The 40,817-nt window shown below is 57.9% G+C and carries 32 protein-coding genes and 1 pseudogene; 15 read left to right on the top strand and 18 right to left on the bottom strand.

Annotated elements, in window-relative coordinates; genetic code table 11:
- The 5 genes from ACEK02_RS28935 to ACEK02_RS28915 form a co-directional block, all read right to left on the bottom strand.
- Nucleotides 1–366: recombinase family protein (locus ACEK02_RS28935; protein ID WP_371424901.1), on the bottom strand; the 366-nt coding region annotated here is incomplete at its 3' end.
- Nucleotides 367–516: 150 nt separating this feature from the next.
- Nucleotides 517–1,182, bottom strand: coding sequence for a hypothetical protein (locus ACEK02_RS28930; protein WP_371424900.1), 666 nt, complete (start codon nucleotides 1,180–1,182; stop codon nucleotides 517–519).
- A 291-nt stretch (nucleotides 1,183–1,473) separates the two neighbouring features.
- Complete coding sequence (gene mobF / locus ACEK02_RS28925; RefSeq protein WP_371424899.1) at nucleotides 1,474–4,077, bottom strand: MobF family relaxase; 2,604 nt, start codon at nucleotides 4,075–4,077, stop codon at nucleotides 1,474–1,476.
- 305 nt (nucleotides 4,078–4,382) lie between these two features.
- Nucleotides 4,383–4,628 (bottom strand): hypothetical protein, encoded by a 246-nt coding sequence (locus ACEK02_RS28920; protein ID WP_061979162.1) that lies wholly within the window; start codon nucleotides 4,626–4,628, stop codon nucleotides 4,383–4,385.
- Between the two features lie 279 nt (nucleotides 4,629–4,907).
- Nucleotides 4,908–6,431 carry a hypothetical protein gene (locus ACEK02_RS28915; protein ID WP_152343636.1) on the bottom strand — a complete coding sequence of 508 codons (1,524 nt, stop codon included), beginning with the start codon at nucleotides 6,429–6,431 and terminating at the stop codon, nucleotides 4,908–4,910.
- Nucleotides 6,432–7,052: 621 nt separating this feature from the next.
- Between ACEK02_RS28915 and ACEK02_RS28910 the strand changes: the two genes are divergently transcribed.
- Nucleotides 7,053–7,988, top strand: a complete 936-nt coding sequence (locus ACEK02_RS28910; RefSeq protein WP_061979164.1) for a DUF3846 domain-containing protein — start codon at nucleotides 7,053–7,055, stop codon at nucleotides 7,986–7,988.
- 303 nt (nucleotides 7,989–8,291) lie between these two features.
- Complete coding sequence (locus tag ACEK02_RS28905) at nucleotides 8,292–10,310, top strand: ParB/RepB/Spo0J family partition protein (protein WP_371424898.1); 2,019 nt, start codon at nucleotides 8,292–8,294, stop codon at nucleotides 10,308–10,310.
- Nucleotides 10,311–10,420: 110 nt separating this feature from the next.
- Here ACEK02_RS28905 and ACEK02_RS28900 read toward each other — a convergent pair whose 3' ends face one another.
- The gene (locus ACEK02_RS28900) at nucleotides 10,421–11,224 is read right to left on the bottom strand and encodes a hypothetical protein (protein WP_371424897.1); all 804 of its coding nucleotides are present in this window, start codon (nucleotides 11,222–11,224) and stop codon (nucleotides 10,421–10,423) included.
- Nucleotides 11,225–12,018: 794 nt separating this feature from the next.
- Between ACEK02_RS28900 and ACEK02_RS28895 the strand changes: the two genes are divergently transcribed.
- Together ACEK02_RS28895 and ACEK02_RS28890 are read left to right on the top strand one after the other, a co-directional pair.
- Nucleotides 12,019–12,324, top strand: a complete 306-nt coding sequence (locus ACEK02_RS28895) for a DUF736 domain-containing protein (RefSeq protein ID WP_371424896.1) — start codon at nucleotides 12,019–12,021, stop codon at nucleotides 12,322–12,324.
- Nucleotides 12,325–12,390: 66 nt separating this feature from the next.
- Entirely contained in the window at nucleotides 12,391–13,338 is a 948-nt protein-coding gene (locus ACEK02_RS28890) for an ArdC family protein (RefSeq protein ID WP_371424895.1), read from the top strand.
- Between the two features lie 27 nt (nucleotides 13,339–13,365).
- Here ACEK02_RS28890 and ACEK02_RS28885 read toward each other — a convergent pair whose 3' ends face one another.
- From ACEK02_RS28885 to ACEK02_RS28835, 11 genes and pseudogenes are all read right to left on the bottom strand, one after another.
- Nucleotides 13,366–14,196, bottom strand: coding sequence for a hypothetical protein (locus ACEK02_RS28885; RefSeq protein WP_152343860.1), 831 nt, complete (start codon nucleotides 14,194–14,196; stop codon nucleotides 13,366–13,368).
- Between the two features lie 108 nt (nucleotides 14,197–14,304).
- Complete coding sequence (locus ACEK02_RS28880; protein WP_371424894.1) at nucleotides 14,305–15,939, bottom strand: type IV secretory system conjugative DNA transfer family protein; 1,635 nt, start codon at nucleotides 15,937–15,939, stop codon at nucleotides 14,305–14,307.
- Between the two features lie 15 nt (nucleotides 15,940–15,954).
- Entirely contained in the window at nucleotides 15,955–16,533 is a 579-nt protein-coding gene (locus ACEK02_RS28875; RefSeq protein WP_061979186.1) for a hypothetical protein, read from the bottom strand.
- The gene (locus ACEK02_RS28870) at nucleotides 16,530–17,273 is read right to left on the bottom strand and encodes a hypothetical protein (protein WP_061979187.1); all 744 of its coding nucleotides are present in this window, start codon (nucleotides 17,271–17,273) and stop codon (nucleotides 16,530–16,532) included. The genes ACEK02_RS28875 and ACEK02_RS28870 overlap by 4 nt, the downstream gene beginning before the upstream one ends.
- 147 nt (nucleotides 17,274–17,420) lie before the next feature.
- Nucleotides 17,421–17,900 carry a hypothetical protein gene (locus ACEK02_RS28865; protein ID WP_061979188.1) on the bottom strand — a complete coding sequence of 160 codons (480 nt, stop codon included), beginning with the start codon at nucleotides 17,898–17,900 and terminating at the stop codon, nucleotides 17,421–17,423.
- Between the two features lie 616 nt (nucleotides 17,901–18,516).
- Nucleotides 18,517–19,542, bottom strand: a complete 1,026-nt coding sequence (locus ACEK02_RS28860; protein WP_371424893.1) for an IS110 family transposase — start codon at nucleotides 19,540–19,542, stop codon at nucleotides 18,517–18,519.
- A 396-nt stretch (nucleotides 19,543–19,938) separates the two neighbouring features.
- Nucleotides 19,939–20,157, bottom strand: coding sequence for an adenylate/guanylate cyclase domain-containing protein (locus tag ACEK02_RS28855; RefSeq protein ID WP_371424906.1), 219 nt, complete (start codon nucleotides 20,155–20,157; stop codon nucleotides 19,939–19,941).
- Between the two features lie 265 nt (nucleotides 20,158–20,422).
- Nucleotides 20,423–20,722: a hypothetical protein gene (locus ACEK02_RS28850; RefSeq protein WP_371424892.1), complete on the bottom strand. Its 300-nt coding sequence runs from the start codon at nucleotides 20,720–20,722 to the stop codon at nucleotides 20,423–20,425.
- Between the two features lie 479 nt (nucleotides 20,723–21,201).
- A pseudogene (locus tag ACEK02_RS28845) lies at nucleotides 21,202–21,573 on the bottom strand (hypothetical protein); the annotation flags it as partial.
- Between the two features lie 89 nt (nucleotides 21,574–21,662).
- Nucleotides 21,663–23,303 carry a GMC family oxidoreductase gene (locus tag ACEK02_RS28840; protein WP_371424891.1) on the bottom strand — a complete coding sequence of 547 codons (1,641 nt, stop codon included), beginning with the start codon at nucleotides 23,301–23,303 and terminating at the stop codon, nucleotides 21,663–21,665.
- Between the two features lie 475 nt (nucleotides 23,304–23,778).
- Entirely contained in the window at nucleotides 23,779–25,047 is a 1,269-nt protein-coding gene (locus tag ACEK02_RS28835) for a CaiB/BaiF CoA transferase family protein (protein ID WP_371424890.1), read from the bottom strand.
- A 326-nt stretch (nucleotides 25,048–25,373) separates the two neighbouring features.
- On the opposite strand from ACEK02_RS28835, the gene ACEK02_RS28830 reads away from it, so the two are divergent.
- The 4 genes from ACEK02_RS28830 to ACEK02_RS28815 are packed head-to-tail and all read left to right on the top strand — an operon-like array spanning nucleotide 25,374 to nucleotide 29,733.
- Nucleotides 25,374–26,534 carry an ABC transporter ATP-binding protein gene (locus tag ACEK02_RS28830; RefSeq protein ID WP_371424889.1) on the top strand — a complete coding sequence of 387 codons (1,161 nt, stop codon included), beginning with the start codon at nucleotides 25,374–25,376 and terminating at the stop codon, nucleotides 26,532–26,534.
- Nucleotides 26,494–27,855 carry an ABC transporter substrate-binding protein gene (locus ACEK02_RS28825; protein ID WP_371424888.1) on the top strand — a complete coding sequence of 454 codons (1,362 nt, stop codon included), beginning with the start codon at nucleotides 26,494–26,496 and terminating at the stop codon, nucleotides 27,853–27,855. The genes ACEK02_RS28830 and ACEK02_RS28825 overlap by 41 nt, the downstream gene beginning before the upstream one ends.
- A gap of 28 nt (nucleotides 27,856–27,883) precedes the next feature.
- Nucleotides 27,884–28,756 (top strand): carbohydrate ABC transporter permease, encoded by an 873-nt coding sequence (locus tag ACEK02_RS28820; RefSeq protein ID WP_371424887.1) that lies wholly within the window; start codon nucleotides 27,884–27,886, stop codon nucleotides 28,754–28,756.
- Nucleotides 28,753–29,733, top strand: coding sequence for a carbohydrate ABC transporter permease (locus tag ACEK02_RS28815; protein WP_371424886.1), 981 nt, complete (start codon nucleotides 28,753–28,755; stop codon nucleotides 29,731–29,733). The genes ACEK02_RS28820 and ACEK02_RS28815 overlap by 4 nt, the downstream gene beginning before the upstream one ends.
- A 100-nt stretch (nucleotides 29,734–29,833) precedes the next feature.
- Here the strand turns inward: ACEK02_RS28815 and ACEK02_RS28810 are convergent, their stop codons facing one another.
- Nucleotides 29,834–30,565 carry a FadR/GntR family transcriptional regulator gene (locus tag ACEK02_RS28810; RefSeq protein ID WP_371424885.1) on the bottom strand — a complete coding sequence of 244 codons (732 nt, stop codon included), beginning with the start codon at nucleotides 30,563–30,565 and terminating at the stop codon, nucleotides 29,834–29,836.
- 357 nt (nucleotides 30,566–30,922) lie between these two features.
- Between ACEK02_RS28810 and gor the strand changes: the two genes are divergently transcribed.
- From gor to ACEK02_RS28775, 7 genes are all read left to right on the top strand, one after another.
- Nucleotides 30,923–32,320 carry a glutathione-disulfide reductase gene (gene gor / locus ACEK02_RS28805; protein WP_371424884.1) on the top strand — a complete coding sequence of 466 codons (1,398 nt, stop codon included), beginning with the start codon at nucleotides 30,923–30,925 and terminating at the stop codon, nucleotides 32,318–32,320.
- Nucleotides 32,321–32,540: 220 nt separating this feature from the next.
- On the top strand, nucleotides 32,541–34,088 hold the full coding sequence (locus ACEK02_RS28800; protein ID WP_371424883.1) for a class I adenylate-forming enzyme family protein: 1,548 nt from the start codon (nucleotides 32,541–32,543) through the stop codon (nucleotides 34,086–34,088).
- Nucleotides 34,089–34,133: 45 nt separating this feature from the next.
- Nucleotides 34,134–35,582, top strand: a complete 1,449-nt coding sequence (locus ACEK02_RS28795) for an NAD-dependent succinate-semialdehyde dehydrogenase (protein ID WP_371424882.1) — start codon at nucleotides 34,134–34,136, stop codon at nucleotides 35,580–35,582.
- A 308-nt stretch (nucleotides 35,583–35,890) separates the two neighbouring features.
- Nucleotides 35,891–37,528 (top strand): FAD-binding oxidoreductase, encoded by a 1,638-nt coding sequence (locus ACEK02_RS28790; RefSeq protein WP_371424881.1) that lies wholly within the window; start codon nucleotides 35,891–35,893, stop codon nucleotides 37,526–37,528.
- Nucleotides 37,529–37,574: 46 nt separating this feature from the next.
- Nucleotides 37,575–38,258 carry a glutathione S-transferase N-terminal domain-containing protein gene (locus ACEK02_RS28785; RefSeq protein WP_371424880.1) on the top strand — a complete coding sequence of 228 codons (684 nt, stop codon included), beginning with the start codon at nucleotides 37,575–37,577 and terminating at the stop codon, nucleotides 38,256–38,258.
- Between the two features lie 131 nt (nucleotides 38,259–38,389).
- Nucleotides 38,390–39,256: a hypothetical protein gene (locus ACEK02_RS28780; protein ID WP_371424879.1), complete on the top strand. Its 867-nt coding sequence runs from the start codon at nucleotides 38,390–38,392 to the stop codon at nucleotides 39,254–39,256.
- A gap of 122 nt (nucleotides 39,257–39,378) precedes the next feature.
- Entirely contained in the window at nucleotides 39,379–40,803 is a 1,425-nt protein-coding gene (locus ACEK02_RS28775; protein ID WP_371424905.1) for an FAD-linked oxidase C-terminal domain-containing protein, read from the top strand.
- Nucleotides 40,804–40,817 lie beyond the last annotated feature (14 nt).

Genomic DNA, 40,817 nt, shown 5'->3' with positions numbered 1-40,817 from the left:
CGAGGCCAGCTTGACGCCCTGTTTGGCAAGTTTGCGAAGATAAAACTCCTGGCCGAACGCATCGCGAAAGAAGCGACTATAGCTATGTACGGCGATAACATCGAATGCGTTGTCGCCGTCGCAGGCGCGCTCGATCATTTGCTGGAAAACCGGCCGCTTGTCGTCGGTCCCTGTCGCTCCTCCTTCGACAAACTCTGCGACGGCCTGATGGCCGTTGGTCTCGCACCACGCCAAAATTTGCGCCCGTTGGTCCGGAATCGACAGGTCGTGTTGCCGCTGTCGATCCGTTGAGACGCGCAGATAAAGCGCAACGCGAGTTCTATTGGTCCCAACGGAGGCTGTTGCGTTACGTTTACGATTGCTCATGAATTCTGTCACTTTCACGGGGTTCGGAGGAGTTTCGCAGCTCTATAGGCAGCCGCAAAGTCTTATTTTCCGGGCATAACCAGCCGATTCTTGTCCCGGCACGGCTTTCACGATTTGAGTTCGCATGAACTTCTTGGTTGGAGCGCTGCGCTATGGATCACCCCCGGCGCGAGGAGTCCTGCGAACACGAAGCAGGAGCCGCGCCAGCCACGCGCAGAGGCTGCGCTCAGTGGCGGCGTTGCGCCCAAAGAATACAAACTCCGGATTGGCGGCTGCCACCTCCATGGCCTCTCGCACGCGATTGGTCGCGGTTGCCCTCTCGACCAGCGCGGCAAGATCCGGATCGCTGATAACGAGCCTTACGGCGTCCAGCGATCTTGCCGTTGCCTGTCGATGCTGAATAAGGTCGATCGTTTCGTGAAGCTCGGGACGAGCGGCGACGCCGACAATCAGCGGGCGCAGCCGTTCGTTTGCCAGCAGCAATTCGATAGCCTGGTGCGACACCTCGTCTTTGATCGCGATTGCAGCGCCCCGCATAGTCGCACGCGAACGGTCGTTATTGGGAACGTCGAGGTTGATTTGACGTGTGCCGTCGTCGTGCTGCTTTTTTCGCTGCTTTTCTTTCCGAAGCGCTTCTTTCGACCGTTTCGTTCGGATGTATGCCACGGCCCGCTTCATCCCGCCGGCTTGCAGTTCGTCGTCAGTCAGAGGGCCGACGACATGATTCTGCTCTTGGGCAGCTTCGGTCTTGCCGCCAGCCGTGCCGGTGGATGTGTTGTCGTCGGGTTTCTCGCTGGTCTGGTCAGAAGGGCACATGGCGTGACTAGTCACGATCTAGGGCGGGAGGCCCCGATGGGCATCCCTGGATTGGAGGTGGCAGCGGGCGTCACGGCCCTATCGGAGGCGGCGTCCAGAAGCAGCTGGTCGATTAGATTGCCGAGGTGGGTTTCGATCACATCCAACTCTGGCCCGGTGACGGGAATCACCTCAGGCAGATCGTCGAGTACGCTCGGCTCATCGGTTGTGCCGCCCCCGATCGGGCCGCATTCGAGCTGAGCCAGGTTGGGCGCGTGAGGCTTGTCCCGCGGCCGCGCGGTGTTTCTTGCCCTAGCCACGGCCGTAGCTCCGTGACTGTTCGCGTTCCGGCGCGCGCGAGCGCGCGGCGAATTCCAGAGTGGGGTCGAGCGTGCAACTCTTGACCTGGACGCGAGACAGTCGGGCCGCGAGCCACGCCATGCGCGTTTCCTGACCGATGACCGCCCCGCGCCGTTCCGACAACGGCAGCTCTAGTTTAATGTGGGCATCACATCCCTGGCTGTTCAGGAAATGCTGCGTCTCGATTCGCGCACGGCTGGCCGCCACGTAGATGTCGTGCCGGTTCATTGCAGGATCGAGCAGGACGAATGCGCGATCCGTCGTCAGGCCCTGACTGCCGTGGACCGTGGTGGCATAGGCATGGCCGAGCCGGGCGCGGCCATGCTCATCGGCAAGATCAGACGGCCTGAAGGTGGCGAGCCGGTCACCGATGACAGCGCTGATGGTCGGGTTTGCGCCGTCCGCGCCGTCAATATGGGTGATGGTCGCGGTCGTGCCGTTGACGACGCCGAGCGCATCCTGACGCATCAGGAACCTGATGCGGTCCCCCATGGCTAAATTCAGGGGCTGGCCGTGCCCGGATGGCGTCACCGCGGAGATGGCGATCTCATCGCCCTGGATCTGGCGGGATGCCTTGCGTCGCGCGCGCACTTCCTCGTTGAGAGCACGAACCTGCGCATTGGTTTTGGCAATCAGGAGGGTAGCCGGATTCGAAACCACCTGCTGCGTGGCTGCCCAGGCATCGACCAATTGCCGGATGACCAGTTTTTCGCTCGCTGCGGTGATCAGCAGTCCACGTTCGGCGTATGCCTGAAGGCCCTCGGCCGCGCGCCCATTGGCGAAATCGGTAACGGCTTCGCGCGCCCACGCCTCATGCTGACGGACAATGCTATCGACTCTGGTCGGATCCGTGACGCTGGCGAGGATAGCAAGCCCCGGTCCGCTGCCCACGGCCTGGAGCTGCTTCCGATCGCCGACGAGGACTGTCTTTGCGCCGGCTTGCTCGACTTCGGCGAGCAGATCATGCATCTGGCGAGAGGAGAGAAGCCCGGCTTCATCGACGACCAGAACGGTGTTGCGGTCCAGGAACTGGCCACCCGCACGCGCGGACGCAATCCATGCGTCGGTTGCCTTGGCTTGGATACCGAGGTCGTCCTTGAGCTGGGTCGCGATCTTCCAAGCCGTCGCGGTCCCGATGACTCGCATGCCGGCGTTGCGATAGGCGGCAACCACGGGCGCCAGCATCGTCGTCTTGCCGGAACCGGCGGTGCCCTCAACGATAGCGATCGCGGCAGCACTTGTCGCGGCGTGTGCGGCGCGGGTCTGTTCATCGTTGAGGCCGTGGGCGCGGCACAACTCGGTCACGCGCTCTTCGGCGGGCGCGGAACGCCGCTCACGAAGCAGGCGCTCGGCGAGCGCAAGGAGATCCCGCTCAATTGCGATCTGTGCCGCGGTCGAATAGACCGGCTGCGAAAGTTTGTCGCGACCGAGCTCGACGACCAAGCCTGCCTCGACAAGGCCTTTAGCCTCGGCGTCGATACGCTCAGCGTTGGCGCCGGTGCCGACCAGCGCCGTCGCCACCGCTGCAAAGAGGTGCCGCGCCTCAAAGACACTTTCGTGTGCGGTCAACTGGTCCGGCAACGCCGCCATGCGCGCGGCGATGATCTTGTCGCGTTCTTTTGGGTCGGGCTCGCGATAGGTCTGCAACTCCGCGACGAAGCGCTCGATTTCAATGAACCGCGACGCCTCCTCCGCCCAAAGCGTGAACCGGTCGTTCGGACCCTGCTCCTGTTTTGAGGTGCGGGTACCCAACGCGACCGCCGCAGCCAGCACCGGTGCCTCCGATGTCGTAAGTCCCTCCGCGGCAAGGGCCGCTTCCACCTCGCGCCGCCTTGCCGAAAAGTGCTCCCGAAGGTCGCGGGGAACGCCGGCAATTTCGAAGATGCCGTTTTTGCCAATGCCCTCGATCGCAAAGCCGAGCTTCTGCAATTCGGTAGCGAGCGCGAGGTGGTAAGCGGCGCCGGCGGCCATTTTGTGAGAAAACAGGTGTCGGGCGTCCAAGGCACCGATCGTTCCATCGGCGCGAACGGCGCAATTCAAGATCACATTGTGCGTGTGCAAATTGGGGTCGGTAAATATCTTTCCGTCGTCGTGGGCGACAGGCCTGGCTTCGCCGTGCTGGAACGAGGCGACTGTGGTGGAGGCGGTCTCTAGATGAAGCCCGTTCCTCCCCCGTCGGCAAAACGCGGCATGACGATCGAGAAACGCAATCGTGGCTTCGCACGCCCGTTGCTGCGCCGTCTCGATCGCGCGACGCGTCTCATCGTCAGCCAGTGCAAAAATGATCGATACAGATTTTGGCGCCGACAGAGTGAGATCGATTCCAGCAATGCGCTTGGTCACGTCGCCTGAATTGGTCAGTAGCGGCTGACTGCTCTCATCAAGACCGGCATGCAGACGCTCGAATAGCGCGGTATCGACGGTGCTGCCATGGACGACGCCAAAATTATTCGTCGCCGAAATCCAGCGGCCCGCAGGCTCGCGCCCGCCGAGATAATATTCGGACTGCTTCGAGTAATACTGCGCCGTTGTTCCAGCTGCGATTGTTGCAACCACAGAAAGCCTCCATTCAAGGAGGCCATTTCAATCAGAGATAGGAGCGTCATGATTTGGAGTGCAAATTACGTTCTGGACGCAATTGCACACGCGATGGAAATCGAGTTCGAGCGATCACCTCAACTCGCGAGCGAACAAAGAGTGGATGCTTAGGGGCGGGGAGTTGCGATGCAATTTGCAGAACTGATTTGAAATCTGGTCGGCAATAACAGAATTGTTGATTGGCTGGGCGACTATCAAAAAGCGGATGGGCCGGACGATTTTCGCCCGACCCATCTTGTCCCGTCGACTGGCAATGACGTGAGCTACTCGAAGAAGCCGTCGTCAATCAGCACCCTCATCAATTTGGCGGCGCCGTTAATCCAGCCCGCGAACTCTTCAACGCTGTGGTCGGGGATAGCAACGGGCATGCTGCCGTCGAAGTCGAACCAAAAGGCTCGCTTCCAGACCTCTGTGGCACCGTCTCGGGTGCCACAGATCTTGACGAGAAGCTCGAACAGCTCCCCGCATGCGCGGGCCGAGGCATCCACGGTCGCCTCTTCGTTCTCCACAATGATCTCCCGCTCTGGAAGAAGGAGTCCAAGTCAAACTGGCGCCCGACATGGGTCACCCAGTCCTTCGGCTCCAATCGGCGGCTTTTACCGATCGCGATTATCAAAGCTGATTTCGAGGTGCCGTGATTTGGAGTGCAAAAAGGGCTTACCGAGAGCCGCGCAAGCGTCGGCGGACAAAGATTTGCTGGGAAATGAGGTTTGAGCATCGCGAATCCAAGACAAAAAAGGGCGGCATCTGGCGACGCCGCCCCAAAAATTGAGAGCGTGGCGTTGAGGCTAGATCGTCAGGGTGCCCCGCGCTCGAAATATTTCGGCACGCCGGCCCCAGAGAGCGTGATCGTGAGTCCTCAAATCGATCATTGGGCCAACAATCACGATTGCATCGCCGTCGCGTTCCAGGGCGATTGGATCGGTCGGATTGTCGTTCCAGCGGTAGCGGATTTCAAAGGCGTTGATATGGTCAGGAGCGTTGATTGCGATGTTCAATATTTCCCGCCAAATGGCGTCCGGAAATTGGGATCTCACCAGGCGCAAAGCCGACTGGCCATCCTTATCTGTCAATTCGGCGAGGTGATCTAACTCGTCCGTGACAACCTCCTGGATAAGTATCGCCATAGACTCGGTCAACGTGGCGTGATGCATACGCTTGAGCTTGCTGACCCAACCGGCAACTGCTTCAAGCGATCCGGAGGAGTAACTTTGGCGCAACGTGAGATCGTCCTGCCAGATTGTTTCGTCCTCCAATCCGATTCCGCCGGCCAGGATCGATCTTATGTCGTCGAGCACGCTGGCAAACGGTCGCGTTATGGCGGGGGCTACGTAATTGCCGCCGGCCCAAAGATCGTTTTGAACATGCTGGAGATGTTCGGTTGTATAGTCCCCTTTGGTCGCCCGCGCGTCCGGATGGCCCGCAAACAGCGCCGTCCCGCTTTTTACATACCCGGGCCGTTCGCGAAATTTCCACTCAGTCGCTTGAAGTCGGAGCAGAGCCAGGTTTTGCGTCGACCTCAGAATGAGCCCATCGATGTTGAAATCGTCTTCGAGACGCTCAGACCATGCTCTGATCTCCAAATCGGCGCGCCGTCTAATGGCACGACGAGTCGGTGCGTGGAATGAGGAAAACTGCGTCCGGCCAGCTTTCAATGCCCATTTCCAGGTGACGGGATCGGCCGGGAATGCGGTTTGCTTCCGATCGAAACTCCTCGGTGCCACCAGCAATCCCTCGAGATCACAGAGGACATTTCTTCCCCGTGTTTGATCGGCATTGTCCATTAAGCCGCAGATCGGCGTTAAGGCATCCCTGAAGGCGTTGCGGAATACCAAGTTGCGCTGCCGCTCCGGCGGAAGTTTGCGGCACGCGTCGATGATTGCTTCCACAATTACCGCGTTGACGACGAACGCATCCCACGCCTCCTGGCTGCGAATCGAACGGGCCGGAGGCCCACTCTCAAACCGCGGTGGTTCGATTTCAGCGACATAACCGTTTTGCTGAAAAACTCTGGTATGATACGCGCTGTAGATATGCATGCGGCCGTGCAAAGTCGCCGCGCTCACCGGGTCAAGACACCATCGGAGGTGCTCAGGAAATTGGCGTTGAACGCGCTCTAGCAACTCATCGCGTTCCGTGTCCGTCGGAAATCGGTCCGGATCGAAAAGCACACAATGAGTATAACCGGCATCCCAAGGCTGCAGGGGCGGAGGTTCGTCGAGATGAGCCGGAATATCGGGTCCATCATATTGATTGCCGTTTTCGTCGTTGTCGAAAGTTGCGGCAATTGCTCTTAACGGCGCCAGACCCATCTTTCCATCCATGTTTTCGAGGAACGTTCTCGTCCAAGGTGTTTCCTTTGACGTCAGAGCAGCTTCTCCAGTTTCCGGGCAAACACGGGTTCGGATCGAAATTGCGATCCGCCCGTCTGCATCTCTTGCGAGCCCGGAACCAAGAATCGAAGAAAAGCGCTCTGGACACCAAGATTAGATGAAAAAATTTGAGGGTACGTGAAAGCTCTCGCTTCAAAACGGGAGATAATTTTACGTCGAAGGTTGCTCAAATTGTAAATATTGCGCGCCGAGAAACGCTTGTTGGAAAACTGGTCATGTCGAGGCAGCGCTCTGTCGAGCGACCGAACTAATTGGCGATCAGCGAAAATGTCATCAAGCAATTCAATGTGTTTTTAAGCGGTCCGTGAGCTTATTGGCTCGGTCGTGCCCGTTCGCGTCGGGGACGAGCCCGCGCCAGTTGAGGCGCCACTCGACTTCGACATCGATGCCGCGATGGCAATCGAAAAAAATGGTGAGAGCGGAGCGTGCATTGATTGTTGAAGAAACGGACTACACAGCTTCCCTTTGAGCTCACGTGACCTCACTCGCGATGATGCGATTGCGAGAGTGTGGAGTGTAGGTTTTTGTTCAGGAGACAAAATGCGAGTTCTCGTTATTGATCCCTACAGGAACGATGTTTACGAAAAGGATATTCCGAATTCCTTGGAGGGTGTTCAGTCCGTTGTTCACGGTTGCATCCAATACGTGACCCAGTTTCCCAACCGAGACATTCTCTACGTAAACGATGAGGCCGAGGGTCGGTTTGACCCGCGTTTTGGGCTTGGCACGGGCGACACCCTTCCTGGCTTTGGTGTGGTGGTCGGAGCCTTAGGACCTGAAAACGATCAAGGTCCAGCGCTCTCGTCTCTCGACGAACTTCGATCGCGCGTTCAGTTTTTCATTCCGATCGTCGGCTTGGCGGACATCAAGTTTGAAGTAGGCAAGCCGACCAATCTTGCTGTGACGAGAAACGGAGCTGACGGCGGCTCAGTTATCCTGCTCGGTGGACATATCGAGCCGCAAGGCGTCATGATTGTCTATAAGTTGTCAAAACCAACGCTTGCGGAAACTGAGACGTTCAAAGCCGGCCTGGTGGAAGCCGGGGTTTCGCGGGACGGAATCGCGACGGTTTTGTCGTGGCGTTTCACGAGACCTTCCGACGGCAAGCAGATGTGGTTTGAGACCCCGTTTCATATGGGCCTTCAGGAAGCCGGCACAAGATATCTGGTGCCCCGTGAGACTCTCCGACATGGAAGATTGCTGACCCTCGTTCTTCAGGACGAGAACGCCGTTTGTCGCGCAATCCGGACGGGTACCCTCGCGCCCGAAGTTTCCCACGCCATGGAAGAGGCCGTCATCGAACAGGTCATCGATGCTGCCACTGATCCTGCGTTTCAGGCGACTTACGACGTTGCCCTGCAGCGTTACTTTGCTCGGACGCCCGATCCAAAGTCCGGCTTCGACACGGCTCCTGTCAAGGGGCCCGTTTTACCGGCTGGCCAAATGGGAGGCGCTGTAGCGTGGGTAGTCACCTAAACGCTTGAGACGAAATCTTCTCAGACGGCGAACACATCGAACATCGTCACGTACAAGAAAGCTTGGGGAGCGAGGGTCTTACCCTCGCTCCCCCGCGATCACCGCCTGTTGCAGGGCGAGGCCGCTCGCCCGCAGAGCGGGAAGCAATCCCATCATCGCGTTGCCTGTCAGCCACTCCGCGTGACTGCGCAGCCCAGCCCCGCGCGCCGGTAATCGCCCCCCTCACTCCCGCGCGCTCACGCGCCCCCGGAAGTCACGCCGGAGTCGTGCCTTCGGCGGTAACAGGGAAAAGGAGTGTGTGAGATGGGTACCAAAACAGTCGTGAATGTAGTTGCGAGCGGTTCGGAGGTTTTCGTGCCGCTGAGCAAGTTGAAGAAGTCACCGAAGAACGCCCGCAAGATGCCGCATGGCGAAGCCGCCATCGAGGCGTTGGCGGGGAGCATCGCGGCGAAGGGAATGCTGCAAAATCTTGTGGTCGAACCCGAGGTCGATGCCGAAGGCGTCGAAACCGGCTGCTATCTCGTCACCGTCGGCGAGGGGCGGCGTCTGGCGCAGTTGTTGCGCGCCAAACGCAAGCAGATCAAGAAATCGGAACCGATCCGCTGCGTTCTCGACACCGCGAACGATCCGCGAGAAATTAGCCTCGACGAAAATGTCACTCGCACGGACATGCATCCGGCGGACCAGTTCGAGGTGTTCACGTATCTCGCCGAAGAAAAGGGTTATGGCGCCGAAGAAATTGCGGCGCGCTTCGGTGTGACCGCGCATGTCGTGCGCCAGCGGCTGCGGCTTGGTTCGGTCTCACCGAACCTGATGCAAATCTATCGAGACGGCGGATTGACGTTGGAGCAGTTGATGGCGTTCGCGATTACCGAAGATCGCGAGCGACAGGAAGCTGCCTTTGAGCGTCTGAGCCACAACCGCGAGCCGTACGCGATCCGTCGGTTGTTGACGGAGGCCAACGCTCCCGCCCGAGATCGTCGTGCGCGCTTTGTCGGGTTAGAGGCCTATGAAGAGGCAGGCGGCACGATTTTGCGGGATTTATTCTCGGAAGATCAGGATGGATATTTGGAGGACGTTGCCCTTCTGGACCGGCTGACCAAGGAAAAGCTGGAGGGCATCGCCGTTGCTGTCGCGGAGACGGAGGGTTGGAAATGGGCAGAAGCCTTCATGGACTATCCCCATTCGCACGGGCTGCGGCGGACCTATCCCGACGCGGTCGAGCTATCGGACGAAGATGCGGCGGCGTATGAGGTGGCACAGGCGGCATTCGCTGCGCTTTCAGAACAATATGAGAGCGCGGAAGAACTGCCTGATGATGTCGATGAGCGGTTTGGTGAGCTTGAAACGGAGATCGAGCGGTTGGAGGCCAAACGCTCGGTCTACACCCCGGAAGTGGTCGCCCGATCCGGCGTGTTCGTGATCCTGAACCATGACGGATCGCTCAGGATCGAGCGCGGCTTTATTCACCACGAAGACGAACTGCCGAAGGATAGTAGCACCGATGAGGATGACGGCATGGCCGGGGAGGGTGACACCATCCATGGTAGCGAGGACGGTTGTCCTCATTCCGCCGACAAGGAGGACGAGGCGACGACAGGCAAGCTGTTGTCCGATACTCTCATTCGCGACCTGACAGCGCATCGGACGCTCGGTCTGCGGCTCGCCCTTGGCGAGCAGCCGGACATAGCCCTCATCGCCGTCATCCATGCGATGGTAGCGCAGACTTTCTTCCGGCAAGACGTGTCATGCCTCGATATCCGTCCCAACAGTGCCGGGCTCGCGGCGCATGCAGAGGGGATCGAGGACACGGAAGCGGCCAAGGCGCTGGCGGATCGTCATGACCGATGGGCGGCGCAGTTGCCGAAATCCCCGTCCGATCTCTGGGATTTCGTCGTGGCGCACGACCACGACAGCCGCATGGCGCTCTTTGCACATTGCGCTGCGCTCACGGCATTCGCGGTGAAAGTGCCTTGGGAAAAGAAGCCCCGCGCGTGGGCGACGGCGGACACCGTAGCGACCGTGGTGGGTCTCGACATGACCAAGCATTGGTCACCAACCGCTCGGAGTTACTTTGGGCGGGTAACCAAGGATGGCATCATATCAGCCGTTCGCGAGGCAGTCGGCGTCGAGGCAGCCGAGCGTATCGCCAGCATGAAGAAGGATGCGATGGCGGAAGCCGCCGAGCACCTTCTTGCCGGGACGGGTTGGCTTCCGACAGTGATGCGCACGTCGATAGCTGGGAGCATGCTGGACATTGAAACCAGTCAAAGTGATAGGACGTTGGCCAACGAAGGTGCCTACAGCATCGCAGCCGAATAGCTGGAAATTGCAAAATTGACCGCGCGCTTGCAGCGCGCGGTCAAACGTATTTCGCCCTGTTGGCGTTCTGGAGAGCCGTCCGTTTTCCGGACTTTCGACGCCGCTTTGCGTCATTGCCGCATGGACGCAAAGACCTCTCTTGCCCGCTTCAATTGTTGTCGCCGAATTCGATCATGCGCGAACCCGGTATTGGGTCGGATTTCAAAATCAAGATCGTCGATCGATCGCTTCGACATGTTGAACGATGCATTCAGCGTGTCGTAGCCGAGGTCATCGATATGCGTCTTGTACCTAAAGCCCATATGAACGGCGGCGGCGATCAGCATGCCATTGGCCACATATCGCGGTCCGAGTTTGCCGCCCTCGGGGTAGGTGCAGGCATAGTTCTCGGCGATGTGCTTCAGCCGATAGCTTCCGCTTCCTGACGTGACGGTCTTGGTCGGTTGGACGCGAGATAGCAGTGCCAGCGCCAACAGAAATTCCTCGGCTGCATGCAATTCCTGACATTCTTGTCGTCGTTCAACGAATTTTGCGTAACTTTGCTGAGGCGTCTCCCATGTTCTGTCCGGATTGCGTTGGGGCCGACCAAAACCGATGCCATGAATTGAAAGTCGCGGCATTTTGTCGAGGACGTCATTGATCGCGACTTGGGCGGCTGCGCGATAGAGATGGGCGGGATCGACCTCGAAGCCATGTTCGGTGAGATAGGCGGCAAAGCTCTCCCCGGAAACCGTCGCCATCAGTGGTTCCGGCGATTGTGCCGCCGCGCGCAGGGTAGCATAGGTCCTGAACCCAAGCCCGCGTCCCAAGGCTTCGACACGGTGCGAGGATTTTACGTCCGGCAAAACCTGGGTGAGACCGCCCTTGAGGGCGTCAAGGTGAGATCGTGTGACGGGGATCCGAAGCACAAACATGTGCATCCTCCTGAATGGGGCATTGCCGTTCGCCGATTACGCAGCAGCCCGCAGGATGAGATGCAGGGTTGTGATGGAATATCTTAAGGACGTTTGACCCGGCGACAGGTCGAAGGTGTCCGAAGCCCGCACTGAATCTACGGCTGAGTCGGGGGTTGTTGCAAGCTGATGTGATGCACCGGCGCATCATAATTGTGGGGTGTCCGGCTTGCCTGTCGGACGACGCGCGACGCCGGCATGCGGGTGTTGCTGAAAGTGCCGACCATGGGTGCGAGTCGTTCTCGTTGCCCCCGATCGTGTCATCGGACAGCGATCATAAATCGACGAGTCGGTCCACGAATCCGCAGCCGATGCGCAACTCCGGTCAGGCTGGCCTGATCGCCGGTGCCCCTCAGTCTCCGTCGCGGTGTCTTGTCTGAGCGTCGGCAAGTCCGATCTTTGACGGTACTCGCGCTCTCGTCTCGCCAGCATCCTGTCGCGATCATGAAGGTGTACCGTTCGCCATCATACGTCTGTTTGCCCGGATCGGTCACGCAGGTGTGCAGCCTCTGACGATGGACGGTATCGCCGAGACGTAAAGGGCCGAAGGCCCCGATCGTTTCCCTGCAACGGCGGCGTCTGGCTTTTTTCCCCGCCGCGCTGCGCTTGGCTCCTCGCGCAAGCCAAAAAAGCCAGCCTTCCGCCGTCCTCCGCTTTGCTTCGGCCGTCCCGGTGCAGGTCGATCGCCTCCCGGCGCAAGGACCGTCATCGAGGCCGCAATCACGCGAGCCCGAGCGCAAACAGGAGAATACATCATGGCGACCATCGGAACCTTCACCAAGAGCGACGACGGATTTGCAGGCGCAGTGAAAACGCTGAGCCTCAACGTGAAAGCCAAGTTCGTCCCGGCCGAGAAAGAGAGCGACAAGGCTCCCGACTATCGAATCCTCGCCGGTGCCGTCGAGTTTGGGGCTGCCTGGAAGAAGACCGCGCAGAACGGCCGCGGATATCTCTCGGTCCGACTCGACGATCCTTCATTTGCCGCGCCGATCTTCGCCAACATGATCGAAGGCGAAGACAAGAGCCACTCCCTGATCTGGTCGCGCCGCAGCGCCGACTGACCGCAGCACGGCGCGGTCGCTCGACGGCCGCGCCGGTCTCTTCAACCATCATTGAAAGCCACGCCGATGACCCAGAGCATCAGCACGAACCCGCGCGCCGATTTTTATCAGCGCATCACCGACACCATCATCCGCGACCTCGAACAGGGGGCACGTCCGTGGACCAAACCCTGGACCACGACATCACCGGCATCTAGCGCTATCCGGCCGTTGCGTCACGACGGCACGCCCTACCGCGGGATCAATGTTCTCCTTCTGTGGTCGGAAGCGTCCGATCACGGCTACACATCTTCGACCTGGATGACTTATCGCCAGGCGCAATCGCTCGGGGCACAGGTCCGAAAAGGTGAACGCGGCACCACCATCGTCTACGCCAAGCCGATCCAGCTTCACAACGAGGACGCCACGACTGATGAAGACAATACGCGAACCGTACCGCTTCTCAGGGCTTACACAGTCTTTAACGTCGACCAGATCGATGGGTTGTCCATCCAGTACATGCCCAATCCCGTTCCAGGGGCCGTGGCGATCGATGTCTCAGGTCGCGTTGACCGTGCCGACGCCTTCGTAACCGCGACAGGCGCGCACATCCAGCACAGGGGCAACCGAGCATGTTACGTTCCCTCGCTGGATCGCATCGAAATGCCAGCCTATCGGCAATTTCAGGATACGCCGGCGTCAACGGCCGCAGAGGGTTATTATGCCACCCTGTTACATGAGCTGATCCACTGGACATCGCCGGCACATCGTTGTGCCCGCGATCTCGGCAAACGCTTCGCCGATCACGCCTACGCACGCGAGGAACTCGTCGCCGAAATCGGCGCGGCGTTCCTGTGCGCCGATCTCAATATCACACTCGAACCGCGTCCCGATCACGCGGCCTACATTGCGACATGGCTGACCGTTCTGAAGTCCGACAAGCGTGCCATTTTCAACGCCGCCGCGCTCGCTCAACGAGCGGTCGACTGGCTGCACCACGGCGTCCGCGAAACATCAGACGAGACGACCATTTGATGTTCATCAACGACGTCCGATTCAGCCTCAGTTGTGGCCCTCGTCCTCACCAGCGAGGGCTGTCCCAGTGTTGTCGACCTCATAATCCTTCGGTACAGCAACGGGCTCTTCGCCCATCTGATGCCTCACATGAGGCGACCACCAGAAGACCCCGGTCTCCCGCTGCTTGAAGTGTCCTCTGACGAAGTGCTCTGCAACCTCGGTCTGAGTCCCCGGCGATGTCCCCACCGGAAGAGCTACCTGAAACCGGGCGACGTCAAACTGGATCGCGCGCAAATTGACGAGCGGCGGGCGGCCCTTTCTGGCGCGTTTCGCGTTGATACGTGCGTTATCCGCTCCGTCTGCGATCTCAAGGACCCGGGACGGGCTGTTGATGATGAGAAGCAAACTGAGAATGTCTGCCGCTGCGCGCTCAAGATAGGTCACGCCGGTTTGGGCGCTGGCGCTCTTTGCATCAGCGGGATCCTCCGCACTCCAACCCGAAGGCTCGACGCGGATACGACCGAACGTGGAGATGAACGGAGATCCTATCCTCTCTTTGATTCCTTTAACGTTCAGGTACTGGCGAAACGCAAAACCGCCCCGGTCCAGCGTCTCGCAAAGAAAGCCGATGTTACCGCCGCCGCCCGGTTGCGGCCATTCGATCCACGTGGTGGGAAACGGTAGCTGAGCTCTTGGGAGCAACACCAAAAGGGATTTGAATCCGGTTCTTTCCATGCGATCCACCGAGGCCATCACGGCTTCGTTGACTTGAAATCGGCCAGCAACGGGGATTAGTCGCTTCGCTTCCGCCGCGGCCGATGCAAATGGGCCTGCGTCGGCAGACTCAATTCGGTAGATTTCATGTGCGAGACTCATGGTCGACTCCATCGGCTAACAAGTAAAGGTTCTCGTTCCGCATCGTTTGAGAGTGGATTTGTCCGACATCCGGCCGGGCTCGAGCGCTCGTGGGATTGATCCTTTGTTTCACTCGCGCTTGGGCATTACATACTTGGCCAACCTGGAATCGTTGTGCGTCGTCTTACGCAAAATCATCGGCCGCTTAGGGTAGCGTTTGCTGTTGGGGAAGACGATGTGGTCGGTGCTGGCGATTTGACCCACGGCATCGCCGGTGAAGAGGCGAACGCCTTTCGGCTGAAACGACGTGGACTTCTTGCCGGTCTTTTCGTCGCGGGTTTCCACAGGCTCGATCGTGGTGTAATCGCCGATCGCGCGCGAGATGAACTCCCGCTCGTCGGGATCAATTAGTGGAAGATCGGAATAGGTGGCGACCTCCGCCGTGTTTAGAAGGGTACTTGCGCCGTCCTCGCCGTATATTTGGATCATCTGGCTGCGGGCTTGCCAGAATGTCCAAAGCCGCAAATTATGCCCAGGAAGCTCGCCGGCGACAGCTACGAGCTCATTGAACCTGCCGAGCGCTGCCGCTTCATCAATGAAGCAGACAATTGGTTCGCGCGGCCGCCGCCGGCGAACGACGGCGAACAATTCGCAAAGCAACCAGCGCATCAGCGGGGTGAGCGTCGTCATGTCCTCAACCGGCAACGTGATGAACAAGTCGGTGTTACCGAGAGTCAGGTCGGATAGACGAAAGCTGCTCTTGCCGGTCAGGTGTTGCAATCTGGGGTCAGCGCACCAACCGAACGCTTGGGCAGCAGTGGACAAAATGGAATCGCGGCCTTTGGCATCCATCTTGAGGACGGCCATTGCTCTGGCGGCGGCTGCGCCCTCCAGTGGCTTAAGAAGTCGTTCGAATTCGGTGACGTCTGAGAGAAGCCATGAGACGTACGCGGGCGTCGCCTGCCTGACGGAATATGCGACAAGAAAGGCACCGACGATGACGTCGACGGCCCTGTTCTGAAAATACACAGCTTCACCGCTCACATGGTCCGGGAGGAGTGCGCGGGCAATGCGCTGGAGATGCAAAACGTTGTTAGGGTTGAGCGTCGCGAGCGGATTCCACATGTCCGTGCCACCTACGATTCCGATTGGATCGAGGCAGCGCACGGTACGGCCAAGTTGCCGGCGGCGCGCAGCGACGGCGCGAAAGATTTCCCCTTTGGGATCCATGACTACGGCCGGGCCGAACCAGGCCGTCTTTTCCGGTGCGGCGAGATTCGGGATGACAAGACCGCTCGTCTTACCCGTGCGTGGTGGCGCGATAGTAATGAGATGACTTTCGGTCGAGACCCGGATCGGGCGGCTGGTGTCCGGATCAAGGCCCAGTTCAAGGCCGACCCGCATTTTTGCGCGCTCACGATGCGTCGCCCAGCGCGCATTTCCATGCGTGCCCTTCGGGTCGCGTCGAGGCCCGTAATCGGGCACGAAGCACGCGATCAGAGCGAGCAACGGTCCCGCGAGTATCGAGGCGGCGGCAAGCCGGCCGGTCGGCCCGAGCGAGTTGGTATGGCCGAACGCCATATCCCGATAGATCGAGAGCGATCCGAGGCCGTAGGTTTTGACCATCACGGAGAACCATGCCGAGGGGCGCTGAGCGACATCAGGCCAGAGCGACATATCGAGGCCATGGACGGCAAACCCCGCTGCCGGAAACCCGAACGCGAAGGCCACCAAGGTGATGGGGAGGAAGACTTTCCAGAACATGTTGTTACTCCGAACTTAGAATTTCGTGATGCGGGCGAGCGTCTCCGGCGTGACGACCGCTACGCCGTAACCATCGCTTGCCTTCCAGTACCGCAACCGGAAGTCACCGTTCGGCAAGCGACCCGCGACGACCACCGCAGCCCCGGCAGGAACGGGAATGACCTCGGTGTGGCCGTCAGCAAATGTCCAAGAGATATTGTAGTTATTGTTGAACGTGCCCATGGACTGGCCGGTATGGGATGCAGCGACCCCTCCGAACACCATGATGGGAATCGAGAGCAGACCGAGCGACACCAAGCCCCGCCAATGGTAGCGAGTGTGGCGGAGACCGGCATGCATCGTGTCGGCGAGCGATCGCGGGATCTTAAGCCGGCGACGGGGCAGGAGATCTGTGATCGTCTGCTCTAGGCGGTCGCGATCGTAAGGCGTCAAGGCGGGATCTTTCAATCCTGCCAAACGTGCCGCCGGATCCGGCAAGGCTTGAAGTCTGACGAGCTTCCGCGCGCTGGCCTCTCGGAGCTCGCGCTTCGACGCATCGACATCAGCCTTCGCGTCGATGAATCGCTTGGTCAAGGTTGTGAGGCGCTTGCTCATGATGCGAGCCACACAGCCGCCGGGCGGACCGCTTCCATGACCGCGAGACGGAATCCCTTGAGATCGCTGACCATCCGCCGCGCTTCGCTGAATCCGCATTCCTTCTGGAAATCGGAAGTCTTGAGTCCGGGAATGGCGTAGAGGCCCGTTGCCTGCAGGAAGCCCACGGTTCGCGGCTCGAACTCCCACTTCGCCAGCGCGGTGATCTCGGCATCACCCGCGACCTTCTTCAGCATCGCGGGATCGACATCGCCCCGCAGCTTGTTCTCGACCACGAACCGAGCGTTCGTCCAGCGTTTCGACAGCGCCAAAAGCTTGGCGCCGTCGGTCAGCGCGCTGGCGTCGGAGGTGACCACCACCAACAGGCCGATTTCAATGCTGGCTTCGGCAAGCCCAGCGATAAGCTCGTCGTCGAAAGAGCCCAGCAACGAGCCTGCCGTATTGGCGCCAATATCGATGATCGAGGGCATGATGACGCCAACCATCGCATTGATGACAGCGTCAAACTCGGCGCGTGCAGCCTGACCGCCGGTCCGGTCGATCGAAGCACGATCGGCGCGCACCGGAAAATGAGCAACACGCTTATGCCCCTCGGCTTTGCCGTGGTCGTATTCGAGAATGCGCTGCGTCGACTCGATTTCGATGACCGGCGCATCGGGGATAGCCTCTGCGATCCCGCGGGCAAGGGTGGATTTACCGACACCGCCGGTTTCCTGGGCAATCAACAAGATACGTGTCACCTGACTTCTCCTAAACTGGACAATCGACAAACCCACCTCCGCCCGACGCAGTGTTGTGGTTGCGCGCGGGCTCCGGTGAGCGGATCGATCGTCTAAAGGAAAAGGAGGCCTCAGGAATTGGAGTGCAAAGTTTGATGCGGGCCCAGATCAGCGCTTTCGAAGGAGATGGGCGTGCTTGGAAAGCTCCGTACGGCGGATCTCTTCCTCGCTGATGACCTGATCCGGCAACTGTGCGTCGCGCTCGCGGCTCATTTCAGGGGCAAGCGAGACCATTTTTCTAGACCGTCTACCCAGCTTCTGGCTCGGATTGGGAAGATGCTCGCTTGGGCGGCGCACGGCTCCCTTGCTTCTAAGCTTTTCCGCGCGAACCCTGATGTTGTGCATTAACGCCGTCAGACGCCGGCCCGTCAGAGGCTGACCGTCTCCTTGCGTGACGCCCTGCGCTGCAAGGCCTGCCGCTATTTCGGTCCAAGACGCACCGTCTTCGTGATGCATCCGTTCCAATTCATCGAAATGTCTGCGGATTATCTCAGTGGCGCCTGTCTTGATCTTTCCGATGGGGGAATCGACCCGGTCGGCCTTAAGCCGCTTCACGTCGGATCGCAGACGTTTCAGATCAATCTTCATGGCCCACGCCTAACCAAGGCGTGTTAACGAGCCATTGAACGAACACACGGGGCCACACGGAAGGTGAAGCAGCGCCTAATGAACTATCCCGAGAATCGAGTCAATTTGACAAATGTCGACGATATGGTCGGACACTTGGCGGTTAGCACTCGCTAGAACCCAGACAAATCTCTGAATCAAGTTGAAGTCGGGAGTTTTTGACTATCTGAGACCACTCACGTTCCACTCAGCAACCAGACTAGGCTAGTCGAAGGCCAGTAAGGACCGCAGAAGGACCACACATATTACCATACAAAAGACTATCAGGAATTTTGGCACACCTGTGCATCTGTGGATGACACCCACATGGCAAGAACTATTTTGACGTTACAGCATTTGTTCGTTGCGGTCATCTGTCCGGCCTCATGGTGCGGATCATATGAGCCGCGGGCCTTAATGGCTGTCCGCTGATCTGGTCCCAATCATCGTTGACGGATTCGAAGTCCGTGCACAGGTTCGGGGTGTCGTGATCCTCGGTTTGTCGACCGGATACCATTACGTCGTCTTCGCTCCTACCAATTCGTGTGATCGTTGCGCTCAAATCTGTATTGCATGTCTCTTCATTGCCAAGCCACTTTTAGGCTATGCCGAACGATCTTTCCCGGAATGATCCGCCACGTTGCATGATGGCCCAGACGATGCGCGCAAGTTTGTTTGCAACCGCGACTGTCACGACGCGCGCTGGTCTCCGCGCCAACAGCGCGTTTACCCATCCAGCAAAATCCGGTTTGTTGCGGGCGTAGCGGACCACAGCGGTAGCACCGAGCACAAGCAGACGTCGCAAGTAGGGCTCGCCCTTCTTCGAGATCCTGCCAAGATGGACTTTGCCGCCAGTTCCATTTTGTTGTGGCACCAGACCGATCCAGGCCGCGAAGTGACGCCCGGACTTAAACGCGCTGGCGTCGACGACGGTCGCGACCATTGCGGTGGCTGTAATCACGCCAATGCCGGGAATCGTTGCGAGTCTCAGGCTCATTTCGTTCGCACGGTGGCGAGCCATGAGCGTTCGCTCGATCGTTTTAATCTTCGCTTGCAAGTCCTCGATCTGCATCATGATCAATTCAGCGCAGGCTCGAGCAGGATCAGGGAGCACGGAATTGTCGGTATCCTGGGCCAGCGCCTGGAGTTCGGGGATGCGCCAAATGCCTTGTGGCGCAATCAAGCCAAACTCGGCAAGTTGCCCCCGCAAGGAATTGACCAGCATGGTGCGCTGACGCACGAACAAATCGCGTGTCCGGTGCAGCATCAGGATCGACTGCTGCTCAGCGCTTTTGATCGGGACGAACCGCATCGTCGGCCTAGTGACGGCCTCACAGATTGCCTCTGCATCGACCTCGTCGTTTTTGCCCCGTTTGACGTAAGGCTTCACGTAAGCCGGCGGCATCAGACGTACATCATGCCCAAGTGATGCCAACTCACGTCCCCAATAATGCGCAGTCCCGCAGGCTTCCATACCGACCAGGCATGCTGGAAGCTTCTTGAAGAATTCGACGAGCTCCGATCGCCGGAGCTTCTTGCGGATGGTGAGCTTGCCCGCAGCGTCAACGCCATGCACTTGAAAAACGTGCTTGGCGAGATCGAGACCGATGGTGGTAGGATGCATTGTGGATGACTCCCCTTGCTGTTGCCTCTGCAACAATTTTGGCACACTTGATGCCGGGAAGTGGGTGTCATCCACACCATCATCTATTAGGTTCGTTGGCAAGTTGGTGAGGGGAAGTTGGCTCTATAAGCTCAATTCGTGCTGGTGCAATTTTTCATCTCCACGAAACTGACTTCGATCTAGGAATCGGGCTTCGCGCCGTTCGGCGATGTCTCCCGTGCAGACATCACGCCGCGCGGTACTGATGCGATGAGTGACCTTCGTCGGTGGTCTCACTCGGTCGTTCCTCTAAAAGTTCGTACACGCGTGTTTCGGTAACCATCCCCTTGGCGATTACCGCTCGATAAATCGACAATGGAAGCGATGCTTGATCCGTTCGTACCGTACGCGCTCTCGCTAACGAGCGATCTGAGTGTAGTATTGTTTGTTCAAGCCTTCCAGCCGGGCTGCAAGGTTCACGACATTGCCGAGCGCCGTGTAGTTCATCCGTTCGGACGAGCCGAGATTGCCGACCACAGGCTCGCCGAAATGAATTTCAAACCGGGTATGGAAGGGCTGCAATCCTTCCGTCTCGAACTGACGATCGATCGCCTGATTGGCGGCCTTCGCCTGCAGTGCTGCACGGCAGGCGCGTTCGCAATGATCGGCTTGCCGGGTTCGGCGCGTTCCAGAACGCCATCACGGCGTCCCCGATGAATTTATCGACAATGCCGCCATGCGCGAGAATGACGTCCGTCATCGCCGTGAAATAGCCCGACGCCTGCTGCATCAATGCATCCGGCTCCACGCTCTCGGCAATGGTGGTGAAGCCGCAAACATCGGTAGAAAAAAGCGGTGATCCGCCAAGTTCGGTGGATATAGAGTTGTCGTGCGTACGATTTCACGCGGCGCCAGGCGAGAGAACGAGTGGGACCGTACGCTGCGCCTGATGGATCGTATCGGCCAGCTTCTTCAGCTCCGTGATGAAAGACTCGATTGGCTTTGGCGGCGGCGGAGCCATGCCTTGTAGACGGTCTGCCTCAACCGTGATGGCATTGATCTTCTTCGACATTCGGGGGCCAAATATCCAGGCGCATGGGATGAATATCAGACAAGCGATCAACGCCAGTATTTTGGCCGTGTGATTCAGATCCCGGATTTCGCGGGCGAAATCATCCTCCGGCGCGATCAGGTGGTCCAAAGTATCCGTCAGGTCACAGCTAGACTAAGAGCTCGTTCTATCGACAGGTAAATAGTGAAAACGCATCCGACGGTCGGAACATTGTTATTACGGCGTTATTTGGCGGGTTGATCATTTCTCGCAGCACTAAGGTTTCTTAAGATGACCTCGAACTTCCTCGAGGATTTCCTTTTTGTCTGGAAAAATAAATGCGTCGCTGCAAGGTTTCTTAAATAAGACGAAGAGTTCTGGTTTGAAATCTATAGAAGCGCGGTTCGCGGCGATAATAACATGCTGCCCCCAGTCCCATAGCCCGGAATGGGAATGGTGTCATTTTTTTCCACCTTATGGACCAAATCTTTGCTTCCGGTCCTCGCAGAGTTTCGACAACGGTTAACGTGATTGTAGCCTCTTGAATCACGCTTCTTTTATCGGGCGTTTTCGAGGTGATTGGAAGCGGTGAATATGAAATTAACCAGCCTCGAAACACCGGGTCAGTCTGGTTGATTTCTAAAATCGACGAGCGAAAATACTGGCGCTCTGGCTGCAAGCGAGGCTCGTCCGGTGGCTTTTGGCTCCCCGCGTTCGACAGTCAGCGCCATCCCCTCGCTGGACCCCTCGGCTTGAACCAGTACGACCTCACCGTCATAGACCGGCTTGATGAAGCGCGCCTCGATCAATCCTCGCTCGAGAAATGTCCGGCCCCATTTCGCAACCGGAACGTGGATCATGTAGGCGAGCACATCGACCCCAGGCACCAGTCCCCCTTTGAAACCGTATTTCAGGGCCACGGAATCATCGTGCATCTTGTTTTCTGACAGTTTGGCGGTGTTGTAAGCTTCCACACAATACGGTTCGAGCCGCTCAGTCATGATTCGTCCTTATGATTGCGGGCGACAAAAAGTGGTTTCACTCGGCGGTTCCGAAATGTTCGGACCCGATGCGCGACCTGGATTTTGCGTCAAGCCGACTGCATTTTGCTGGTGTCCGGCAAGAACTGCCTCGTCTCATTGCTGCCTGCAATCAGCTCGGCGGCTTTTTCCGCCATGGCCATGATCGGCAGATTAGTATTTCCACTGATCACAGTCGGCATGATCGAGCCATCGATGACTCTGAGGTTGTCTATTCCCCTGACCCGCAACTGACCATCGACAACAGCGTTGCTGTCTTCGCCCATGCGACAGGTGCCAACAGGATGGTAGATCGTTTCGGCGCGCTCCCGTATCCATTTTTTGCGGGAGTCCACACTGGTAAACGCATCGATGTCGATCTTTCGTTTCACGAATTTGCTCAGACCAGGCTGGTCGATAATTCCGCACAGCTGTCTGACGCCTTCTTGCATGCTGACGAAATCCGACTCGTCAGAGAGAAAACGAGGATCGATAGCGGGAGTGTCAGATGGATCCGCCGATCGCAATCGCAGTGTTCCACGGCTCTTGGGCCGAAGCTGGCAAACGCGAATCGCGAAGCCATGAGCGATGCGTTCGTTGGGTGGTGGATTTCGGAGCGCGACGATCAGATGAGCTTGCCACTCTGGCAGCGACGAACTCTTGTCAGGTCCCCAGAAGGCACCGGCCTCGACACCTTGAGACGTTGCAGGGCCTGTACCCCGAAGAATGTATTGCGCCCCAGCAAGGCCACCCTTGATCAAGCCGAGATACGGCGTCAGCGTAACTGGCTGAGATGCCTCCAAGCGGATCGCACAGTCGAGATGGTCCTGCAGATTGTCTCCGACGCCAGCAGAATCGAGAACAGGCTTGATGCCAAGCGACTGCAGGTGATCCGCCGGACCGATGCCCGACAGCATCAGCAGCTGTGGTGAGCCGATGGCTCCGGATGTCAGCAATACCTCGCGCTCTGCCAAGATGGTTACCTCGCGTCCTCCCTTCTCGATCACGACGCCGCGCGCACGCGTTCCCTCCATGGCTATCCGGCGAACTCTGCAGTTGGCCATGAGAGTGAGATTGCTTCGTCCCTTCGCTCGATCGAGATATTTGAAGGCTCCGGATCGCCTTCCTTCCGCAATAGTGAGTTCGTAGAAGCCGGCGCCGACTTGGGACGGGCCGTTGAAGCCGTTGTTCTCCGGCAAGCCGGCCGACACCGCGCTTTCGATAAACGCTTTCGAAATTGGATGTTGCAGAGTGCCGTAGGACAGCCGAATAGGGCCAGAGTAGCCTCGATCCTGATCGCGCTCCCTTGTGACCAGGGTAGCGTCCTCGATTTTTCTGAGGTAGGGGCGCAGGTTTTCGTAGCCCCATGACGGTAGATCCTGGGCGGCCCACGAGTCGTAGTCCCAGGCGTTGCCTCGGATCGCAATCATAGAGTTGATGGAGGACGAACCTCCCACAACCCGTCCACGTGGGATGTAGATCTTTCGATTATTGAGATTTGCCTGAGGCTCGGTCCAGAACTGCCAGTTATATTTCGGACTCGTATAGAGCACGCGAATGCCGGCCGGCATGTGGACGAAGATAGACGCGGAGGGGGCTCCGGCCTCAAGCAGCAGGACGTTGACATTTGGATCTTCGCTCAGCCGCGAAGCCAGCACGCATCCCGCCGATCCCGCGCCGACGATGATGTAGTCATATCCGGATAGTTTCATTTCGAATCCCCTTGGGAACGCCCACGGCTGGCTAACGTGGCTGGTGTGCTTGAAGCAAATAGCTCGCCGGACAGGATGCTTTCCGATACAGGTGACGAACTTTTGCCGTTGTTTTTGGGTCGATTTGGAGTACCATTTTGGTATGTCCAATTATAGTGGCCGGGGTTCGGGCGTCAACAGAGAGGTGTTTCGATGATCACTCGCGTGTTGGCTGCTTCGCTGGTCGCGTCGGCCGTTTTTGTTCTTCTATGGGGACCGAAAGGGTCGCAGCATTGGGATAAGACTATGTCTCCCCAGGAGAGAACAGCATTTCAAAAGGCAGTCTGGGCCCTCGGTCATTAAGTAGGCCGAGATTCGTCTGAATTTATCTGAGCTTCGCCTGCCACAGAACGCCGCCGCCAGATCTGCAGGCAGATGTCATGAGCGCGGCCGCCGTGTGCGTCGGCCGTGTTCATTTATGAGTGCGAGCACCCGCTTATTCGAGCCGTCCTGGCGAGGAGCGCCTTGGATGCGTGCCGATATCGACAATTCGGCTCTCGTTCAGGCGCTGAATCTGTGCCTGATCAAATTTGAGTACGGTCTTGAGGACATGTTCCGTGTCTTCGCCCCGCAGCGGCGGACTCTTCGAATACTCGATCTTCGTTTTCGAAAACTTGATCGGGTTGCCGACGAGAGGCGCGATCGCGCCGGAAGGATGAGGCAGATTGATCTGCAGTTCTCGATGGATCACCTGCGGATGAGCAAACACCTGGTCAAGCCGGTTGATCGGCGCGCAAGGAACTCCGACTGGCTCAAATGCTGATATCCAGTGGTGTGTCGTCTGCTTTGCCATATGCACATCCAGAAGTGGAATAAGCTGGTCGCGATTGTGAAGCCGATCTGTGTTCGTGAGAAAGCGGATGTCGGCGGCCAATTCCGTCAATCCCGCTGCTGCACAGAATTTCCTGAACTGCTGATCGTTTCCGACGGCCAGCACAAATGAGCCGTCCTTTGTCTTGAACACCTGATAAGGAACGATATTCGGATGCGCATTACCGGAGCGTTTGGGTGGAGTTCCCGTCGTGAGATAATTCATGTTCTGGTTGGCAAGTACCGAAACCTGAACATCGAGCAGAGCCATGTCGATGTGTTGGCCCTCGCCGGTGCGCTCGCGGTGCAGCAACGCTGAAATGACGCCGGTTGCACTGTACATGCCGGTGAGAATGTCGACGATCGGAACGCCAACTTTCTGGGGGCCTCCGCCCGGCATATCGTCGCTTTCACCCGTGATGCTCATCAGGCCGCCGGTTGCCTGAATGGCCATGTCATATCCCGCAACATCCTTCATCGGGCCGGTCTGGCCGTAGCCGGTGATAGAGCAGTAAATGATATCGGGTTTCAGCTTTCGCAGTGACTCATAGTCCAGCCCGTATCGGGACATGTCGCCGACCTTGTAGTTCTCAATCACGATGTCGGCTTGCTGCGCCAGCGCGCGCACGATTGCGCTGCCTTCCTCAGTCGCGATATCGATGCAGATCGAATGCTTGCCGCGGTTAGCGCTGAGAAAATAGGCGCTTTCGGTTGTATCGTTGGATTCGCCGTCCTTCAGGAACGGGGGACCCCATTGCCGTGTGTCGTCGCCGGTGCCGGGACGTTCGATCTTCCAGACTTCGGCACCGAGGTCGGAAAGAAGTTGGCCCAACCACGGCCCTGCGAGAATTCTTGAGAGATCGAGCACTCGGTAGCCCACCAGAGGTCCAGCCATGTCGCTTCCTTGTTAGTTCATATGGCGCGATCTATTTCCGAGAAACCGCGCGCCCTCCATTGATTTATAATTGGATCAACCAAATTGGTCAAACCAATATAGGTTGGGATTGGTTCTTTGGCGGAGTTCCGGATTACCGATCCCGGCGAAAGCTTCTGCTCAATGATCGCGGTTTGAAGGTGCCAACCGTGGAGATTGCTTGACAGCCGCCAAGTGGAGACGTATGGAAGACCAAAATGGTCTGTCCAATTTGGAAGACAGCTATGCGATCTGAGTTTGGCGCATGGGAATAATAACTAGAGGCAACGCGAAGCGAGGTTTGCGGTATGGCGCGAGTCACTCTCCAGAATGTGTCGAAATCCTTTGGCGGAGATCGAGGGCCGTGGGCGGTGCAGGATTTTTCGTTGGATATTGCCGACGGAGAACTGGTCGTTTTTGTCGGGCCGTCCGGCTGCGGGAAATCGACCACGTTGCGCATGCTTGCCGGCCTCGATGATGTGACATCGGGCAAGATCATGATCGGCGGGCGGGATGTGACTGCACTCCCGCCGAAAGATCGCAATATTGCAATGGTGTTCCAAAACTACGCGCTCTATCCGCAGAAGACCGTCTACGACAATATGGCATTTGGTCTTCGCGTGCGCGGAGAACCGAAAGACGAGATTGATCGTCGCGTGCGCAGCGCGGCGTCGAGCCTCGGCCTTGATCCTTTGCTCGAGCGGAAGCCGCGGCAGCTGTCGGGAGGTCAGATGCAGCGGGTTGCGCTTGGCCGTGCGCTCGTCCGAGACCCCGATGTCTTTCTGCTCGATGAGCCTCTTTCCAACCTCGACGCCAAGCTGCGCGTGAAGACTCGCGAAGAAATCGCGACCCTGCATGCTCGGCTCGGAGCCACGATGATCTTCGTGACTCACGACCAGGTCGAAGCCATGACGCTCGGTGACCGGATTGTCATCATGCGCGATGGCTGGATCCAGCAAGCCGGACGGCCGCTGGATCTCTACGACCGGCCGGAGAATGTGTTTGTGGCGGCCTTTATCGGTTCGCCCGAGATGAATCTGGTTGAGGGCGAACTGCTCCGTGACGGTGGTGGTCTGAAGGTTCGTTCTGGCGAACTGCAACTCGGATTGCCGGACGGCGAGTTTGTCGAGACCGAGAAAGATGTCACTGTCGGCATCAGACCAGAGCATATCATTCGTGCTGAGGCGGCATCAGACATCGAAATGATCGTCAGTCTCGTCGAGCAAATCGGCGCGCAGACTTATGTGCTGGGGACGATATTCGGTCAGAAATTCCGCGCGGTGTTCGCGCGCGACGACGTGCTCGCTGCCGGCGAAAAGATCCCCGTCATTCTGCCCGCGCAGCGGTTGCATATGTTTTCGCGTGAGAACGGAAGGACGTTGAGGCAACCAAAATCATCAAATGAAATTAACAAAGGGAGGGACAATCATGACCAGGCACGAGTCAAATCAATGGAAGTCCAAAGGTAAATCTTTCGGCTTTAGCCGACGAGACTTCCTCAAAACGTCAGCGGGAGCGGCGGTTGGAGCGACGGGCTCCCTGGCGGCTCCGTACGTGAATGCTCAAGCCGGGGTGACGCTCCGGTTCCTGAACAATGAAACTGCGGCCGATAGCCAGACCGTGTTGCGAAACGCGTGCAACGAGTATGAGAGCAAGTTTGGCGTCAAGGTCATCGTTGATTCGACGCCGATCAGCGGCGCATATGCAAAGACCATGGCGGCGATCAATGCGGGTACTCCGTATGACCTGGCCACCCAAGGTTATATCGCCCACATTCTTCAGTATGCCCGCGGCGGTCATCTTATTCCGGTGACCGATCTTGTGAAGCAGCATTCCTGGGGGCAGATGGGTGCCTGGAAGTATCAGGGAGAGAACTGGTTCTATCCCTACGACTACAATCTGGTGACCTGTTACTATCGCAAGGATCTTTACGCGGAGAAGGGCCTCAGGATCCCCAACACGTGGGCGGAGTATCTCGACAACTGCCGGGCGCTGACTGTCTCGAAGGACGGCAATATCGAACGTGGCGGTTGCGTGATGCCGCTGGCGAGCGACAGCGCGACTAACTGGGCGAGCTTCGGCAACCTGTTCGCGGAAGCCCCGCAGTTCTACGATGACAAGTGGAACGTTGTTCTTGATGCTCCCGAAAATGCGGATCGGGCCGGGCGCTTCCTCGATCTTTTCGGTGAACTCTACAAGACCATGCCGCCCGGATTGAACACGGTGGGTTACGCCGAGCTCATGAGTCTCTTCGTCACAGGAAAGGTCGCACATACCCTATACTCCGGGCGTGTTGTCGAGGCGCTCGAGGCGCGAAATCCAGATCTCGCGGACAAGTATGGCATCTTCGCCGCACCGGACAGCACGGGCAAGCAGAAGGCGCTGCCGTTCGCCTTCGACGGGTTCATCGTATTCAAGACCAAGCAGAGCGAGGAGACGCTCAAGTTCCTCAAATGGTTCATCGATGAACACTACATCGACTGGCTGCATTCGGCCTGGATGAACTTCCAGCCGGTGCGCTTGGATATCTACGAGGATCCGCGCTGGAAGAAGCACCCCATGATTCAAAAGCATTGGGCAACAATGATGCAGATGAAATCGTTCATCGATCCGGACAGCAAGGTGAGGCTGTCGTCGGTCGACTTGATCGGTCCCTCAATCGATCTGCGTCCGTGCAAGGTCTTCGATTCGAATGTCATGCCCGAGATGTTGCAGAACAAGGTGCTCAGGAACATGTCATCGGTCGATTGCGTGAAAGCGGCGGCCAATCGCATCCGGAAGCTTGGCTGAATTTTGTTGACGAAAAGGTAGGTGCCTTATGAGGCAGGATTGGCGAATCATCGGCTTGTTCGTCGGGGGCGTTTTGATAGTCGGCGCGATCGTTGGCGGGCCACTCCTGTACTCCATCAAGCTCTCGTTCTACGCGGCGGAGTCCTTTATTGCTCCGCCGCGGTGGGTTGGATTTGGAAATTATCTCTCCGTCCTGGAGGACAGTAACTTTTGGGACGCGTTGTTAAACGGGATAATGATTTCCATTTCCGCGATCGTATTGCAGGTCACGCTCGGTGTGGGCATTGCACTCGTTCTGAATCGTCAGTTCGTGGGACAGACAGTCGTTCGTGCGCTATCGATCGTCCCATACTTTCTTCCGACAGTCGTTGCGTGCCTCATCGCACAATGGATGCTCGATCCAAATTACGGATTGATTAAAAGTATACTGGCGTCGTTCGGATCCAGCATGTTCGATTGGGGCGCCAACTCGGCAACCGCGAAGGGAACGATTGTTCTTGTCAGCGTATGGATATGGACCCCATTTGTGGTGACGTGCGTTCTGGCTGGCCTGCAAACCATTCCCGTTCAGCTTTACGAAGCAGCTCGGGTCGACGGCGCCGGTGCCTGGAAGCAGTTCTGGCACATCACGCTGCCGGGCCTCAGATCTGTCTTGATCGTGGTCATTCTGCTGAGAGGCATCTGGATGTTCAACAAGTTTGACGTGATCTGGCTGCTGACCAAGGGAGGCCCGCTGAATCAGACCGAGACGCTCCCGACCCTCGCTTATCGAAGGGCATTTCTGGAGTTCGATCTTGGAGGCGGGGCGGCGGTGGCGACAATCTCGTTCGCGCTTCTGGCAACCATTATCCTGATCTACCTGCGGTTCTTTCCCATCGACGAAGCAAAGCAAGGCCGATGACAGTGACACAACAAAACTCGCACCTCTCCGTCGTTGCTGCCAATCCGCGGCAGGCGGCACTCCTTCGCAGCACATCCCGGTTCGATAGCTTGCCGCAGGACGCGCCAACGCCAGCATCGAAACAAAAGCTCTCCGGTTTTGTGAGCAGGCCGATCAAGCAGATTGCCGGGCGCATCGGCCTCTACGCGGCGGTCATTGTAATCTGCATCTACTCGTTCTTTCCGATCTACTGGATGATTGTATCCAGTCTTCGGGCCCCGCAGCGGTTGTTTCTGGACACGTCGTTGGTGTTCTGGCCGCCAGACCTCTCGTCCTATAAATCGCTGCTGGAGCTTACGAATTACACGACCAATTTTTTCAACAGCGCCCTGATGGCGATGGCTACGATCATCGTTGCCACAACGCTTTCGGCATTCATTGCTTACGGCGCGACGCGGCTGCGATTCAGAGGGAAGACAACATTGGTTGCCTCGATGTTGTTTGCTTATATGTTTCCGCCGTTGATGCTGGTTATCCCGATGTCAGCCTTGTTCCGTATGTTCGGGCTTTCCGACAGCCTGTGGGGTCTGCTGATTGCTCACCTCGCAATCTCACTCCCGTTAGGCGTCTGGCTTTTGTGGGGCTTCTTCAAGTCGATGCCATTTGATCTGGAAGAAGCGGCAATGGTCGACGGCTGCTCGCAGTTCGGCGCGTTCATCAAGGTGGTCTTGCCGCTTTCCGCACCGGGCCTGATTACGGTCGGCATCTTCGCGTTCCTGCTTTCCTGGGCGGACTATGTGTTCGCGCTCATCCTGATCATGAGCGATCAGAACAAGACGCTTCCTGTAGCATTGGCATCAATGCTGGGAGCGCAGGATCTGCGTTGGGGCGAGATCCTTGCCGGCGCATCCCTCATAGCGCTGCCGCTGTTTGTCATCTTTACGTTCTGCTACCGGTACTTCGTCGCAGGACTTACGGCAGGCGCCCTTAAAGGGTAGGGGACGTTCCAGATCCTGTCCGGGCAAGAGATCAGTTCTGTGCGCCGCCGCGCCGGAATCGACTTGAACGGTTTGCTCGGATGAGATCTTCGACGAGAGTCTATCGTCTTGCAGGTATCTTTGGCTCTCCCAACAGCGTCTGCCAGGTTTCGATGGTCTGGGATAGGTGTTCATTCATTTTCTGTTCTGCGTGGCCGACGCGCCGCCCTTCAATGGCGTTGAGGATTTCGCAGTGATCTTCATAGGAGCGGCGACCGCGGCTGTGATCAGCGAAATAGACACGGCGGCGCTGTCTGGACAGCTCATAGAATGATTTTACGACGCGGAGCAGGATGTCATTCTTGGTGGCAGCGAAGATGGCCAGATGAAATGCCTCATCTTCCCGCTCGATCGTCTGCTTCTTGGCAAGGCGCTTCTCGGTGTCGCTCAGAATCGCGCGAAGATCGCGGATGTTGTCAGGTGTCCTGCGGGCGCAGGCCAGCCGGGCGGCTTGCACTTCGAGCATGCGTCGCACCTCGAAGACATCGGCGATTTCGTTGGCTTGGAATGGAAGGCCGGACTCGGCGTGAAGGACCAGAGCTTCGATGCTGCTTTCGTCCGAGTTCCGCAGATAGATGCCCGAGTTGGGCCGTCTCTCGATGACGCGCATGGCTTCGAGAGCAGCCAGCGCCTCACGGACGGCGCCCCGACTTGTGTCGAACTTCTCCGCGAAGTCTCGTTCAGACGGCAGACGTTCTGAGGGCTGATAGCGACGCTCACGGATGAACGAAAGGATTTTTCCGATGGCGTTCGAGGGAGGCTCAGGCTGTTCGGTTCGATTTCGTTCGGTCATTTGTATCTACTCTTTCTAGCCTGCGTCCGGGGAAAGCTCGTCTGCTAAGCCGTTGCGCGCCCGGGCACATGCCAATAGCCACGAATCTGAGTGATGTTCACTCTATTTCGACAGGCGATGATATTACAGGTGCTTTACGCACCGGTACGGGCGCCGCCGCCAGGATACCCTCTCGCCCTAAATCGGTCTTCGCAGGGCCGCTCGCTTGATTCCGGCGTAAGGGGCATGTAAGTATGGTATACCAAATTGGTAAGACCTAAAAGGGTGAGCGCTGGAATGACGACATTCTGCGTATAGTTCTTTCGTATCAGGTTGAAAATTTTGAAGTACTTGGAACCCTCCGGACAATTCGAAAACGTGCTGGTCGTCAAAACTGATTACGACGTCGACCTGTTTGTGATCGGCGGGGGTTCGGGCGGCGTCCGCGCCGCGCGGATCGCGGCCAATTACGGCGCCAGGGTCATGCTTGCCGAAGAGTATCGCATGGGCGGCACTTGCGTGATCCGCGGCTGCGTGCCGAAGAAGCTGTTCGTCTATGCCTCGCATGTCCACGAGGAAATCAAGGACGCCGCGGGTTTCGGATGGAGCATCCCGCCGGCAACGTTCGACTGGCCGACGCTGGTCGCCAACAAGGACAAGGAGATCGCCCGGCTCGAGGCGGCTTACGCCGGCAATGCGGAGAAGGCCGGCGCGCGAGTGGTCAAGGCGCGCGCGGTGTTCGAGGATGCGCATACGCTGCGTCTGTCGACCGGCGAAACGGTGCGGGCGAAGTACATCCTGATCGCCACCGGAAGCACGCCGAGTCATGGTGCGGCGATCCCCGGCATCCAGCATGTAATCTCGTCAGACGAAATCTTCCACCTGCCGGCATTTCCGAAGCGTATCGTGATCCAGGGCGGTGGCTACATCGCGCTCGAGTGCGCCTGCATCTTCGCCGGTCTCGGCGCAGACGTCACACTGGTTTATCGCGGCGATAACATCTTGCGGGGGTTTGACGAGGATGTCCGCGCGCATGTGCGTGGCGAAGTTGAGAAGGCGGGTATTACCGTTCTCACAGGCTGCACGGTGGACAAGGTCGAGAAGCATAATGAGGTCTTCACCGCGCATCTGTCTCGAGGTTCAAGTATTGCCGCTGATCAGGTACTGTTTGCCATCGGCCGTCACCCCAACGTCAACGGTCTTGGGCTTGAAAAGGCAGGCGTGGCGCTCAATCCGGCCAACGGCGGCATTGCCGTCGACGGCTTCTCGCAAACCAACGTGCCGCATATCTATGCGGTGGGCGACGTCACCCACCGCATCAATCTGACGCCAGTTGCGATTCGCGAAGGGCATGCCTTCGCCGACACTGTGTTTGGCAAGCGGCCGGCACGCGTCGATCATGCCTCGATTTCTACCGCGGTGTTCTCGCAGCCGCAGGTCGGAATGGTCGGACTGACCGAAGCCGAGGCGAGAGCGCAATTCACCCACGTCGATATTTACAAGACCGATTTCAGGCCGATCAAGGCAACGCTGTCGGGGAGCCAAAGTCGCGTCCTGATGAAGCTGATCGTCGATGGAATATCCGACCGTGTTCTCGGCTGCCACATCGTCGGTCCGGACGCTGCCGAGATCGTTCAGGCTGTCGCTATCTCGATCAAGATGAAAGCGACTAAGGCCGACTTCGATGCCACCATGGCGCTACATCCCACCTCTGCCGAGGAACTCGTGACCATGCGAGCGCCGACCCAGCGTCACGTCCGCGAGGCGGCGGAATAACCAGAATCTATCGTCATCCGAAGTGCCTTGGGCGACAGATCCGGCGGGCCGCGCGCGGCCAGCGAAATACGCCTTGACAGCATGCAATTGAGCAGACCAAATTGGTCTGGCCAATAAGTGGTTGCTGGCTCGGTGAAGCGGCTGCGTCCAGCGCGGCTGGTCTTCACTGCCACGCAGATGCGGGGACGCTGACTTCAGCAGGTGTCCCAGAGATAGGTTGATGGAAATGGATTTGATATCAAACTTGCCGGCTCGCATTCACGGGATACTCGACGAGGGCGCAAAGGGGGATGCTTCTCGGATCGCGTTTACGGATGAGCATGGCGTCGATTGGTCTTATCGCCGCCTGATCGATGCGGTCGAGCTTGCCGCCGTTGAAATGAGCCGGCTCGGTATTCGTCCGGGCGACCGGGTCATGATCGTGTGTGAAAATTCAATCGCAGCGATCGTATTGCTGTATGCGTCGAGTCGGCTTGACGCCTGGGCGGTCGTCACAAATGCACGACTCAGCCAGCATGAACTGGATTTGATCGAGCGCGACTGCCAACCGCGGCGTGTGTTCTATACGCATGCTATTTCATCTGACGCAGATGCACATGCTTGTCGCCGCGACGCAGACATCGAGTCGTTCACCGGAATCGGCGGGGTTAAAGTCGGAAAGCTTGATGCGGGTTCGGTTGCGGAGAGGGTTTACCGGGATCCCTCCCGGCAGGTCGCCGTTGTTATCTATACGACGGGCACCACCGGGCGCCCAAAGGGAGTGATGCTTAGTCATCGCAGTCTCGCGTTTGTCGCGTGTCGCGGCAAAAGGACTGATACAATTCGTTCGGACGACGTCTCGCTGTGCGTGATGCCGATTTCCCATTCGTATGGACTGACGCTCATGCAGGGCATGCTGTTCGCAGGCGCGCATCTGAAAATCATGCCAAGATTCTCGCTCACGCAAGCAATCGAAGCCGTCGTGAGCAAGACTCTTACGATATTTACTGCCGTGCCCGCGTTGCTGGCGCGTATCGTCGCTCACGTCGACCAGGCTGGTCTTCAGCTCACATCGAACAGGCTCCGATATGTTTATACTGGCACCGCTCCGCTGGACCTTTCATTGCGACAGAACGTCGAGCGCGTGTTCGGGGTGGTTCTCCACAATGGTTATGGTCTCACCGAAACGTCGCCCACGATCAGCCGGACGCAGTACGCAATGGGTAGCGACGAAGTCAACATTGGTCCCCCGATCCCAGGAGTCGAGATCAAGATTGTCGGAGCGGACGGTCATGAGGTTGAAGAGGGCTTGCCGGGAGAACTTCTCGTGCGAGGACCAAATGTGATGCTTGGCTATTATGGCCAGCCGGAGCTTACTGCGGGGGCTATCGATGAGCAGGGCTATTTGAAGACCGGCGATATTGTCAGCCGCAGTACGAGCGGCGAATTGATCGTACAAGGCCGATCAAAGGAATTGATCATTCGCTCTGGGTTCAATGTGTACCCGCCTGAGATCGAAGCAGTTCTCAACGCGCATCCGACGGTTCTCAACTCTGCGGTCGTCGGGCGATCGGTTGAGGGCAATGAGGAGATCATAGCCTTTGTGGAGCCGGTTCCTGGAGGTTCCGTCGAGACCAGCGACCTGTTCACGTTCCTCGAGGGACAGTTGGCCAGATACAAGAAGCCCCAGCAGATCATCGTGATGCAGCAGCTGCCGGTCGCGCCAAACGGCAAGATCAGAAAGCATGACTTGAAGAAGTATGCCGAAACATCGGCACTTTCTGTCTAGTCATTCCAAATTATTCAATCCTCATCGAAGCCAATGGACATCGCCATGAAGCAGGAACAGACCTATCCGGCCATCAAAATGTTCATCGACGGGACTTGGTGCGACGGATCGCGAGGTAAGTCCGAGGCTGTGCTAAATCCGGCGACCGGGCTTGCGATCGGGAATGTCCCGCACGCTTCTGTCGACGACCTTGATCGCGCGTTGGATTCCGCATCACGCGGCTTCAGTATATGGCGCAAGACGTCGGCGTTCGACCGCTACAAGCTTATGCGGTCGGCTGCCGAAAAACTGCGCGAGCGGGCCGGTGAAATCGCTCGCATTCTCACGCTCGAGCAGGGAAAGCCCCTGGCGGAAGCGAAGCTGGAGGTGCTGCTAGGCGCGGACATCATTGACTGGTTTGCCGAGGAGGCTCGCCGATCTTACGGCCGCACTATTCCTTCGCGGTCCGGAGCAGTGCAGCAAATCGCGATCAAGGAGCCGGTCGGGCCAGTGGCTGCGTTCACGCCGTGGAATTTTCCGATCAATCAGGCTGTCCGCAAGATCTCTGCCGCAATCGCGGCCGGCTGCTCCGTGATTCTCAAGGGACCCGAGGAAACTCCCGCCAGTTGCGCTGCACTGGTTCAGGCCTACGCCGATGTCGGTCTGCCACCGGGCGTGCTCAATCTGGTCTTCGGCGTGCCTGCTGAGGTGTCTTCGTATCTGATCGCCCACCCGCTCATTCGCAAGATTTCCTTCACGGGCTCGACCCAGGTAGGCAAGCAACTCGCTGCTCTGGCGGGAAGCCATATGAAGCGTGCGACGATGGAATTGGGAGGGCACGCACCGGCGCTCGTGTTTGGCGATGCGGACGTGAAGGAGGCGGCCAGACTACTGTCCGCAGCGAAGTTCAGGAACGCCGGCCAGGTCTGCGTCTCGCCCACGCGTTTCATCGTGCACAAAAGCGTCTACGAGGAGTTCGTCGATCACTTCACATCGGCGGCGAAGAATCTGGTTGTCGGCGACGGTCTTGACGCCGCGAGCCAGATGGGCCCGCTGGCCAATCATCGCCGTATCGAGGCGATGGAGGCCTTGATCGCCGACGCCACCTCGCGCGGCGGACGCGTCAGAGCGGGCGGAAAGCGAATTGGGAACGAGGGATTCTTCTTCGAGCCGACAGTTCTCACGGACGTGCCGCTTAACGCGCGCATCATGAACGAGGAGCCGTTCGGCCCCGTCGCTCCGATAAGCGCTTTCTCTGATCTCGATGAAGCAATAGCGGAGGCAAATCGTCTTCCATTTGGCCTTGCTGCCTATGCCTACACCAAATCGGCGGCCGTCATTGGTGCCATCAGCACAGGGGTGGAATGCGGAATGATGTCAATAAACCATCATGGTCTTGCGCTGCCTGAAACCCCGTTTGGGGGCATCAAGGATTCCGGTTACGGCTCCGAGGGTGGAACAGAGGCCATGGAGGCCTACTTGAACACCAAGTTCGTCACCCAAATGAACGGCTAGGTCACGTAGTCCTCGCCTGGCTTTGCGAGGTTTTCTCGCGAAATCAAAATTCTGAAAATCCTTTGCGCTCGCCTACGGGCTCGCTTGAGTACGTCCGGACGTTGCAATGAGCGCCTTGGGCCATGAAGAAATTCTCGATTAGCGCTTGAAGATGCGCTTGACAAAGCGCATAGCTAGGCGCTTACTGGTAATACCAATTTGGAAGGACCAGTATGTTACCGAAGATTTCTCTCCCGACTGTCGGGACAGATGAATCAGGTCGGGCTGGCTTTCCGGTTCAACACGAGCAAGGAGCAAGGAGCGAGGCAATGAATGCACCCATGAATATGCCAAAAGGGCAGCGAAGGAAGTTCTGGAGCTGGGGTTACGAAGGCCAGGACATCCCTGAGTCCGAAGTGAAATCGATGCACGAGCGCGTTGCGAAGCGCCTCGGCATGAGCGACTTCACAATTCTCTCGGATCCAACCCTTGACGAGATTGAGATCCGTGCCCCGCGTATCAAGCCGCCGGCTTCGCTTGCAAGCTTCTGCACGACGGAAAAATGGGATCGTGTTGCTCACACCTACGGCAAGAGCTTCCGCGACCTGGCCATGATCTACAAGCGCAAATATCCGAATCCGCCAGATGTCGTGGCCTATCCTCGCGACGAGAAGGACATTGCGGCCGTTCTCGACTGGTGTGGTGAAAATGGCTACGCGGCCGTGCCTTTCGGTGGCGGATCGAGCGTCACGGGCGGCATCAATCCGCCGGATGATAGCAGCTACAAGGGCGTGGTCACGATCGACCTCGAGAATCTCAATCGCGTTCTGGAAGTCGATCCGACTTCGCGCGCGGCCCGTATCCAGGGCGGCACGTTCGGTCCTTCGCTCGAGGAGCAGTTGAAGCCGCATGGTTTCACGCTGCGCCACATTCCGCAGTCTTGGGAATTCTCGACCCTCGGCGGATGGATCGCGACACGTTCGTCCGGTCACTATGCGACGCATCTGACGCATATCGACGACATGGTGGAAAGCCTGCGCGTCGTCACGCCGACCGGCACGATCACAAACCGCCGGCTGCCGGCCTCTGGCGCCGGTCCGAGCCCCGATCGCGCCTTCATCGGATCGGAGGGTACGCTTGGCATCATCACCGAGGCGTGGATGCGTCTGCAGGGTCGGGTGAAGTTCCGCGCCAACGCCTCGGTTTCATTCAAGACCTTCTACGAGGGTGCGAAGGCCGTTCGGCAGATCACCCAGGCCGGTCTTTATCCCGCAAACTGCCGCTACCTCGATGAGAAGGACGCGTTCTTCTATGGGGCCGGCGATGGCACGGAATCGATGCTGCTGATCGGTTATGAGTCAGCTGATCATCCGGTCGATGCATGGCTGGATCGTTCTCTGGAAATCTGCCGGGACTACGGCGGCACGGTGAAGCAGAAAGCTGGCACGGGCACCGATGCTCTCGAAACCAGCCGCTCGGGCGCGCAGGGCAGCTGGCGTAACCAGTTCCGCTATCTGCCTTATCTCATGCACGTTCGTGCGGCGATGGGTATCGTCAGCTTCACCTTCGAAACGGCCTATACGTGGGACAAGTTCGAAGCGCTCGACACCGAAGTCATGCGACGGGTGGCTGAGGCGGAGAAGAAGATTTGCGGTGGTGGCATTGTCTGCCGTCGGTTCTCGTTCCTTTATCCGGATGGGCCGGCGCCGTACTACTCAATCATGGCTCCGTCTTCTCACGAGAAGAACATCGAGCACTATGCAGCATTGAACAAGGTTGCTTCCGACGCCCTTCTGGAACTCGGCGCCACCATTACGCACCATCATGCCGTCGGACGCAGTTTCCGTCCTTGGTATGACAAGGAAATTGATCCGGGCTTCATCCGGATGATGCAGGCCAGCAAGCGCGAGGTCGATCCGAACTGGGTCCTCAACCCGGGCATTCTGTTCGACAAGCCGAAGGCTTAAGTTCGCGTAACACTATCCATTCGGCTGTTTCACGGGAAGTTGGTACATGATTGATCTCTACTTTTGGACCACGCCGAATGGATACAAAATCACGATAATGCTGGCCGAACTCGGCCTGCATTATCGGGTTCTGCCGATTGACATCACCAAGGGCGATCAATTCGGCGCGGAGTTTCTCAAGATCAGCCCGAACAACAAGATCCCGGCGATTGTCGATCACGATGGTCCGGACGGGAAGCCGCTGTCGGTTTTCGAGTCGGGAGCCATTCTTCTGTACCTTGCTGAAAAGACCGGCAAGCTGCTGCCATCCGACCCGCGGGCGCGGATGGAAGTCATTCAATGGCTGATGTTTCAGATGGGCGGTGCCGGCCCTATGCTCGGCCAAGCTCATCATTTTCGGCGCTACGCACCAGAGCAGATTCCTTATGCCGTGGAGCGTTACACGAAAGAGGCCGCCAGACTGTATGGCGTGATCGATCGCCGCCTGGCAGACCGCGAATATCTCGCCGGCGACTACTCGATCGCGGATATTGCGACCTTCCCCTGGATTCGTCCCTACCGATGGCAGGGACAGGAGCTTGAGACGTATCCCAATCTCAAGCGCTGGTTCGACGCCATCAAGGTTCGTCCGGCGGTGCAGGAGGGGCTGGCTGTTATGTCCGACACGAAAAAGTGGGAAGCAAAACCGGGCACGGAATCCTGGAAGAACATGTTCGGCGCGAAGGTGTGAAAACGGAGAAATGGTCTTCCAGACCATTGTGACCGCGAGCTACTCATCGGGTCGATGCACAACGAACGCGCTAGACCACGACTGAAAGCAGTTGTGCTTCGCGTTGGAATGCCAACAAGGGCTTTATCGGGATGCTGACGACGATTGATCGCGTGCAGATCGCGACGCGAGACGCCAAGGGTGTCGCGGAAACTTGGCGCCGTAGATTGGGCGCCGAGGAGGTCTCGTCGGACTCTATCAAGGCGCTTCGGGCCAGAAGGACTACGCTGCGCGTAGGAACCGGCGAAGTCGAACTTCTGGAGCCGGATGGCACCGGGATTGTGGAGCAGGAATTGATCCGGCGCGGCCGGTCTCATGTCTTCGGCGCTGGTGCGACGTCATTGGATATGTCCACCCTCGTGAGCAATGCCACCCAGGCGGGTGCTCAGCATATCCACGAAGGTGGCCAGGATTTCATCCGCATCGAGATCGAAGGTAGCCCCGTGCACTTTGTGATCTCGCCTTCACGGGATGTGAAACCGGCAGGAAAGCTGGATTTTCTTTACGAAGTCACATTGCTGGCGGCGGATCAATCTGCTGCTGTGAACTACATTGCGCGTGTGTTCGGATTGAACAAAGAGAATTTTGTCACGATCAAGTCGGATCTCTTCGGATATACCGGCGTTCTCACTCTCTTTTCGCCGGATCGTCTCGATAGATTCGAAGTCATCACCCCAACCGATATGACCAAGACGATGGGTCGATATTATGAGCGTGAGCGCGCGTCATTCTATATGGCATACGCCGAGAGCCGTGAAGTCGGCAGCATTGAGCGGGCAGCAAGAGCGGATGGCGCAGGCCTGACGCTGGATCCGAGGGAAAAGCAACAGGAAGGCCGGGAGCCCGAACAGATATGGCTTCATCCTGGCGCACTCAACGGAATGATGCTGGGAGTTTCCAGGCCAACGCTCGCATGGCGATGGTCCGGACATCCGGAGCGCGTCGCAGCTCTTGGTTAGAGGTTGGAGCGGGCGCCGCAATCATGAGCTTTGTGTTGTTGCATGATGTCGGTGGATCCATGCCTAACCTTGAAGTGCGCAGCTGAAGTGTTTCGATGTAGGAGGTGCGCTTGAGCGCGACCATGTTCTCCGAGCCAGACAAGGAAATTCTCGCTCGTCGCAGTGCAATCGTGAAACATCTGACAAGCTTAGTTTCGTCCGATGGCCTTATCACGGATAGAGACGGATGCAGGGCATACGAGACCGACGCGCTCGCCGCCTATCGCAAGATGCCGCTGGCCGTTGTGTTGCCGACATCGACGGATGAAGTAAGTGCTGTTCTCAAGTTTTGCCATGATACTGGCGTGAAGGTCGTGCCGCGCGGCGCGGGCACCTCACTTGCGGGAGGAGCAATACCGACCGAAGATGCTGTTGTTCTTGGGCTTTCAAGAATGAGCCGCGTGCTCGAGATCAACTACGATGACCGTTTCATTCGGGTCGAAGCGGGCGTCACCAACCTGAGCATAACTTCTGCAGTGTCGGATAGAGGCTTCTTCTACGCGCCAGACCCGTCATCTCAGCTCGCATGTACCATCGGTGGCAACATCGCGAATAATTCGGGCGGTGCGCATTGCCTGAAATACGGTGTTACGACAAACAATATTCTCGGCGTCAGATTGGTCCTGATCGATGGCACGATCCTCGACCTGGGTGGAAACAGTCTCGATAGCGGTGGACTGGACCTGCTGGGTGTTGTGGTCGGATCTGAAGGTCAGCTCGGGATCGTGACCGAAGCTACTGTCCGGATACTGAGATCGGCCGAGGCCGCGCGTCCCGTTCTGTTTGGATTTCCCTCATCCGATGGAGCGGGCAATACCGTTGCAGAAATTATCGCGGCAGGAATCATTCCGGTCGCGATCGAATATATGGACAAGGCTGCGATCGAGATATGCGAGGCCTTTTCCAAGGCCGGGTATCCTCTCGATGCGGAAGCTCTTCTGATCATCGAAGTGGAGGGCTCGAAAGCGGAAATGGACGCTATGCTCGACCGGATTATCTCCATTGCACGAGCCAATGGCGTGCAGACGGTCCGGGAGAGCAAGTCTGCGATTGAAACCGCGGCGATCTGGAAGGGACGGAAGTCCGCCTTTGGTGCGACTGGGCGCGTTGCGGATTACCTGTGCATGGATGGAACCGTGCCGACGGGCAAACTCGCCTACGTGCTGTCGCAAATCGGCGAGATCGTGAAACGCTATGGACTGCGTGTGGCTAACGTCTTCCATGCGGGCGACGGAAATATGCATCCGCTCATCCTTTATAACGCTAACGATCCGGCGGAGCAGTCGAAAGCGGAGGCGGCGGGCAACGATATTCTCAAGCTGTGCGTTGAAGTCGGTGGCTGTCTCACCGGCGAACACGGGGTTGGTATCGAGAAGCGCGACCTGATGCGCTGCCAGTTCAGTGAGATCGATCTTTCTCAGCAGCTTCGCTTGCGTGCAGCATTCGATTCAAAATGGCTGCTGAATACAGACAAGGTGTTCCCCTTTGACTGCCGAAATCAAACGTAACATTAGGCGAATTT

The sequence above is a fragment of the Tardiphaga sp. genome, from assembly GCF_041424195.1.
GTDB lineage: Bacteria > Pseudomonadota > Alphaproteobacteria > Rhizobiales > Xanthobacteraceae > Tardiphaga.
This window is presented reverse-complemented; position numbering and strand designations above follow the sequence as displayed.

Coding starts and splice junctions, on each gene's coding strand:
- ACEK02_RS28930 (WP_371424900.1), bottom strand. CDS start 1,182: ATGTGCCCTTCTGACCAGACCAGCGAGAAACCCGACGACAACACATCC.
- ACEK02_RS28915 (WP_152343636.1), bottom strand. CDS start 6,431: ATGGGTCTGGCGCCGTTAAGAGCAATTGCCGCAACTTTCGACAACGAC.
- ACEK02_RS28910 (WP_061979164.1), top strand. CDS start 7,053: ATGCGAGTTCTCGTTATTGATCCCTACAGGAACGATGTTTACGAAAAG.
- ACEK02_RS28905 (WP_371424898.1), top strand. CDS start 8,292: ATGGGTACCAAAACAGTCGTGAATGTAGTTGCGAGCGGTTCGGAGGTT.
- ACEK02_RS28900 (WP_371424897.1), bottom strand. CDS start 11,224: ATGTTTGTGCTTCGGATCCCCGTCACACGATCTCACCTTGACGCCCTC.
- ACEK02_RS28895 (WP_371424896.1), top strand. CDS start 12,019: ATGGCGACCATCGGAACCTTCACCAAGAGCGACGACGGATTTGCAGGC.
- ACEK02_RS28890 (WP_371424895.1), top strand. CDS start 12,391: ATGACCCAGAGCATCAGCACGAACCCGCGCGCCGATTTTTATCAGCGC.
- ACEK02_RS28885 (WP_152343860.1), bottom strand. CDS start 14,196: ATGAGTCTCGCACATGAAATCTACCGAATTGAGTCTGCCGACGCAGGC.
- ACEK02_RS28880 (WP_371424894.1), bottom strand. CDS start 15,939: ATGTTCTGGAAAGTCTTCCTCCCCATCACCTTGGTGGCCTTCGCGTTC.
- ACEK02_RS28875 (WP_061979186.1), bottom strand. CDS start 16,533: ATGAGCAAGCGCCTCACAACCTTGACCAAGCGATTCATCGACGCGAAG.
- ACEK02_RS28865 (WP_061979188.1), bottom strand. CDS start 17,900: ATGAAGATTGATCTGAAACGTCTGCGATCCGACGTGAAGCGGCTTAAG.
- ACEK02_RS28860 (WP_371424893.1), bottom strand. CDS start 19,542: ATGCATCCTACCACCATCGGTCTCGATCTCGCCAAGCACGTTTTTCAA.
- ACEK02_RS28840 (WP_371424891.1), bottom strand. CDS start 23,303: ATGAAACTATCCGGATATGACTACATCATCGTCGGCGCGGGATCGGCG.
- ACEK02_RS28835 (WP_371424890.1), bottom strand. CDS start 25,047: ATGGCTGGACCTCTGGTGGGCTACCGAGTGCTCGATCTCTCAAGAATT.
- ACEK02_RS28830 (WP_371424889.1), top strand. CDS start 25,374: ATGGCGCGAGTCACTCTCCAGAATGTGTCGAAATCCTTTGGCGGAGAT.
- ACEK02_RS28825 (WP_371424888.1), top strand. CDS start 26,494: ATGACCAGGCACGAGTCAAATCAATGGAAGTCCAAAGGTAAATCTTTC.
- ACEK02_RS28820 (WP_371424887.1), top strand. CDS start 27,884: ATGAGGCAGGATTGGCGAATCATCGGCTTGTTCGTCGGGGGCGTTTTG.
- ACEK02_RS28815 (WP_371424886.1), top strand. CDS start 28,753: ATGACAGTGACACAACAAAACTCGCACCTCTCCGTCGTTGCTGCCAAT.
- ACEK02_RS28810 (WP_371424885.1), bottom strand. CDS start 30,565: ATGACCGAACGAAATCGAACCGAACAGCCTGAGCCTCCCTCGAACGCC.
- ACEK02_RS28800 (WP_371424883.1), top strand. CDS start 32,541: ATGGAAATGGATTTGATATCAAACTTGCCGGCTCGCATTCACGGGATA.
- ACEK02_RS28795 (WP_371424882.1), top strand. CDS start 34,134: ATGAAGCAGGAACAGACCTATCCGGCCATCAAAATGTTCATCGACGGG.
- ACEK02_RS28790 (WP_371424881.1), top strand. CDS start 35,891: ATGAATGCACCCATGAATATGCCAAAAGGGCAGCGAAGGAAGTTCTGG.
- ACEK02_RS28785 (WP_371424880.1), top strand. CDS start 37,575: ATGATTGATCTCTACTTTTGGACCACGCCGAATGGATACAAAATCACG.
- ACEK02_RS28780 (WP_371424879.1), top strand. CDS start 38,390: ATGCTGACGACGATTGATCGCGTGCAGATCGCGACGCGAGACGCCAAG.
- ACEK02_RS28775 (WP_371424905.1), top strand. CDS start 39,379: ATGTTCTCCGAGCCAGACAAGGAAATTCTCGCTCGTCGCAGTGCAATC.